Source organism: Amycolatopsis anabasis (genome assembly GCF_009765355.1).
In the GTDB taxonomy this organism is placed as follows: Bacteria; Actinomycetota; Actinomycetes; order Mycobacteriales; family Pseudonocardiaceae; genus Amycolatopsis; species Amycolatopsis anabasis.
Genome location: NZ_VTHK01000031.1, coordinates 1 through 54473, shown reverse-complemented (window position 1 = coordinate 54473; position 54473 = coordinate 1). Strand labels below are relative to the sequence as shown.

At 70.2% G+C, this 54473-nt stretch carries 59 protein-coding genes and 2 pseudogenes (1 of these 61 running past the window's edge); 30 read left to right on the top strand and 31 right to left on the bottom strand.

Annotation, left to right across the window (positions count from 1 at the left end):
- Positions 1–590 carry the 3' portion of a LysR family transcriptional regulator gene (locus FXO23_RS32850; protein ID WP_158889453.1) on the top strand. It extends 340 nt beyond the left edge of the window, so 590 of the gene's 930 nt are visible here — the last part of the coding sequence; its start codon lies off the left edge, out of view; the stop codon is at positions 588–590.
- 286 nt (positions 591–876) lie between these two features.
- Here the strand turns inward: FXO23_RS32850 and FXO23_RS32845 are convergent, their stop codons facing one another.
- From FXO23_RS32845 to FXO23_RS32835, 3 genes are all read right to left on the bottom strand, one after another.
- Positions 877–2136, bottom strand: a complete 1260-nt coding sequence (locus FXO23_RS32845; protein WP_158889451.1) for a sensor histidine kinase — start codon at positions 2134–2136, stop codon at positions 877–879.
- Positions 2136–2783, bottom strand: coding sequence for a response regulator transcription factor (locus FXO23_RS32840; protein WP_179956950.1), 648 nt, complete (start codon positions 2781–2783; stop codon positions 2136–2138). Before FXO23_RS32840 ends, FXO23_RS32845 begins: the two co-directional genes overlap by 1 nt.
- 105 nt (positions 2784–2888) lie before the next feature.
- Positions 2889–3386 carry a cupin domain-containing protein gene (locus tag FXO23_RS32835; RefSeq protein ID WP_158889447.1) on the bottom strand — a complete coding sequence of 166 codons (498 nt, stop codon included), beginning with the start codon at positions 3384–3386 and terminating at the stop codon, positions 2889–2891.
- Between the two features lie 98 nt (positions 3387–3484).
- On the opposite strand from FXO23_RS32835, the gene FXO23_RS32830 reads away from it, so the two are divergent.
- Positions 3485–4384 carry a LysR family transcriptional regulator gene (locus tag FXO23_RS32830; protein WP_246258170.1) on the top strand — a complete coding sequence of 300 codons (900 nt, stop codon included), beginning with the start codon at positions 3485–3487 and terminating at the stop codon, positions 4382–4384.
- 13 nt (positions 4385–4397) lie between these two features.
- Here the strand turns inward: FXO23_RS32830 and FXO23_RS32825 are convergent, their stop codons facing one another.
- A complete protein-coding gene (locus tag FXO23_RS32825; protein WP_158889445.1) occupies positions 4398–4700 on the bottom strand; it encodes an ArsR/SmtB family transcription factor in 303 nt (100 codons plus the stop codon).
- Positions 4701–4905: 205 nt separating this feature from the next.
- Between FXO23_RS32825 and FXO23_RS32820 the strand changes: the two genes are divergently transcribed.
- From FXO23_RS32820 to FXO23_RS32810, 3 genes are all read left to right on the top strand, one after another.
- Complete coding sequence (locus FXO23_RS32820; protein WP_158889443.1) at positions 4906–5253, top strand: histone-like nucleoid-structuring protein Lsr2; 348 nt, start codon at positions 4906–4908, stop codon at positions 5251–5253.
- Positions 5254–5353: 100 nt separating this feature from the next.
- Positions 5354–6202, top strand: a complete 849-nt coding sequence (locus tag FXO23_RS32815) for an adenylate/guanylate cyclase domain-containing protein (protein WP_246258169.1) — start codon at positions 5354–5356, stop codon at positions 6200–6202.
- 287 nt (positions 6203–6489) lie between these two features.
- Positions 6490–7005, top strand: a complete 516-nt coding sequence (locus FXO23_RS32810) for an RICIN domain-containing protein (protein WP_158889441.1) — start codon at positions 6490–6492, stop codon at positions 7003–7005.
- Between the two features lie 117 nt (positions 7006–7122).
- Here FXO23_RS32810 and FXO23_RS32805 read toward each other — a convergent pair whose 3' ends face one another.
- Positions 7123–8514 (bottom strand): KamA family radical SAM protein, encoded by a 1392-nt coding sequence (locus tag FXO23_RS32805; RefSeq protein ID WP_158889439.1) that lies wholly within the window; start codon positions 8512–8514, stop codon positions 7123–7125.
- 141 nt (positions 8515–8655) lie between these two features.
- Between FXO23_RS32805 and FXO23_RS32800 the strand changes: the two genes are divergently transcribed.
- From FXO23_RS32800 to FXO23_RS32790, 3 genes are read left to right on the top strand one after another with little or no spacing between them, the layout of a single operon-like run.
- Positions 8656–10266, top strand: a complete 1611-nt coding sequence (locus FXO23_RS32800; protein WP_158889437.1) for an amidohydrolase — start codon at positions 8656–8658, stop codon at positions 10264–10266.
- Between the two features lie 9 nt (positions 10267–10275).
- Positions 10276–11889 (top strand): apolipoprotein N-acyltransferase, encoded by a 1614-nt coding sequence (gene lnt / locus FXO23_RS32795; RefSeq protein ID WP_158889435.1) that lies wholly within the window; start codon positions 10276–10278, stop codon positions 11887–11889.
- 13 nt (positions 11890–11902) lie between these two features.
- Positions 11903–12670: a polyprenol monophosphomannose synthase gene (locus tag FXO23_RS32790; RefSeq protein WP_158889433.1), complete on the top strand. Its 768-nt coding sequence runs from the start codon at positions 11903–11905 to the stop codon at positions 12668–12670.
- A gap of 85 nt (positions 12671–12755) precedes the next feature.
- Here FXO23_RS32790 and FXO23_RS32785 read toward each other — a convergent pair whose 3' ends face one another.
- Both FXO23_RS32785 and FXO23_RS32780 read right to left on the bottom strand, forming a co-directional pair.
- Positions 12756–13103, bottom strand: a complete 348-nt coding sequence (locus tag FXO23_RS32785; protein ID WP_158889431.1) for an RNA polymerase-binding protein RbpA — start codon at positions 13101–13103, stop codon at positions 12756–12758.
- A gap of 226 nt (positions 13104–13329) precedes the next feature.
- On the bottom strand, positions 13330–14079 hold the full coding sequence (locus FXO23_RS32780) for a thymidine kinase (RefSeq protein ID WP_179956948.1): 750 nt from the start codon (positions 14077–14079) through the stop codon (positions 13330–13332).
- A 286-nt stretch (positions 14080–14365) separates the two neighbouring features.
- Here FXO23_RS32780 and FXO23_RS32775 point away from each other — a divergent pair, with 286 nt between their 5' ends.
- The gene (locus FXO23_RS32775) at positions 14366–14998 is read left to right on the top strand and encodes a transglycosylase family protein (RefSeq protein ID WP_425484932.1); all 633 of its coding nucleotides are present in this window, start codon (positions 14366–14368) and stop codon (positions 14996–14998) included.
- On the opposite strand, the gene FXO23_RS32770 is transcribed toward FXO23_RS32775, so the two are convergent.
- Positions 14995–15780, bottom strand: coding sequence for a glycerophosphodiester phosphodiesterase family protein (locus FXO23_RS32770; RefSeq protein ID WP_158889591.1), 786 nt, complete (start codon positions 15778–15780; stop codon positions 14995–14997). The genes FXO23_RS32775 and FXO23_RS32770 overlap by 4 nt on opposite strands.
- 78 nt (positions 15781–15858) lie before the next feature.
- On the opposite strand from FXO23_RS32770, the gene FXO23_RS32765 reads away from it, so the two are divergent.
- The gene (locus FXO23_RS32765) at positions 15859–16233 is read left to right on the top strand and encodes a hypothetical protein (protein WP_425484931.1); all 375 of its coding nucleotides are present in this window, start codon (positions 15859–15861) and stop codon (positions 16231–16233) included.
- A gap of 279 nt (positions 16234–16512) precedes the next feature.
- Here FXO23_RS32765 and FXO23_RS32760 read toward each other — a convergent pair whose 3' ends face one another.
- Positions 16513–17778 (bottom strand): MFS transporter, encoded by a 1266-nt coding sequence (locus FXO23_RS32760; protein ID WP_158889425.1) that lies wholly within the window; start codon positions 17776–17778, stop codon positions 16513–16515.
- Positions 17779–17875: 97 nt separating this feature from the next.
- Between FXO23_RS32760 and FXO23_RS32755 the strand changes: the two genes are divergently transcribed.
- A complete protein-coding gene (locus FXO23_RS32755) occupies positions 17876–18340 on the top strand; it encodes a winged helix-turn-helix transcriptional regulator (RefSeq protein ID WP_158889423.1) in 465 nt (154 codons plus the stop codon).
- On the opposite strand, the gene clpX is transcribed toward FXO23_RS32755, so the two are convergent.
- The gene (gene clpX / locus FXO23_RS32750) at positions 18337–19620 is read right to left on the bottom strand and encodes an ATP-dependent Clp protease ATP-binding subunit ClpX (RefSeq protein ID WP_158889421.1); all 1284 of its coding nucleotides are present in this window, start codon (positions 19618–19620) and stop codon (positions 18337–18339) included. The genes FXO23_RS32755 and clpX overlap by 4 nt on opposite strands.
- A gap of 108 nt (positions 19621–19728) precedes the next feature.
- On the opposite strand from clpX, the gene FXO23_RS32745 reads away from it, so the two are divergent.
- A complete protein-coding gene (locus tag FXO23_RS32745; RefSeq protein ID WP_158889419.1) occupies positions 19729–20835 on the top strand; it encodes a TetR/AcrR family transcriptional regulator in 1107 nt (368 codons plus the stop codon).
- Here FXO23_RS32745 and FXO23_RS32740 read toward each other — a convergent pair.
- The gene (locus FXO23_RS32740; protein WP_158889589.1) at positions 20826–21626 is read right to left on the bottom strand and encodes a putative protein N(5)-glutamine methyltransferase; all 801 of its coding nucleotides are present in this window, start codon (positions 21624–21626) and stop codon (positions 20826–20828) included. The two genes, FXO23_RS32745 and FXO23_RS32740, sit on opposite strands and share 10 nt — an antisense overlap.
- A 143-nt stretch (positions 21627–21769) precedes the next feature.
- A complete protein-coding gene (locus tag FXO23_RS32735) occupies positions 21770–22186 on the bottom strand; it encodes a VOC family protein (protein ID WP_158889417.1) in 417 nt (138 codons plus the stop codon).
- Between the two features lie 105 nt (positions 22187–22291).
- Here FXO23_RS32735 and FXO23_RS32730 point away from each other — a divergent pair, with 105 nt between their 5' ends.
- The gene (locus FXO23_RS32730) at positions 22292–23233 is read left to right on the top strand and encodes a helix-turn-helix transcriptional regulator (protein ID WP_158889415.1); all 942 of its coding nucleotides are present in this window, start codon (positions 22292–22294) and stop codon (positions 23231–23233) included.
- 9 nt (positions 23234–23242) lie between these two features.
- On the opposite strand, the gene FXO23_RS32725 is transcribed toward FXO23_RS32730, so the two are convergent.
- The 3 genes from FXO23_RS32725 to FXO23_RS32715 all read right to left on the bottom strand — a co-directional run bounded on the left by FXO23_RS32725 (position 23243) and on the right by FXO23_RS32715 (position 25338).
- Positions 23243–23767, bottom strand: coding sequence for an SRPBCC family protein (locus FXO23_RS32725; RefSeq protein WP_158889413.1), 525 nt, complete (start codon positions 23765–23767; stop codon positions 23243–23245).
- A gap of 24 nt (positions 23768–23791) precedes the next feature.
- Positions 23792–24430, bottom strand: a complete 639-nt coding sequence (locus FXO23_RS32720) for a DUF899 domain-containing protein (RefSeq protein ID WP_158889411.1) — start codon at positions 24428–24430, stop codon at positions 23792–23794.
- Between the two features lie 71 nt (positions 24431–24501).
- Complete coding sequence (locus FXO23_RS32715) at positions 24502–25338, bottom strand: arylamine N-acetyltransferase family protein (protein ID WP_158889409.1); 837 nt, start codon at positions 25336–25338, stop codon at positions 24502–24504.
- 91 nt (positions 25339–25429) lie between these two features.
- On the opposite strand from FXO23_RS32715, the gene FXO23_RS32710 reads away from it, so the two are divergent.
- The 6 genes from FXO23_RS32710 to FXO23_RS32685 all read left to right on the top strand — a co-directional run bounded on the left by FXO23_RS32710 (position 25430) and on the right by FXO23_RS32685 (position 29807).
- Positions 25430–26392, top strand: a complete 963-nt coding sequence (locus FXO23_RS32710) for a helix-turn-helix transcriptional regulator (RefSeq protein ID WP_158889407.1) — start codon at positions 25430–25432, stop codon at positions 26390–26392.
- 35 nt (positions 26393–26427) lie between these two features.
- Positions 26428–27093: a GNAT family N-acetyltransferase gene (locus tag FXO23_RS32705; RefSeq protein WP_158889405.1), complete on the top strand. Its 666-nt coding sequence runs from the start codon at positions 26428–26430 to the stop codon at positions 27091–27093.
- Positions 27094–27306: 213 nt separating this feature from the next.
- Positions 27307–28203 carry a GNAT family N-acetyltransferase gene (locus FXO23_RS32700; protein ID WP_158889403.1) on the top strand — a complete coding sequence of 299 codons (897 nt, stop codon included), beginning with the start codon at positions 27307–27309 and terminating at the stop codon, positions 28201–28203.
- A gap of 91 nt (positions 28204–28294) precedes the next feature.
- Positions 28295–28633 carry a YciI family protein gene (locus FXO23_RS32695; RefSeq protein ID WP_218952212.1) on the top strand — a complete coding sequence of 113 codons (339 nt, stop codon included), beginning with the start codon at positions 28295–28297 and terminating at the stop codon, positions 28631–28633.
- On the top strand, positions 28630–29496 hold the full coding sequence (locus FXO23_RS32690) for an alpha/beta fold hydrolase (RefSeq protein ID WP_246258176.1): 867 nt from the start codon (positions 28630–28632) through the stop codon (positions 29494–29496). The genes FXO23_RS32695 and FXO23_RS32690 overlap by 4 nt, the downstream gene beginning before the upstream one ends.
- Positions 29478–29807, top strand: coding sequence for a YciI family protein (locus tag FXO23_RS32685; RefSeq protein WP_158889401.1), 330 nt, complete (start codon positions 29478–29480; stop codon positions 29805–29807). The genes FXO23_RS32690 and FXO23_RS32685 overlap by 19 nt, the downstream gene beginning before the upstream one ends.
- Before the next feature lie 48 nt (positions 29808–29855).
- Here FXO23_RS32685 and FXO23_RS32680 read toward each other — a convergent pair whose 3' ends face one another.
- From FXO23_RS32680 to FXO23_RS32650, 7 genes are all read right to left on the bottom strand, one after another.
- Entirely contained in the window at positions 29856–32132 is a 2277-nt protein-coding gene (locus FXO23_RS32680; RefSeq protein ID WP_158889399.1) for an ATP-binding cassette domain-containing protein, read from the bottom strand.
- 18 nt (positions 32133–32150) lie between these two features.
- On the bottom strand, positions 32151–33002 hold the full coding sequence (locus FXO23_RS32675; RefSeq protein WP_158889397.1) for an ABC transporter permease: 852 nt from the start codon (positions 33000–33002) through the stop codon (positions 32151–32153).
- A complete protein-coding gene (locus FXO23_RS32670; protein WP_158889396.1) occupies positions 32999–33958 on the bottom strand; it encodes an ABC transporter ATP-binding protein in 960 nt (319 codons plus the stop codon). Before FXO23_RS32670 ends, FXO23_RS32675 begins: the two co-directional genes overlap by 4 nt.
- Positions 33959–34173: 215 nt before the next feature.
- Positions 34174–35235, bottom strand: coding sequence for a hypothetical protein (locus FXO23_RS32665; RefSeq protein ID WP_158889394.1), 1062 nt, complete (start codon positions 35233–35235; stop codon positions 34174–34176).
- Positions 35236–35242: 7 nt separating this feature from the next.
- Positions 35243–35617 (bottom strand): hypothetical protein, encoded by a 375-nt coding sequence (locus FXO23_RS32660; RefSeq protein ID WP_158889391.1) that lies wholly within the window; start codon positions 35615–35617, stop codon positions 35243–35245.
- Positions 35618–35691: 74 nt separating this feature from the next.
- Positions 35692–36198 carry a DinB family protein gene (locus FXO23_RS32655; RefSeq protein ID WP_158889389.1) on the bottom strand — a complete coding sequence of 169 codons (507 nt, stop codon included), beginning with the start codon at positions 36196–36198 and terminating at the stop codon, positions 35692–35694.
- A gap of 22 nt (positions 36199–36220) precedes the next feature.
- Positions 36221–37321 carry a coiled-coil domain-containing protein gene (locus FXO23_RS32650; protein ID WP_158889387.1) on the bottom strand — a complete coding sequence of 367 codons (1101 nt, stop codon included), beginning with the start codon at positions 37319–37321 and terminating at the stop codon, positions 36221–36223.
- Positions 37322–37450: 129 nt separating this feature from the next.
- Between FXO23_RS32650 and FXO23_RS51845 the strand changes: the two are divergent.
- From FXO23_RS51845 to FXO23_RS32635, 3 genes and pseudogenes are all read left to right on the top strand, one after another.
- Positions 37451–37624 (top strand): annotated as a pseudogene (locus FXO23_RS51845) (pyridoxamine 5'-phosphate oxidase family protein); the annotation flags it as partial.
- A gap of 113 nt (positions 37625–37737) precedes the next feature.
- Entirely contained in the window at positions 37738–38145 is a 408-nt protein-coding gene (locus FXO23_RS32640) for a YciI family protein (RefSeq protein WP_158889585.1), read from the top strand.
- A 6-nt stretch (positions 38146–38151) separates the two neighbouring features.
- A complete protein-coding gene (locus FXO23_RS32635; protein WP_158889385.1) occupies positions 38152–39297 on the top strand; it encodes an RNA polymerase sigma factor in 1146 nt (381 codons plus the stop codon).
- A gap of 8 nt (positions 39298–39305) precedes the next feature.
- Here the strand turns inward: FXO23_RS32635 and FXO23_RS32630 are convergent, their stop codons facing one another.
- The 3 genes from FXO23_RS32630 to FXO23_RS32620 are packed head-to-tail and all read right to left on the bottom strand — an operon-like array spanning position 39306 to position 42627.
- Positions 39306–41696 (bottom strand): ATP-binding cassette domain-containing protein, encoded by a 2391-nt coding sequence (locus tag FXO23_RS32630; protein WP_158889383.1) that lies wholly within the window; start codon positions 41694–41696, stop codon positions 39306–39308.
- A gap of 48 nt (positions 41697–41744) precedes the next feature.
- The gene (locus tag FXO23_RS32625; protein WP_179956945.1) at positions 41745–42155 is read right to left on the bottom strand and encodes a VOC family protein; all 411 of its coding nucleotides are present in this window, start codon (positions 42153–42155) and stop codon (positions 41745–41747) included.
- Positions 42156–42165: 10 nt separating this feature from the next.
- The gene (locus FXO23_RS32620) at positions 42166–42627 is read right to left on the bottom strand and encodes a helix-turn-helix transcriptional regulator (RefSeq protein WP_218952210.1); all 462 of its coding nucleotides are present in this window, start codon (positions 42625–42627) and stop codon (positions 42166–42168) included.
- A gap of 41 nt (positions 42628–42668) precedes the next feature.
- Here FXO23_RS32620 and FXO23_RS32615 point away from each other — a divergent pair, with 41 nt between their 5' ends.
- Complete coding sequence (locus tag FXO23_RS32615) at positions 42669–43160, top strand: GNAT family N-acetyltransferase (RefSeq protein ID WP_158889377.1); 492 nt, start codon at positions 42669–42671, stop codon at positions 43158–43160.
- Positions 43161–43167: 7 nt separating this feature from the next.
- Here the strand turns inward: FXO23_RS32615 and FXO23_RS32610 are convergent.
- Positions 43168–44115, bottom strand: a pseudogene (locus FXO23_RS32610) (Lrp/AsnC family transcriptional regulator); the annotation flags it as partial.
- Positions 44116–44291: 176 nt separating this feature from the next.
- Between FXO23_RS32610 and FXO23_RS32605 the strand changes: the two are divergent.
- Both FXO23_RS32605 and FXO23_RS32600 read left to right on the top strand, forming a co-directional pair.
- Positions 44292–45707 carry an MFS transporter gene (locus FXO23_RS32605; RefSeq protein WP_179956944.1) on the top strand — a complete coding sequence of 472 codons (1416 nt, stop codon included), beginning with the start codon at positions 44292–44294 and terminating at the stop codon, positions 45705–45707.
- Between the two features lie 30 nt (positions 45708–45737).
- A complete protein-coding gene (locus FXO23_RS32600; protein WP_158889375.1) occupies positions 45738–46109 on the top strand; it encodes a YciI family protein in 372 nt (123 codons plus the stop codon).
- 22 nt (positions 46110–46131) lie between these two features.
- Here FXO23_RS32600 and FXO23_RS32595 read toward each other — a convergent pair whose 3' ends face one another.
- The 3 genes from FXO23_RS32595 to FXO23_RS32585 form a co-directional block, all read right to left on the bottom strand.
- On the bottom strand, positions 46132–46932 hold the full coding sequence (locus FXO23_RS32595; RefSeq protein WP_158889373.1) for a TetR/AcrR family transcriptional regulator: 801 nt from the start codon (positions 46930–46932) through the stop codon (positions 46132–46134).
- A gap of 42 nt (positions 46933–46974) precedes the next feature.
- On the bottom strand, positions 46975–47370 hold the full coding sequence (locus tag FXO23_RS32590) for a YciI family protein (protein ID WP_158889371.1): 396 nt from the start codon (positions 47368–47370) through the stop codon (positions 46975–46977).
- Positions 47371–47456: 86 nt separating this feature from the next.
- Entirely contained in the window at positions 47457–48746 is a 1290-nt protein-coding gene (locus FXO23_RS32585) for an RNA polymerase sigma factor (protein WP_218952209.1), read from the bottom strand.
- Between the two features lie 163 nt (positions 48747–48909).
- On the opposite strand from FXO23_RS32585, the gene FXO23_RS32580 reads away from it, so the two are divergent.
- Both FXO23_RS32580 and FXO23_RS32575 read left to right on the top strand, forming a co-directional pair.
- Entirely contained in the window at positions 48910–49359 is a 450-nt protein-coding gene (locus FXO23_RS32580) for a DoxX family protein (RefSeq protein ID WP_158889367.1), read from the top strand.
- Positions 49360–49423: 64 nt separating this feature from the next.
- A complete protein-coding gene (locus FXO23_RS32575; protein ID WP_158889365.1) occupies positions 49424–50071 on the top strand; it encodes a TetR/AcrR family transcriptional regulator in 648 nt (215 codons plus the stop codon).
- A 1-nt stretch (position 50072) separates the two neighbouring features.
- Here FXO23_RS32575 and FXO23_RS52345 read toward each other — a convergent pair whose 3' ends face one another.
- Entirely contained in the window at positions 50073–50720 is a 648-nt protein-coding gene (locus tag FXO23_RS52345) for a TetR/AcrR family transcriptional regulator (protein WP_218952208.1), read from the bottom strand.
- 163 nt (positions 50721–50883) lie between these two features.
- Here FXO23_RS52345 and FXO23_RS32565 point away from each other — a divergent pair, with 163 nt between their 5' ends.
- A complete protein-coding gene (locus FXO23_RS32565) occupies positions 50884–52113 on the top strand; it encodes an MFS transporter (protein ID WP_158889363.1) in 1230 nt (409 codons plus the stop codon).
- A gap of 25 nt (positions 52114–52138) precedes the next feature.
- Positions 52139–53221 (top strand): tyrosine-type recombinase/integrase, encoded by a 1083-nt coding sequence (locus FXO23_RS32560; protein WP_158889361.1) that lies wholly within the window; start codon positions 52139–52141, stop codon positions 53219–53221.
- A 16-nt stretch (positions 53222–53237) separates the two neighbouring features.
- On the opposite strand, the gene FXO23_RS32555 is transcribed toward FXO23_RS32560, so the two are convergent.
- Positions 53238–53732 carry an FBP domain-containing protein gene (locus FXO23_RS32555; protein WP_158889359.1) on the bottom strand — a complete coding sequence of 165 codons (495 nt, stop codon included), beginning with the start codon at positions 53730–53732 and terminating at the stop codon, positions 53238–53240.
- Positions 53733–53803: 71 nt separating this feature from the next.
- On the opposite strand from FXO23_RS32555, the gene FXO23_RS32550 reads away from it, so the two are divergent.
- Positions 53804–54373 (top strand): TetR/AcrR family transcriptional regulator, encoded by a 570-nt coding sequence (locus FXO23_RS32550; protein ID WP_158889357.1) that lies wholly within the window; start codon positions 53804–53806, stop codon positions 54371–54373.
- The last annotated feature ends 100 nt before the right edge of the window (positions 54374–54473 follow it).

Below are 54473 nucleotides of genomic sequence, written 5' to 3'. Positions count from 1 at the left end.
TCCGGGAACGGTTGCCGCACCGCGAGCAGCTGACCTACCTGGAAGCCTCCTCCGCGGGCGTGCTGGAACACCTGCGCACCGGGAAGATCGCGCTCGCCGTGGTCACCGAGTTCCCGGATGTCGCACCACCGCCGGTACGCGGCCTGGCGGTGCGCGAGCTGGGGGTCGAGCCGATCCTGGTCGGTCTGTCTGCGGAACATCCGCTGGCCGGGCGGGATCTGCTCTCGCTCGAGGAGCTGGCCGGGGACGCCTGGGTCGCGCCGGGGGACCGGGCGGACGGACTGGGACTGAGCCTCCGCTTCGCCTGCGAGCGGGCCGGTTTCGCCCCGCGGTTCCGGTATTTCGGCGCGGACCAGACCGCCGCGGCCGCCATCGTGAGCGCCGGGGACGCGGTGGGCCTGTTCACCGCGTGCGCCGAATCGCATCCCGGGATCACGTTGAAGCGCCTGGTCGGCGGCCAGCTCTGGCGCCGCACCCGGTTGGTCTGGACTATCGATTCACCGCTCGCCGGATTCGCCGAAACCCTCGACACCGGCGCACTCGGCGGCCCGGATACCGAACTGCTCGCTCGATATCCGGGCACCGCGTGAACGACTTCGGGTTACGGCCGGACGGCGGCCTCGCACGCCTCGTTGGCGATTTCCGGCGAAACACCCACCACGGTCTGAAGCGCGAGGTTGCACGGCATTCCCGCATAGCCCGGCACCGCCGTGTCCCCGGCCGTTTCGGTCTACTGGCAGACTCGCGGCGTCCGCCTGCGCCGGAGCGGCGGTCACTACTGCCATTCCGCTGGTTTTTGTTCGGTTTTCCGGTTGTTGGAATGCGACATTCGTGGTGAGGTGGTCACGCTTTCCAGTGATTGCGCGACGCGTCGGATTACCGCGCGCTGCTCATGGTCGTGCGTTGCCGGGGAATCGGTTCGGCGACCCGCGCCGACGGCAGTTCGACGGTGAACACCGCGCCCTGGCCGGGTTCGCCGGTGGCGGTGATCCGGCCGTCATGGCTTTCGATCACCTCGCGAACCAGCGCGAGCCCGAGTCCGAACCGTCTGCCCTGCCCGCTGGTTCCCCGGGCGAACCGTTCGAAGATGCGCTCGGCTTCCTCCGGCGGAAAGCCGATCCCGGTGTCGCGGACGGTGAGCCGCACGATCCCGGGTGACCGGTTGTCGACGGAGACCACGATCTCCCCGCCCGGCGGGGTGTGCCCCATCGCGTTGTCGACGAGCGCGGCGAGTACCCGGCGCAGTGCCGGTTCGATTCCGACGACCTGGTGCTTTCCCTTGCCCCGCCGCACCCGGACAGTCACCCTCGCCGCCTGCGCCCGCGCGTCCTCGGCGGCCACCGCCTCCTCGGCCAGGGCGGCGAGGTCCACCGGATCGCGCGGTCCGGGCGAGCGGGACAGTTGCGCGGACAGCAGGAGGTCGTCGATCACTCCGCCGAGCTGCCGGGTGCTGGTGACCAGGCGCTGCAGATCCGCGGTCAGCTCGGGCGAGGCCGCGGCGTCCGCGCGCCGGGCCAGCAGCTGGGCACGGGTGTGCAACTGGGTCAGCGGGGTCCGCAGTTCGTGGCTGGCGTCGGCGACGAATCGTCGTTGCCGGGCCAGGGCGTCGGACATCGGGGTCATCGCCCGGCGGGCGAGCCGCCCGCTGGCCACGGCGACGAGCAGCAGCCCGACCAGCTCGGCGATGCCGAAGGCCAGCAGCAGGTGGGCGCGGTCGGCGTCGTGGAAACGTTCCCCGTAGGCCGCTTGGACGATCTCGTCCCCGCGCCGCGCGGTGCGGACCGTGTAGTTCTCGCCGTCGCGTTCGACCTCTTCCAGGATCGGCGCGCCGCCGTTCCGGACCGCGGCGAGGCTGGACAGGACGGGCAGTCCCGGGGGAGTGCCGGGTGTGGAACTGATCTGACCGTTGTGCTCGACGGTCATGAACACGCAGACCGGCGGGCTGTAGATGGTGTTGTGGTCGATTCCCCACTGCGTTTCGCGTTCGGTGTCCGCGCGTTGGGCGAACAGCACCACGAAATACACCAGGGCTTCGATCAGCAGCATGATCACCGACATCACCAGCGCGATCCGCAGGGTGATCATCCATTGGGCGCGGGAGAGGCCCCGTTCCTCGGGGCTCGGCGATTTCGTCATCACAGCGTTCCCATCTGGTAGCCGAGCCCGTGCACGGTCCGGATGACGTCGCGGCCGAGTTTCCGCCGCAGGTAGTGCACGTAGGTGTCGACGATGGATTCGGCGGAAGTGTCCGGAAAGACCCGTTTCCGCAGCCGCGATCGGTCGTGCACCGACTTCGGATCGGCCGCGAGCGTGTGGAGCAGGGTGAACTCGCGCATGGACAGCTGGACCCGGGCGCCGTCGGCGAGGCAGGCCTCCCGCCGCCGGAGGTCGAGCTGGCCGGAGCCGAGCGGCAGCAGCTCGGCCCCGGCGAGATCGCGCCGGTGCAACGCCCGCACCCGGGCCAGCAGTTCGTCGACTTCGAACGGTTTGACCAGGTAGTCGTCGGCGCCCGAGTCGAGCCCGAGGACCCGGTCGGGCAGTTCGCCCAGCGCGGTCAGCATCAGCACGCGGGTGGTGACGCCGACCCGGCGCAGTCGTGTCACGAGGTCCACACCGTCGATGCCGGGCAGCATCCGATCGAGGACCACCACCTGGTGCCGTCGGCTGAGCCCGAGATGCAGGCCCCGGTGGCCGTCGAGGGCCACGTCCACCCGGTAACCCTCGGCGGTGAACAGATCAGCCAGCATGTCCGCGGTTTCGCGATCGTCCTCGACCAGCAGCAGCCACATCCGATCGTTCGTATCAGCAGGGGAAATCACCTGTTCATCTTGCCGGGTGCGGGTCGGGAAAACGTGACATATCAGAAAATGATGGTGCGGGTGTGCCGGTCAGTCACCCTTGGCGGCGAGGTGTTCCCGCCAAATGGCGCTTTCCACGTAGTGATTGTCGTAGCGCTCCTGCGATTCCTTGATCTCCGCTGGATCGGCTTCGCCGCGGTTGACCCGGTCCAGCAGCCGGTAGTAGTCGAACCGGCCGATGCCCGGGGTGAACACCACCAGCACGTCCGCGTCCGAGTCGGGCGCCGGGGCCCACGCGTGCGGCATCCGCGGCGGGGCGACGAAGAGGTCGCCCTCGTGCAGGGTCAGCACCTCGTCACCGGCCAGGACCCGCAACGATCCGTCGAGGACGAAAAGTAGTTCGGACGCCTTGGTGTGGAAGTGCGGCGGGGTGCCGTCGACCCCCTTGCGGAGGGTCGCGCGGTTGCTGGTCAGCGCTCCCCCGGTGGTGTGCGAATCCGCGAGCAGGGTGACGAAACTGCCGGGCCGGCTGGCCAGGACCTCGGCGTCGGACGCGCGGACCAGCAGGTGCTTCGACTGGGTTTCCATGGTGCTACTCCGTTTCCGGTGATCGTTTCTCGGCTGACTCCACAATCGATCAGGGCGGAGGGCCGAACAACGACGGACCGTGCAACAATCGATAAGCTATGAGTTATCGATGGGGGTCCGGAGTGGAGCGGCGGGACCTGGAGATCTTCCTGACGCTGGCCGCCCAGCTGCACTTCGGCCGCACCGCGGACGAACTGCACGTGTCCCAGGCGCGGGTCAGCCAGACGATCAAGAAGCTGGAACGGCAGATCGGCGCGCCACTGTTCGAACGGACCAGCCGCTGCGTGGAGCTGACCCCGATCGGCCGCCGGCTGCGCGATGATCTGGAACCGGCCGTCCGGCGGATCCAGGAGGGCATCGACCGGGCGGTCACCGCGGCGCGCGGGGTCGGCGGCGTGCTCGGAGTCGCGTTCCAGGCGCCGCCGGTCGCCGATCTGGTCTCCGGCCTGCTCGAGGAGTTCAGCGATCGCCTGCCGGACTGCGCGGTGCAGGTCCGCGAAGCCGATTTCGCCGACCCCTTCGCGCTGCTCCGCGACGGCGAGGTCGACGTGCTGGCCACCCTGTTCCCGATCGACGAACCCGGCCTCACCACGGGGCCGGTCGTGTTCACCGAACCCCTGGTGCTCGCGGTGTCCGCGCGGCACCCGTTCGCCCGCAAGAAGAGCGTCTCGCTGGAGGACCTCGCCCGGGACACCGTCTTCCGCGCCGCGTGGCCCTCGACCGGCTGGGACGATTCCTTTCGCACCCCGAAGGGCAGTCCCGTACCCCGCGGGCGCGCGGTGGCCACCGTCCAGGAGCTGTTCGCGGCGATCTCGGCGTCCGAAGGCGTGTGCCCGGTGGCCGCACACGCGGCCGACTACTTCGCGCGCCCGAACATCGTCTACGTCCCGATCCGCGACGCGCCGCCCGCCGAATGGGGCCTGGTGTGGCGGACCGCCGGGGAAACCGGCCGGCTGCGCGCGTTCGTCGAGGCCGCCCGGGAGTTCGCGCGGGGTTGAGCCGTCGGCTTCGTCAGGTGATGGCCCCGGTGAGCGCCACCTGGCCGAGGTCGGCGAACAGCACGCGCAGCTCGTCGATCGCCTCGACGCGAACCGAGTAGCAGATCTGGGTGCCGCGCCGGCGGGTCGAGACGAGGTCCGCCTCGCGCAGCACCTTCAGGTGCTGGCTGATGGTCGGCTGGCTCACCCCGAAGACGTCGGTGAAATCGCAGGCGCAGGTTTCCGGTTCGGCGGCCAGGCGTCGCATGATGCCCAGCCGCACCGGATGCGCCAAGGCGCGCAACAACGCCACGTTCCGCTCGTCACTCCCGGTCATGCCGACAGGGTATAGCAGCTGTCCTATATAGTCGAGTAGCTATACTAGGAAAAGTCCTCGTCATGCGGCATCGGTCCAGTTCTTCCGGTTCTCCAGCTGGCTATTCGATAATGGAGAAACTGTTCCGATGTGTACGGCGAAGCAATGGCGTGATAATTTGGAGTCGATGTGCGGCACGGTTGCAGGGTAATCACTAGGAGAACACATGGCGCGGCAAGTGCTGGTCAGTTTTGTCGACGATCTGGACGGGAGTGAGGCCGAGGAGACCGTCGAGTTCGGGCTCGATGGCGTGAGTTACCAGATCGATCTGTCTTCGGAGAATGCCGAGGAGCTTCGGGACGCACTCGCGCAATTCGTCGAACACGCTCGCCGTGCGGGTGGACGTAAGCGCAAGCTTACTCCGTCGGCGTCGAAGCTTTCCGGCCAGACGAGCAAGGTCGATCGGGAACAGAACCAGGCAATTCGCTCCTGGGCCCGGGCGAATGGATACGACGTGTCCGACCGGGGCCGTATTGCGGCCGAGGTGGTCGAGGCTTACCACCGCAGGAACTGAATGGCTTAACGGCCGGTGAACACGCACCGGGATCGCGCGGTTCACTGTGGACGATCCCGGTAGTCCCGCTCGCCGCGGTCCGCCCCGGTAGGCTGCTGGCGTGACTGAGTTGCCGGACCATGGCGAATCCCGTGCCGGAAGCGACCGGTACCTGTCCCGCCTGGTCCGTCTGTTGCGGGAGACGGACCGGAACGAGACGGTGCTGAAGTTCGTGACCGCCGCGCGGCGGGTCGCACCGGGCGGTGACCAGCTCTCCACCGCCGCGCCCGGCAGCAGGCGCGCCTCGGACCGGCTCGCGCGGCTCGTCGCGCAGGCCGGTGCGGAGCCGAGCGCCATGCGCGAACTCGGGCTCGCCGCCATCCAGGTGTGGCAGGCGCTGGCCCGACCCCGGCGCGGGGGCCGGACCGACACCGAGATCACCATCCTGTTCACCGACCTGGTGGGCTTCTCCACGTGGGCGCTCGAGGTCGGCGACGATCCGGTGCTGCGGTTGCTGCGGGAGGTCGGCCGCGTGAGCGAGGCCGCGGTCACCCGGTACGGCGGCACCGTGGTCAAATCGCTCGGCGACGGGCTGATGGCGGCCTTCCCCGACGCTGAATCGGCGATCACCGCCGCGCACGAGGCGTGCATCGCGGTCAACGCCGTCACCGTCGACGGCTACCGGCCCCAGTTGCGCGCCGGTCTGCACTCCGGGCGACCGCACCGGGTCGGCCACGACTACCTCGGTGTCGACGTCAACATCGCCGCGCGCGTGGCGGACGCCGCCGCGGCCGGTCAGGTGCTGGTTTCCGGTCCCGCCCTGGAGACCGTCGACACCGATCGGTACACCGTGCGGCGGCGCCGGGGATTCCGGGCCCCGGGGGCACCCAAGGACCTGGAGGTCTATTCGGTGGTGCCGCGCTACCAGGACAGCCCCGAAAAGCGGCGGACCAGGCCGCCGGTGCGCTGAGTTCCGCTTCACCACGCTAGCCGAGTAACGCCTTCGGAGCGTGGCGCGCAGCCAGGCTCGCAGGCCTTTTGGTGTGGAGTATTCGAACACCTCTGGCCGATTGCTGACGATTTTCTCCTGCAGGAGACTCGATTGCGGGTTCCGTGGCGGCGGGAACAAATAAGAACGCACTCCCGCCAGTCCCGGAACCGTTCGAAATTCATTGTTTCCCAGGAAGGAATCTTTCACCAGAGGATTCTTGGTCGTCAGATTCCAGTCTGTTCGCACAGTACCGAAAGGAACAAGTGATGAAACGCGTCCTGGCCACGATCGGCGCCACGCTGTTCGGCCTCACGCTCCTCGGGCTTCCCGTGGCCGCCGCGGAAACCCAGCCGGCGGAACAGGTGCAGTACGTCGCGATCCTCAACCAGGCCGACCCGGACCAGGCCCTCGACGCCAGGTTCGAAGGCGTTTTCCCGGTCGAGGTCTTCACCAATCAGTACGAGGGCAGCCCGTCCCAGCAGTGGCGGTTCGAGCGGCGGCCGAACGGCGCCATCGCTCTGGTCAACAAGCAGTCCGATCAGTGCGTCACCGCCACCGGACCGGACGGTGGCGTGCTGATCATGCGACCGTGCCGGACGACCGACATCCGCCAGCACTTCATCCGCGAACAGGGGCCGGAGAACTCGGTCACCTTCGAGAGCGTCATCTTCCAGGACCAGTTCATCGACATGGGGCAGCCGAACGACGTCGCGATCCTCGTGGAGCGCGACAGGTCCCCGAGCCAGGCCTGGCAACTGCTCGCGGCCGAGCCCACCGACTGAAAACCGGCCGCCTGAACGGCAATTCAGGGATTGATTGAAAATGGCAGGGCACCGGGAACCCGCACAGCCACGCTGGTGCGGCACACCCGGTGCCCATGCCATTTCCCGGACGCCCGATCAGGCGCCCTGTTCGGTCCACCACCGGCGGCCGGATTCGGGGAGCGTGGAGATGGGGTCGTAATAGGGATAACGTCGGCGCAGCGCTTCCGGATCGCTGTGTTCGATACCGGTGCGGTAGTTCTTGGTCCAGTAGGAAATGCCTTTTTCCCGGTCGTATTCGGCGACCTGGTGCACCCAGCGCTTGCCAACGTAGGGGACGTCGCAGACGATGCGCGGGGTGGCGTAGCCGGGCAGGTAGCCCATGATCGCGTGCTGCAGTTCCTGCGCCTCGGCCACCGAGACCCGCCAGTGCTCGGCGTTCGGGATCATGTCGCACATGTAGAAGTAGTACGGCAGGATGTTCGCCTCGCCCTGCAGCGCGAAGCACAGGTCCAGCAGCGCGGCCGGGGAGGCGTTGACGCCCCGCATCAGCACGCCCTGGTTGCGCACGTCCCGGATGCCGACGTCAAGTGCGGTGCGCGCGGCTTCGGCGACCAGCGGGGTCACCGACTGCGCGTGGTTGACGTGGGTGTGGATCGCCAGGTTCACCCCGCGCCGCTGCGCGGTCACCGCCACCCGCTGCAATCCCTCGACGACCTTGGGTTGCAGCCAGTGCTGCGGCAACCCGGCCAGCGCCTTGGTCGCCAGCCGCACGTCCCGGATCGTGTCGATGTCCAGCAGCCGCATGAGGAACGACTCGAGCTGGTGCCATGGCACGTTCGCCACGTCACCGCCGGAGACGACGACGTCCCGGACCCCGGGCGTGCGGTGGAGGTAGTCGATGATCGCGTCCTGGCGATCGACCGGCTTGAGGCTCAGCTTGTGCTTGTCGATCTGCGAGGTCGAGTTGCCGACCAGGTCCATCCGGGTGCAGTGCCCGCAGTACTGCGGGCAGGTGGACAGCAGTTCGGCGAGGACCTTGGTGGGGTAGCGGTGGGTGAGCCCCTCGGCCACCCACATCTCGGCCTCGTGCAGCGAATCGCGCTCGGAATGCGGGTGGCTCGGCCACGCCGGGTCGCGGTCGCTGTGGACCGGCAGCATGTAGCGGCGGATCGGGTCGGCGTAGAAGGCCTCGGTGACCTTCACCGGGTCCGAACCCGCGTCCGGCGCCATGGTGTTGAGCATCTGCGGTGGCAGCAGCATGGACATGGTCGCCATCTCGCGCTGGTCGGCGACCAGATCCTCGTAGAAACGCTCCTCGAGCAGATCGCCCATCAGCGCCTTGAGCTGTTTGACGTTGCGGACGCAGTGGACCCGCTGCCACTGAGCGTCACGCCACTCGGACTCGGTGACGTCCTGCCAGCCCGGATACCGGCGCCAATCGGGCTCGGCCAACTCGGTGCGAACGTACTCGTACGGCTGCTCGACCGGCTGGGCGGCGGGTGTTACAGGTTCCTGGATCTCAGTCATACCTGCTCCTCGTCGTCGGTATTCCGTAAAATTATCCTGTCATATCGTCAGTAGAACGCAAATCTTGTCGTCTGGATCGTGACCTGGCACCGTGGGTGCCCGGCCCGGAGCACCCGCGCGGGCACCAGGCAGACTCGACATGTGACCGGATCTCAGACCACGCTCCTCATCGGCGGCCGTGTTCACTCACCGAGTTCGCCGGACGCCACCGCCATGGCGGTCACCGACGGCACGGTCGTCTGGGTCGGCCAGGACGGCCCGGGCCGCGCGCTGCACCCCGGCGCCGAGGTCGTCGACCTCGACGGCGCGTTCGTCGCCCCCGCCTTCGTCGACGCGCACGTCCACGCGACCGCCACCGGCCTGCACCTGACCGGGCTCGACCTCACCGCGGTCACCGACGCCGGCGCGCTGCTCGCCGCGGTCCGCGACGCCGCCCGTCCCGGCGAAGTCCTGATCGCGCACGGCTGGGACGAATCGGCCTGGACCAGCCCCCGCCTGCCCAGCCGCGCCGAACTCGACGAGGCCGCGGGCGGCGTCCCGGTCTACCTGAGCCGCGTCGACGTGCACTCGGCCCTCGTGTCCACCGCACTCGCCGACCTCGCCCCCGAAGCCCGGGACCGCGACGGCTGGTCCGACCAGGGGCCGCTGACCCGCGACGCCCACCACCGGATCCGCGCGGCCATGCGGCAGGCGATCACCGGCCCGCAACGCCGCCGCGCCCAGGAGGCGTTCCTCCGGCTCGCCGCCGAACGCGGGATCGTCAGCGTCCACGAATGCGCCGGCCCGGACATCTCCGGCGAACAGGACCTCGCCGATCTCCTCGCGCTCGCCGCCGAACCGGGCCTGCCCGAGGTCGTCGGCTACTGGGGCGAACTCGGCGCGGTCGACACGGCCCGCCGGTTCGGCGTGCGCGGGCTCGCCGGCGACCTGTTCGCCGACGGCGCCCTCGGCTCCCGCACCGCCGCGCTGTGCGAGCCCTACGCCGACGACCCGGCCACCAGCGGCGCGCGCTACGTCGAAGCCGAGGCGGTCGCCGACCACGTGATCGCCTGCACCGAAGCGGGCCTGCAGGCGGGGTTCCACGTCATCGGCGACGCCGCGGTCACCGAGGTCGTGCGGGGTTTCCAGCTCGCCGAGAAGGTGGTGGGGCAGCGCGCCCTCGCCGCGCGGGGCCACCGGCTCGAGCACCTGGAGATGGTGAACCCCGAACAGGCCGCGGCCCTCGCCGGCTGGGGGGTGGCCGCGTCCATGCAACCCCAGTTCGACGCGGCCTGGGGCGGCCCCGGCGGGATGTACGCGAGCCGCCTGGGCGGCGAGCGGGCCGCCGGGCTCAACCCCTTCGCCGCGCTCGCCGCGGCCGGGGTCCTGCTCGCGTTCGGCTCGGACAGCCCGGTCACCCCGCTCGACCCGTGGGCGAGCGTGCGGGCCGCCGTCCGCCACCGGACCCCCGGTTCCGGACTGTCCGCCCGCGCCGCGTTCAACGCCCACACCCGCGGCGGGCACCGCGCGGCCGGCACCAACGACGGCGTCACCGGCAGCCTGGTGCCCGGCGCCCCGGCGCACTACGCGATCTGGGCCGCCGACGAACTGGTCGTCGAGGCCGCGGACTCCCGAGTGCAGCGCTGGTCCACCGACCCCCGCTCCCGGGTGCCCGCCCTCCCGCGGCTCGATCCTGACCACGGATTGCCCCGCTGCCTGCGCACGGTCCGGTCCGGCGAGGTGATCTACGACGACTTCACCCGCCCCGCCTAGAGTGTGGGCGTGTCAGCAAAGGCGGAACCCGCCGCGCCCGTCGAGGAACCCGGGAAACCCCAGGCGATCCGCCGCCCGTGGCGACCCTGGCTGATCCGGCTGCTCGCCGCCGGGGCCTCGGGTTTCGTGCTGTACCTCAGCTTCGCGCCCCGCCCGCTGTGGTGGCTCGCCCCGCTCGCCTTCACCGGGCTCGGCCTGGTCCTGCACCGGCGGCGGTTCTGGGGCGGCTTCGGATACGCGTTCGTCTTCGGGCTCGCGTTCTTCCTGCCGCTGCTGACCTGGATCCTGGACTTCCTCGGCGCCGGGTTCGGCCCGTGGCCGTGGCTCGGCCTCTCCGGCGCGCTCGCCGTCTACTTCGGACTGGGCGGTGGCCTGATCACCTGGGTCGCCCGGCTCCCGTTCGCTCCACTGTGGATGGCCCTGGTGTTCATCGGCTTGGAAACCCCGCGCGCCTGGTTCCCGCTCGGCGGCTTCCCCTGGGGCCGGATCGGCTTCAGCCAGCCCGAGGGCGCATACGTCCCGCTCGCCTCGATCGGTGGCGCGCCCCTGGTCGGGCTGGCCGTCACGCTCTCCGGCTTCGGGCTCGCCGCGCTGCTGCCGCGCCTCCGGCGCCGGACCTGGCGGCCCCTGATCGCCCCCGCGCTCGCCGCCGTCGTACCGGTCGTCGCGGGGCTGGCGCTGTGGCCCGCGATCGGCACGGACGCGCAGGACGGAAGCCTGACCGTCGCGGCGGTCCAGGGCAACGCGCCGGACACCGGACTGGGCATGTTCGTCGAAGGCGCCGACCTCCGGAAGACCCACATCGCCGAGAGCGAGCGCCTGATCGCCGACATCCGGGCCGGACGGGTGCCCAAACCCGATCTCGTGGTCTGGCCGGAAACGGCCACCGACGTCCGCGGCGCCGATCCGCGGCTGGACCAGCTGGTCGCCGACTACGGCGCCCCGGCGCTGATCGGCGCGCTGTACGAACTTCCCGACGGCCAGTACGAGAACGCGCTGGTCGCCTGGGATCCGGTCACCGGGCAGGGGGAGCGGTACGCCAAGCAGCAACTCGTCCCGTTCGGCGAATACGTCCCCGCCCGCGAACTCGCCGAGCTGGTCACCCCGTTCGTCCGCTCGGTCGACGCCCGCGTGCCCGGCACCGGCGATCCCGCCGCGCTGAACATCGCCGGAACCAAGGTCGGCGCGATGATCTGCTATGAGGCCGCGTACGACTACCCCGCCCGCGACGCCGTGCGGGCGGGCGCCGAACTGCTCACCGCGCCGACCAACAACGCGTGGTACGGCCGCAGCGAGATGAGCTACCAGCAGCTCGCGATGTCCCGCCTCCGCGCCGTCGAGCACGGCCGGGCGGTGGTCGTCTCGGCGACCAGCGGGGTGAGCGCGATCGTCCAGCCCGACGGCAGCATCAGCGCCTCGACCAGCCTGTTCACCGCCGCGTCGCTGGTCGAGCGCGTACCGCTGAGGCAAACGACTACGCTGTCGGATCGACTCGGTGCGTGGACGGAGTACGGACTGGTCGGCGCGGCACTGGCAGGGGTGCTCGCCGGACTCGTGGTCCGGTCCCGCACCCGGCGCGGCGGCGTCGAGGAACAGCGAACGAGCGGCGACAGCGCCGCCTAGGGAGGACGTACGAATGGCGCAGGGGCCGCGGGGGGCACAGCCGATCGAGCCGGTGCTGGTGGTGATCCCGACCTACAACGAGCGGGAGAACATCGGACCGATCCTGCGCAGGCTGCACGAGGCCCTGCCCGCGGTGCACGCCCTCGTCGTCGACGACGGCAGCCCGGACGGCACCGGCGACGTGGCCGACGAACTGGCCAAGGCCGACGAGCGCGTGCACGTCCTGCACCGCACCGAGAAGGCGGGCCTCGGCGCCGCGTACGTGGCCGGGTTCCGCTGGGGCATGGCCCGCGACTACGCGACCCTGGTCGAGATGGACGCCGACGGTTCGCACGCGCCGGAGGACCTGCCCCGGCTGCTGGAAGCCCTCGGCGACGCCGATCTGGTCGTCGGCTCCCGATACGTGGCCGGTGGCAGCACGGTCAACTGGCCGGCGCGGCGGTGGCTGCTGTCCCGCGGCGCCAACGTCTACTCCCGGGTCGCCCTCGGGGTGAAGGTCAACGACATGACCGCCGGGTTCCGCGCCTACCGCCGCGAGGTCCTGGAGAAGCTGCCGCTCGACGAGATCGCCTCGCACGGTTACTGCTTCCAGATCGACCTGACCCTGCGCACCGACAACGCGGGCTTCGAGATCGTGGAGGTGCCGATCACCTTCACCGAGCGGGAGATCGGCGAGTCCAAGATGAGCGGGTCGATCGTGCGCGAGGCCATGATCCGCGTCGGCCTGTGGGGCGCCCGGCGCCGCTGGGAGCAGCTGCGCGGTCTCTTCCGCCGCCGCTGAACGCCCGCCCCGGACACGAGGAACGCCCCCGTGGCGGGAGGACACGGGGGCGTTCGCGTGGTGGGAGCGTGGCTACCTAGTCCGGCTAGGCCGAGCGCGAGGTCCGTCGACCCTTCAGCTCGGCGAGACGTTCGTTCAGCAGGTCCTCGAGTTCCGGAATGGAACGCCGCTCGAGCAGCATGTCCCAGTGAGTGCGCGGAGGCTTGACCTTCTTCTGCTCCGGCTGCCCGCCGTCCACGATCTCGGACTCGCTGCCGTGCAGGCGGCACTCCCACACCGAGGGGATCTCGGCGTCGTCGGAGAAGGGCACCTCGAACTCATGATCCTTGGGACACGCGTAGCGCACCGTACGGCGAGGTGCGAGGTCGTGATTGCGGTCGGTCTCGTAGCTGACCGCTCCCAGCCGGCTTCCACGGAGAACACGGTCGGCCATGATGGGATCCTTTCAGTCGGCTCCGGGTGGAGCCAGGGCGATGCTCACTTTAAGCAACGATGATGACGGTCCGGTAATTCCCGGAACACCATGTCGTCGCTCACGATGAGCTGCGTCACCCGTCGGCAACAGCTTCCTCCCATGGGAGACGATCTAGGCCGCGACGTGACGCGCTTAGGGCGTTCTTCTTGGGGATATCCCCCAGTTGGGCGATACCTTTAGCGGTTCAGGTCAGCCGTAACTGACCGTGTTGACCCGAGGTGGGTCCAAGGTCGCCGAGCCTGAAGTGCCGTCGGCACAATACTTGGTAACGCACTGTAGTGAAATCGGGCTCGATTTGTGAACTTTCAACTGAGCTGGGCTCGGTGTCCGCTACCAGGAGTGTGTCGCCCGTGCGCAGCACCTCGCCGTCCCGCACCCGCGCGTTGAACCGCCCGGGCAGCCCGCACCAGCACAGCACTTCGACCTGAACCGGCTGCAACTCGTCCGCGAGTTCGAACAGCCGCCGCGCGCCGGGGAAAAGCTCGCTGCGGAAGTTGGTGGCGATGCCGAAGCAGTAGACGTCGATCTGGACGTCGTCGGCGAGCTCGGCGAGCTGATCGACCTGGCCGGGGGAGAGGAACTGCGCCTCGTCCACGATGAGGTAGTCCACCTGCTGGCCGCGGGCCCAGTGCGCGCGGACCAGCACGCGCAGATCGGTGTCGTTGCCCACCTCGATGGCGTGCCGGGTGATGCCGATCCGGCTGCTGATCTGCGGGGCCCCGGAGCGGTCGTGCCGCACCAGCAGCAACCCGTGCCGGCCCTGCCGGGCGTGGTTGTGGTTGATCTGCAGGGCGAGCGTCGACTTCCCGCAATCCATCGGGCCGTAGCAGAACTTGAGCTTCCCGGTCATCGGCGCGCTGCGTCTGGCGCCGGCAGCGGGTACCGCGGACAAGGCGTCGGTCGGGTCCAGGTCACTGTCCTCGAGCAGGGTCACGACCGACGACCCTATCGGGCTCGCGCGGGACGCCGATCAACGACGCGCGCCCGCGCCGCGCGGGCGCGATGCCGTTTCTGCTGGTATCGGAAACGCCCGGCGCCGGGGACGGAAAGTTTCGGCGTGTCGTTCGAATGCATCCCCCATGTGGTGTGTGATGCTGGTGTTTTTCCTGATTTTGTTGTGACTCGTGGGTTTGGTTCCTTACTGTGCTCACATGCAGAACCACCGTGTTGGCGGAGTGACTCGAGCGCTCGGCAGACTTGTGCTCATCGCCGTCGTGGCGATGGGCTTCCAGCTGGGGACGAGTACCACCGCCTCCGCCGACCCCTCGTTCGGCGCGTGGGCGAAGCTGCGCATGTGCGAGTCGAGCGGCCGGTACAACGCGAACACCGGCAACGGCTACTACGGCGCCTACCAGTTCAACCTGCCCACCTGGCAGAGCGTCGGCGGCCAGGGACGCCCGGACCAGGCCAGCCCGCACGAGCAGGACTACCGCGCGCTCTACCTGTACCGGATGCGCGGCTGGCAGCCGTGGGAGTGCGCCGGCATGCTCGGCCTGCGCGACGACGGCGACGCGCGCAGCAAGCGCAAACCGACCTACCAGGACGCGAAGTACATCGGTGGCGGCGGCTCGCCCGCACCCACCCCGGCGCCCGGCCCGGCTCCGGCGCCCCCGCCCGGACCGATGCCCGACTGGCCCGGCGTGGTGTACGCGTACGGCGACTGCGCGCCGCCGCTCAAGGCTTTCCAGCTCCGCATGAACGCATTCGGCTACGGCTTCACCGGCACCGGCTGCTACTACGACAAGACCCGGCAGGCCGTGCTCGATCTGCAGCGGGCCAACGGGATCAACGATTCCGGACGGCTCGGGCCGAAGACGTGGAAGGCCGCCTGGGAGGGCAAACCGCCCCGCTAGGCGGCGCTCGGCCAGGTTCCGCGTTCGATGAGGATCTCGCGGAGCAGGTCCGGCCGGTCGGTCACGATCCCGTGCACGCCGAGGTCGAGCAGTTCACGCATCCGGTCCGCCTCGTTGATCGTCCAGGTGTGCACCTCGATACCGGAACGGGCGGCCGACCTGAGGAATGCTTTGTCCACAATGGTCAGTGCACCCTGTTTGACCGGAACCTGGGCCATCGCACCGCGAAGCAGGAAACCCAGGCGCAACAACGGGGCCCAGCCGTTCGCCCAGAGCACCGCGGCGGAACGGGGTCCCATCGAGGTGAGCAGCTTCGGCCCGGCGAGCTTGCGCAGGCGCGCCAGCCTGCCGTCGGAAAACGACGCGGCGGCCACCCGTTCGTAGGCGCCGGTGCGCTCCATGACGCGCACGAACGGCTCGACGGCGGCATTGCTCTTCACGTCGATGTTGAACCGGGCGTGGGGGAGTTCCTCCAGGACGTCCTCCAGCCGGGCGATGGGCTCGCGCCCGCCGACCTTCACCGAGCGGACCTGGGCCCACGTCTGGTGCGCGATCGCGCCGTGCCCGTCGGTGGTGCGGTCCAGCTGGGGATCGTGGTGCACGACCACCACGCCGTCGGACGTGGTGTGCACGTCGGTCTCCAGATAGCGGTAACCCTCGTCGACCGCGCGCCGGAACGCCGCGAGCGAGTTCTCCATCCCGTCGAGTTCGTCCAGATGCCAGCCGCGGTGGGCGAAGGCACGGGGGAGGGCGTCGGCGAGGTAGGGATGGCGGTTGCTCAGCACCCTTCCAGTTTGCGCCATCGGCGTGGCCTCGGCGTGAGCGTTCGATGGCCGGTTAGGGTCATATTCGTGAGTGATCTGGCACAGTCGGTCGATACGTCACGTGACGAATTGACCGGGTTGCGGCGTAACGGCGCGCCGAAGCACTGCGGCTGGTGCGGGCGCCGGCTGCCGCAGGGTGAGAACCGGGGGCGGCGGCGCCGGTACTGCGGGCAGTCCTGCCGCCAGCGCGCCTACGAGCGTCGCGCCGCCGTGCAGCGCAGCGGACTGCCCGAGGATGCCGTGGTGCTGTCCGACGCCGAGATCGCCACCTTGCAGGACCGCCTGTTCCAACTGCGGTGCGCCGCGGAGGACGTCGCCACGGCGGCCGACGACGGCGCGGAGTTGCCCGAGTTGCGCCGGATGGCCACCGAGCTGGCCCGAGTCGCCCAGGACCTCGAACAACTCCGCTGACTCGAGGTCCGGCAACCCTGACCCAAAACGTCACGGTGACGAAATAGGGTGGTGTCCCGGGCTGGTTTCCGGGGTGGAGCGGGCTGCCTTACCGGAGTGGTTCCCGAAGGCATGGGGGCGGACATGCGAGGGGTCGACCGGTTGCTCGCGGAGCGGACGCGGCGACGCTGGGGTGCATGGCGCGGACGGTGGGCGTCAACGTGGCCGCACAGGAGGCTGCTGGGAGCGCCCGCTCCCATCTTCCCCGGCGTTATCCGTGCGCCGATAATGTACATTATGTTAAGTAGCGCTGCTGGGGTGTAACTGCCCCGCTGCGGTTCCCACGCGACGTCGAGTGAACGCCCACAGCAGGAGCCCGAGGCAGCTGAACGCGGCACCCAGCGCGCATACGGCTCCCCAACCGGCCACCGTGTAGAGGGAGGTCGCGGCGATGGCGCCGGTGGCGCTGCCGATCGAGTAGAAGACCATGTAGCCGCCGATCAGTCGGCTCCCGGCGTCCGGGTGCAGGGCGTAGATCAGGGTCTGGTTGGTGACATGGACCGCCTGCACGGCGAGGTCGAGCAGGATCACCCCGACGACCAAGGCCCAGAACGAGCTGCGGGTGAAGGCCAAGGGCAGCCACGAGGCGGCGAGCAGCGCCAGGGCGATGCCGGTGGTCCGCTGGGCGAGTCCGCGGTCGTTCAGGCGGCCCGCCACGGTCGCGGCCAGGGCGCCGGCGACACCGATCAGCCCCAGCGCCCCGATCGCGCTGTGGGACAGGAAGTACGGGGCCTCGCTGAGCGGCAGCGCGACGCTGCTCCACAGGGTGCTGAAGGCGGCGAAGATCAGCAGGCCGAACAGGGCCCGGCGCCGCAGCAGTGGTTCCCGGGCGAACAGGGTGATCGTGGAGCGCAGGAGCTGCCCGTAGCGCAGGCTCACCGGCGGAGCGGCGCTGTGGCGTGGCAGCACTCGGTACAGGATCAGGGCGAGCAGGGCGGAGAGTGACGCCGAGGCGAGGTACACGGAGCGCCAGCCCGCGAGATCGGCCAGGAGGCCGGAGGCGGTGCGGGCGAGCAGGATTCCGATGACCACGCCGCTGGTGACCAGGCCGACGACCCGCCCGCGCCCGGCGGGAGGGCTCAGTGCTGCGGCGAAGGCCACCAGGGTCTGCGTGACGACCGCGAGCAGCCCCATCGCGGCCATGCCCGCGAGCAGGATCGCCGCCGAGCGGGCGGTGGCTACCACGGCCAGCGCCACCACCAGGAGCAGCAACTGGGCCACGACGAGCCGTCTGCGGTTGGCCACGTCGCCCAGTGGCACGAGAAAGAAGAGTCCCAGCCCGTAGCCGATGTGCGTGAGGGTGACCACGCTGCCGACGAGTGCCGGGCTCATGCCGAGGTCCTGGCCCATGGTCACCAGGAGCGGCTGGGCGAAGTAGACGTTGGCCACCGCGGCCCCGCAGGCGACGGCGAACAGTATGACGACACCACGGGACAGACCGGACGCGGAACCTCCCCCGCCCTGGCCCTCGGTCCGTCGTGGCACAGCCTCACCGTTGCCGGGCATCGGCACTCCTCCGCGTATCTGGTTTCAACTTGCTACCAAAGGCGACGGTAAACTCTTTTGGTAGCATGTTGCAACCGAGTTGGGAGTGAGGGACGCCATGGTGACCAGGACGCGCTTCGACGACAGCGAATGTCCCGTCGCGCGGTCGGTGGACGCGATCGGCGACTGGTGGTCCCTGCTGATCGTGCGGGACGCCTTCGACGGAAGCCGGCGCTTCGGGGAGTTCCAACGCAGCCTCGGCGTGGCGAAGAACATCCTGGCCGCGCGTCTGCGCACCCTGGTCGCCGGTGGTGTCCTGGAATCCGTCCCCGCCTCGGACGGCAGCGCCTACCGCGAGTACGTGCTGACTCCCAAGGGCAAAGCGCTCTTCCCGGTCATCGTGGCGCTGCGGCAGTGGGGCGAGCAGAACTTCTTCTCCCCCGGCGAACCGCACTCGCAGTTGGTCGACCGCCGACGGGGACATCGCCTCCGCGCACTGGAAGTGCTGTCCGAGGACGGACGGCGGCTGGGCCCCGACGACACCACCGTCCACAAGGTCTCCACCCGCGAACCGGAGCGCTAGGCGGATTCTTCGTGGTCCTCGTGCGTGCGGGGTGCGTGCCGCCGCGGTACCAGGGTCGGGTTGACGTTGTCGAGCACGGTGTCCCGGTCGATGACCACCTTGGCCACGTCGTCCCGGCTGGGCACCTCGTACATCACGTTCAGCAGGACCTCTTCGAGGATCGCCCGGGACGCCCGGGCGCCGGTGCCGCGCAGCAGCGCCTGCTCGGCGATCGCGCCGACGGCTTCCTCGGTGAACTCCAGTTCGACGCCGTCGAGTGCGAAGAGTTTCCGGTACTGCTTGAGCAACGCGTTGCGCGGTTCGGTGAGGATCCGGACGAGCGTGTCCCGATCGAGCGGCCGGAGGGTCGACACCACCGGCAGGCGGCCGACGAACTCGTGGATCAGTCCGAACTTCACGAGATCTTCGGGCAGCACCCGGGTCAGCGCGTCGTCCCGCTCCCCTATGTGTGCTGGTGAGCCGAAACCGATGCCCCGCCGCCCGGAACGCTGCTCGAGGATCCGGTCCAGTCCCTCGAACGCCCCGCCGACGATGAACAGGACGTTGCTGGTGTCGATCTGGATGAACTCCTGGTGGGGATGCTTGCGGCCACCCTGCGGTGGCACGTTCGCGATCGTGCCCTCCAGGATCTTCAACAGCGCCTGCTGGACGCCTTCGCCGGAGACGTCCCGGGTGATCGACGGGTTCTCGCCCTTGCGGGCGATCTTGTCGATCTCGTCGAGGTAGATGATTCCGGTCTCCGCGCGGGTGACGTCGTAGTCGGCGGCCTGGATCAGTTTCAGCAGGATGTTCTCGACGTCCTCCCCCACATACCCGGCCTCGGTGAACGTGGTCGCGTCGGCGATCGAGAACGGCACGTCGAGGATGCGCGCGAGCGTCTGGGCGAGGTAGGTCTTACCGCAGCCGGTCGGGCCGAGCAGCAGGATGTTGGATTTGCCGAGTTCCACCGGTTCGTCCTTCGGCGCGTGCCGCCCGGATGCGGGGCCTGCCGGCCGGAGGCGTTTGTAGTGGTTGTAGACCGCGACGGACAGTGCCCGTTTGGCCTCCTCCTGCCCGACCACGTGGTGTCCGAGGGCGGTGTAGATCTCCCGCGGTTTCGGTGGCTCGCCCACACCGCGTTCGGTGGGCTGGACGAGCTCTTCCGCGATGAGTTCGTTGGCGAGTCCCACGCATTCGTCGCAGATGCAGATCCCGACCGGGCCCGCGATGAGCTTGCGCACCTGCTTCTGGTTCTTCCCGCAGAACGAACAGCTGAGCAGGTTGTCCTTCTTCTGAGCCACGCGGAGCCGTCTCCTGAACTGTGAATGCCCGGATCAGATGTTCATGACATCTCAGTGGTCACGGTATCTTGGATCGGCACGAACGGCAATGCCACAGGTAGGAGCACGATGGTCCGGCTCAGCAGGGCGGAACTACAAAAGCGCAACCGCGGGAAGGTGCTGGACGCGGCCCGGGACGAGTTCGCCGAGCGTGGCTTCCGCGAAGCCAAGATCGACGTCATCGCCGAACGCGCCGAACTCACCCGGGGCGCGGTCTACTCGAACTTCCCCGGCAAGCGCGCGCTCTACTTCGCGGTCCTGGCCGATCTCGCCGAGCACGCGCCCGAGCCGCCGCATCCGGTGCCGGGCCGCACCGCGCGGGAAGTGCTCGGCGCGCTCGCCCGCGCCTGGGTCGCGCGGCTGCCGATGGGTGAGAACGACGATCAGGGCACGGCCCGGCTCGGCATGGACCTGATGCCCGAGGTCCTCGCCGACGAGCGGCTGCGGCGGCCGTTCGCGCAGCTGATGATGCTGGACGCGATCCTGCTCGGGCTGGCGCTGGAACGGCTGGGCTCGTCCGAGACCGCGCCCGGCCGCCAGGTGCGCGTGGCGGAGGCGGCGCTCACGATCCTGCACGGGGCGCGCCAGATGGCCGCCACCGCGCCCGGCTTCATCGAGCCGTTCAACATCATCAGCACCTGCGAACGGCTCGCCGGTCTCGACCTCCAGGACACCTGGCCCGCTCCCCCGTTCCTGCTGCGAGCGCGCCCAGCCGATGAGCGGTGGTCACCGCCGGACGTCGTCGACGCGCTGCGCGGCGAACCCGCGGCGCTCACCGGGGACGGCGTGGTGGCGATCCTCGGGCTGCACCGGCTCTCCGCGGTCGAACAGGCGGTGCGGGCCGCCCCCGCGGGAGCCGAGATCACCGCCGTCCTGGTCACCGGCGAACCCGGTGAACTCGCGCCACTGGCCCGGCTGACGATCGCGGATCTCTGCGGTTGCCTGCGCCAGGCGTTCCCCCGGTCGGCCTGGCCGAACCTGCGGGTGGTGTGCGACGAATCGGGCGCCCTGGCCGCGGCCGCCGGAGTGCCCGCGGTCAGCGACGGCACCGAGGCCGCCGTCCGCGTCGAGGCGGGCCGGATCGTCGCCCGTGCGGACGGTTTCGGCGCCTGCCACGCCGTCGCCACCTTCGAGCGGGAGCCCGCACCGGGAACCCAGCGGTCCGGTCACCGGTAGGACCACGCGGGCCTGGTGCCGATCACGACGGTGGCGTCCAGTTCCGCGGAACCGGCGACCCGCGGGATCAATCCGTTGCGGGCGAAGGCTTCCACGGTTCGCGGCGCCTGTCGTTCGCTCGTCTCGATCAACAGGTGACCGCCCGGCGCCAGCCATCGCGCCGCCGCGGCGGTCACCCGGCGCTGGACGCCGAGCCCGTCCGTGCCGCCGTCGAGCGCGACCCGCGGCTCGTGCAGGCGGGCTTCGGGCGGCATCAACCCGATCGCCTCGGTGGGCACGTAGGGCGCGTTGGCGACCAGGATGTCCACGCGTCCCCGCAGAGTGGTGGGCAGCGCGTCGTACAGGTCCCCTTCGTACACCGCGCCGCGGCCGGTGACGTTGCGGCGGGCGCAGCGCACCGCGGCCGGATCGATGTCGGCGGCGTGCAACTCGATCCGGTCGGCCAGGGTGGCCAGTGCCGCGCCCACCGCGCCCGAGCCGCAGCAGAGGTCGACGACCACGGCCCGGGGGCCGGCAAGCGCCGCGGCCTGCCGGACCAGGAACTCGGTGCGGCGGCGGGGCACGAAGACCCCGGGGTCCACGGCGATCCGCAGTCCGCAGAACTCGGCCCAGCCGAGCACGTGCTCGAGGGGCACACCGGCGGCTCGCCGGTCGACCATGGTGTCGAGGTCACCGGGCGTTCGCGCCGAGGCGATGAGCAGCCGTGCCTCGTCCTCGGCGAAAACGCAACCCGCGGCCCGGAGCCGGGCGACGATGACGGCAGGGGAACAGGGTGACGGGGAAACAGAAATGAGAGCGCCTTTCGGAAAGCCGATGACGGGGCTCTCGGTCACCTAGCCGACGTGAACCGCCTGGCCGCGAGGTGCGAGCGCCCGGCCGGAACTTGCGGTAATCGGGCTCACCTCCTCGGTCGGTCCACTGCTGCGGAACAACACTACCGCGCACCGCCGGCGCCCAGGACGTCGAGGTAGTGCTGGTTGTACATGAGGCCCAGGATGTTGCCGAACGGGTCGACCACGGACGCGGTGACGAACCCTGCTCCGCGGTGGGTGACCGACTCGTGTTCCTTGGCGCCCAGGGCGAGCAGTCGGTCCAAAGCGGCCTGCACGTCGTCGACGTGCCAGTACACCACGGCCCCGCCCGGGCCGTCCCCGGCGCCGTGGGGCGCGTAGCGGCGGTCGAGGATGCCGAGTTCGTGCTGGTAGTCGCCGATGCGGAACTCCAGGTACGCGGTCGGGACTGCCACCGGCCGCTCGAAGTACGGGGGGATGCCCAGCAGCTCGGTGTACCAGTCCTTGGCCGCGGTCAAGTCGTCGGCGAAGAACGTGATGGTGGTGAGTCCGCGCAGCATTTCGGTGTCTCCTTCGTCGGGGCGGGCATCCGCCGTGGGCTACACCGGTCATCCTGGGCGATAAAGTGCTCATCAACTGAGCACTTTTAGCGGGAGACTGGATTTGTGCGTGCTGATCGGCTGGTGGCCACCCTGCTGGTGATGCAGTCCCGCGGCCGGGTGACGGCGGCGGAGCTGGCCGAGGAGCTCGAGGTTTCGGTGGCCACCGCCCGCCGCGATCTCGAAGCGTTGTCCGCCGCCGGGGTCCCGGTGTACCCCCAGCCCGGGCGCGGGGGTGGCTGGTCGCTCGTGGGCGGCGCCCGGACCGACCTGAGCGGGCTCACCGCCGGCGAGGCCCGGGCGCTGTTCCTGCTCGCCGGTCCGGCGGCCGCGGCCGCGCCGGAGGTCAAATCGGCGCTGCGCAAGCTCGTCCGCGCCCTGCCCGGCACGTTCCGCACCGACGCCGAGGCCGCGGCCGACGCCGTCGTGATCGACCCGGTCCGGTGGGGCGAACGCGAGCGCGAGCGTCCCGAGCTGGTCGACGTGCTGCAGGACGCCGTGGTCCGGCGCCGCAAGGTCCGGCTGGAGTACGCGAACCGCGCCGGTGATCGCACGCGGCGCCTGGTCGATCCGTGGGGCCTGGTCGACAAGGACGACATCTGGTACCTCGTGGCGGGCACCGAGCAGGGGCAGCGGACCTTCCGCGTCGACCGGATCCTCGGCACCGCGGTCACCGACCTCGATGCCGAGCGTCCCGCCGATTTCGCCCTGCCCGAAGCCTGGGACCGGGTCGTCGACGAGGTGGAGCAGCGGCGCTCGCTCGTCTCGGCGGCGGTGCTCGCCGAGGCCAGGTACCTGCCGGTCCTGCGCACGCAGTTCGGCCGGCATTGCGCGCTCGAGGACCGGCTCGACGACGGACGGGTGCGGGTGCGGGTGGCCGCGCCGACGCCCCTGATGATCGCGCAGCACCTGGCGGGCTGGGGTGCGCTCGTCGAGGTCGTGGACTCGGGCCCGGTCCGCGCCGAACTGGCCAGGCTCGGCGCGGAACTCACCGCGCGGTACGGCTGATCCGCGGCCCTAGCGGGGTTGTTCGGCGAGGCTCTTGATGCCGTGCAGCGTTTTCTCGATGGCGGCGCGCAGGTTCGCGAGCCGGTGCTCGACGATGGCTTCTTCCTGCTCCGGCATGCGGTCGATGTACTGGTTGAGCCCGGACCGGCCCGGGCCGAGCCGCGCGCCGTGGCGCAATCGGACGCCACCGCCCTCGGGGGTGAGTTCGAAGCGCCAGGTGGCCAACGGTTTCCGCGGTTCGGGGTCGCCGAACCGGCCGTCCGGATCCGACACGGCCCAGGCGAACGCCCGCGGGGCGTCGAATTCGACCACGCGCGAGACGGTCTTCCACTCCCCCAGCCCCGAGTTCTCGTTGCGGCCTTCGAACCGGGCGCCCATCGCCGGGCCTTCGGCGCCGTCGAGCCAGCGCACGCGCTGGAGTTCCGGGCTGAACCGGGCGGGCAGCTCGATATCGGTCACCAGTGCCCACACCCGGTCCGGGGTCGCCTCGACGAGCACCTCGCATTCGACCGCCGGACCGTCCGCGTATCGCACGTGGTCATCCCCCTCCCGACGCGGTCAGGCGTCGTACTTGTCGTGGTGGCGGAAATGGATGATCCCGGTGCCCTCCTCCTGCCGTCCCAGCGGGGTCAGATCCAGGAAGTGGTAGGTGCCCAGCACCATTTCGCCGCCGCGCGCGTAGGTCGAGTAGGTGTGGAAGACGGTGTCGCCGTCGCGCAGGAAGACGCTCAGCCCGGGGGCCTCGCCCTCGTCGCTCGTGACGTGGAAGTCGTGGTTGAAGTCGGTGCCGTGGGAGGACACCCAGGGCGCGGTCCAGCCCATGCGTTCCCGGAACCGCTCGATCTTCGGCAGCGGAGCCCGGGAGACGAGCACCAGCGCGGTGTCCCGGGAGTGCAGGTGGGACAGGTGACCGATGTTGTCGACCAGGAACGAGCAGCTCGAGCAGCCCTCGTCCCAGCTCGGGTCGAACATGAAGTGGTACACGATGAGCTGGCGGCGGCCGTCGAACAGGTCGAGCAGGCCGACTTCGCCGTCCGGTCCCTCGAACACGTACTTCTTGTCGATGGCGACCATGGGCAGCGCGCGGCGTTCGGCGCTGAGCGCGTCGTTCGCCCGCATGGCCGCCTTCTCCTTGACGAGCAGGTCCTCGCGCGCGGTGCGCCATTCCTCCCGCGAAACGATTTTGGGCAGCGTCATCTCGTCCTCCTTCGATAGCCGTTCGCTCCGCCGACGAACGACTCTGCCCGCTTTCGACCTTCCCGGTCGGGTCAGTTCCGCGTTTCCCACCATTGGCGCAATGCGGCGAGTTCCTCGGCGTCCAGGACGACGTCGAGGCCGCGCAGGATCTCCTCGAGGTTCGCCGCGGTCACCGGGGTGCGCTCGACCCGGCCGTCGGCGTGCTCGACGGTGAGTGTGTCGCCGACGAGGCGCTTGTTGACGCCGTGGTCGAGGCGCATGACGACCAGTTGGCCGTAGAACGGCGACCGCGGGTGAGTGGAGACGTAGTGGTGGAAGACCTCGTAGTCGATCGGCCGCTGCGGCGTGCCGTCGAACTCGTGCAGGATCTCCCAGCCTTCGCCGGTCCGCTTGGCCAGTGTCCACAGTGCACCGTCCCGGGTCACCCGGTGCTCCCAGCCGGCCTGGTCGATCAGCGCCCCGTCGCGCAGCGGCGCCGGGTACAGCTGTCCGGCGCCGAAGCCGACATCGACCAGGTGCTCGATGCCGTCCGCGCGCACCACGAGGATCATGTGCGTGCGCGGCCCGGAACGGTCCGGCTGGACCCGGGCGACGCTGCGCCGCACCTCGAAGCCGAGGTTCTCCAGCACCGCGGCGAACAGCAGCGCGTGTTCGTAGCAGTAGCCGCCGCGCTGCCGCCCCACCAGCTTGCCCGCCACCACGTCCAGCGCCAGCCCGCGGTGCCTGCGCAGGATCACGTCGATGTTCTCGAACGGGATGGCGCGAACGTGCGCCTCGGTCAGCGAGCGCAGGGCGGCGGCCGAGGGTTCGACGCGGGGATGGCCGATGCGCCTGAGGTAGGCGTCGACGTCGAGGGCGGTGGTGTTCCACTCGTCGGTTTGCGACTTCTCTCCGGTCAGTGTGCTCATGTGATCACTGTGGAACCTCCAGTTCGGTGGAGGTCAAGCAGTTCCCGATATAGGTCAGTTTTCGTCCCCTATCGGTGGCATGCTGAACGGTATGACCGATACCCCGGCGCGCTTGCTGAGCCTGCTGTCCCTGCTCCAGACCCCACGGGAATGGCCCGGCAGCGAACTCGCGCGCCGGTTGGCGGTCAGTCCCCGCACGATCCGGCGGGACATCGACCGCTTGCGGGAACTGGGTTATCCGGTGCAGGCGACCATGGGCGCGGAGGGCGGCTACCGGCTGGTCGCCGGGTCGGCCATGCCCCCGCTGCTGCTCGACGACGAGGAGGCGGTGGCCATCGCGGTCGGGTTGCGCACCGCGGCCGGGCAGGCCGTGGACGGCATCGAGGAGGCGTCCGTGCGGGCGCTGACGAAGCTGGAGCGGGTGCTGCCCTCGCGGCTGCGCTACCGGGTCGGCGCGCTGGGCGCGGCGACCGTGCCGGTGCCGGGAACCGGGCCGACGGTGGATCCGGAGAGCCTGACCGTGCTCGCCGCGGCGATCGCCAACCGGGAACGGGTGCGGTTCGGGTACGAGTCGAACGACGGCGAGGAGAGCAGGCGGCACGCCGATCCGCATCGGCTGGTGACGGCCGGTCATCGCTGGTACCTGATCGCGTTCGACAACGACCGCGAGGACTGGCGGACCTTCCGCGTCGACCGGATCCGGAAACCTCAGGCAACGGGAGCGCGCACGGACGGGCGTGAACTGCCCGGGAAGGACGCGGCCGCGTTCTTCACCGACAAGCTCTACTCCCTGGCCCCCACCTACCGGGTCGTGGCGACGCTGCACACCCCGATCGCCCGGGTGGCGCGGCAACTGGGCGGCCGAGGCGAGTTGGCGGCACTGGACGAGCACACCTGCCGGTGGCACGGGCACGCCGACACCCTGGAATGGCTCGCGTTCCGCCTCACCGGACTCGGCTGCGAGTTCGAGGTGCACGAACCGGCGGAACTCACCGAGTACCTGCGCGAGCTCGGAACCCGGGTGCTGCGCGCCGCGGGCACTTCGGCGCGCTGAGGAAACTGTCGGTCCCGCGTGGTTGCCTTGCGGGTATGACCGAATCCATGCCCGCTCTGGTCCGCCGCTGGCAGGCGGGCTGGGGTCTGGCCAAGGGGCTCCACCCCGCCGCGGAGGCCCGCGGCGCCCTGCACGTGCCGATCGGATTGCCCGGACAGCACGTCGAGGTCGTCGTCCTGGACCCCGACGAAGACCCGGATTCCTTGCGCGCGCTGGCCGCCGAGGTCGCCGAGTGCGCGCACGCGAACTGGCTGACCGTCCCCACCCGGCAGCCGGAGGCGGTCGGGCCGATCCTCAAGGCCGCCGGGCTGGAACCGTTCGGTGAGCCGGAATGGCTGATGACCGCCGATCTCCGGGAGCATCCGTCGCGGACCCCGCCCGCGGGCTACTCGAGCGCGGTCACCGTCCACGGGCTGGTGCTCGAGGCCAACGTGACCCACGCTTCCGGCGAGCGTGCGGCCTGGGGCACCGCGGCCGTCGTCGGCGCCGACACGGTGGCGCACGACATCGGCACGGACCCGGCGCACCGGCGGCGCGGGCTGGGCAGCGCCGTCATGGGCGCACTGGTTGTCGCGGCCCGGGATCGCGGTGCCACCACGGGGCTGTTGGTGGCGACTCCGGACGGGCAGCATCTGTATCCGACCTTGGGCTGGGTCCACCGCGCGACCATGGTGGTGGCCCGCAGGCCTCGCGACCGATGAGGTCCGTTTCGCCGTGACCCAGCAGAACATCCTGGTCTCCGGGACTATTCCGGTTGAACCCGCGTCGGGCGGTTCGCTAGATTGCGGCGGCGCCCTCGACCGAGCCGGAGGAGGTGGGAACGATGATCACCAACACGATCATGCGCTCCCGCCCCGCTTCGAGGGCCCCGCGGATCTGACCGGGAGCGCAGTCGCCTCTCCGGAAGGAATCCCATGACCGATCTGGTCATCCGCCCGCTGCGCGCGGGCGAGGAACACCTCTTCGACGCCCTGCCCGATCCCGGACTGGTCGGCTTCGCCGCGTTCGGCGGGCGCTACGACAAGCAGAACTACCGCCCGGAATGGACCTGGGTCGCGTTGCGCGGGGACACCGTGGTGGCCCGCGCGGCCTGGTGGGGCGGCCCGGACGACGACGAACCGGTCACCCTCGACTGGTTCGACTTCACCGACGCGGACGCCGGAACTGCCTTGCTGCGCACCGCGCCGCTACCCACCGAGTACGAGCTGCGGCTGCCGCCGGGGTGGCGGGACGATCCGGCCGTGCGCGCGGCGGCCGAGGCCCGGATCGGAGCCGCCGGGCGAGCGGGCCTCACCCCGCTCGTCGAGCGTTACCGGTACCGCTGGACGCGCGAGCACGGCCTGCCACCGCGCCCGAGGCGCCTCGAATTCCGCCCCGAACCCGACGACTCGGTGATCTTGGACGTGTTCCGTCGCTTGCACCGAGGCAGCCTGGACGCCCATGCCCGCCGCACGATCGCCGCGTCCGGCCTGGACGCCGCCGCGCGGGAAGACCTCGGCTACCTGCGCTGGATGCCCAGCCCGCGCGACTGGTGGCGGCTGGCCTACTCCCCCGCCGGTGACCTCGTCGGGCTCGCCGCACCCTGCCACCACTACAGCGACCCGGTCATCGGGTACATCGGCGTGGTCCCCGAGCACCGCGGGCACGGGTACGCCTACGACCTCCTGGTCGAAGCCACGCACCTGCTCGTCGAACACGGCGCCGACCGGATCGTCGCCGGAACCGACGTGACCAACACCCCGATGGCCGCGGCTTTCGCCAAGGCCGGGTACCCGGTCGAGCAGCATCGGATCGATCTGGTCCGGCCGTGAGCGGATCGCGCGCGAAGAGGAGATGATCTCTGTCGGTCCGGGGCGCTCCCGTTCGTCGGAGTCATACCGAAGCCCTGCGAAGGAGGAACTGGTGCGATACGTGCTCATGATCGGCGGCGAGGAAATCGGCGGGCCGCCGTCGGTGGAGGTCTGCGGCCGGGAGGAGGTCCGCGCCTGGATCGAGGAGGTGGAACGCCGGGGCATGTACCGCGGGGGTGAACTCCTGCATCCCAGCAGCGACGCGACCACCGTGCGGGTCCGCGACGGCGAGGTACTGCGCACCGACGGGCCGTTCGCCGAGACCAAGGAACAGGTCGGCGGCCTGTGCCTGCTCGAATGCGCCGACCTCGACGAAGCGCTCGAGATCGCGTCGCGGCACCCGGTCGCGCGGTTCGGGGTCATCGAGGTGCGGCCGGTGTGGGAAGCATGAGGCGCGCCGAGACGACCGTCCCGGTCGGCGGGGCGGAACTCCGCGTCGAGACGTTCGGCGACGCGGGCGATCCGGCCGTCTTGCTGATCATGGGCATGAGCGCCGCGATGGACTGGTGGGAGGACGAGTTCTGCACCCGCCTCGCGAACGCAGGCCGGTTCGTGATCCGCTACGACCACCGCGACACCGGCCGTTCGACGAGTTACCCGCCGGGCGCGCCGGGCTACACCGGCGAGGACCTGTTCACCGATCCCGTGCGCCTGCTCGACGGCCTCGGGGTGGCCCGTGCCCATGTTGTGGGCCTGTCGATGGGCGGCGCCATCGCCCAGCTGGTGGCGCTCGGGCACCCCGGCCGGATCGCCTCGCTCACCCTGATCGCCACCAGCGGCGGCCCCGGTGATCCGGACCTTCCGCCCAGCTCACCCCGGCTGCACACCGGTGAGCTGCCCGAACCGGACTGGGCGGACCGCGCGGCCGTCCTCGACTACCTGGTCGCCGATTTCCGGCGGTACGCGGCCGAATCCCGGCCGTTCGACGAGGCGGGGTGCCGGGCCGTCGCGGAACGCGTCCTCGACCGCACCCGCGACATCGCCGCGTCCATGACCAACCACGGGCTCCTGAGCGGGGGCGAACCCTGGCGATCCCGCCCTGGTCGTCCACGGCACCGAGGATCCGCTGTTCCCGCTCGGCCACGGCACCGCGCTGGCCGCCGAGATCCCCGGCGCCCGGCTGCTCACCGTGGAACGCATGGGACGCGAACTCCCGCGCACCGCCTGGGACACCGTGCTGCCCGAGCTGATCCGCCATACTGCCGCCGACACCCGGGCCCGATGAGGAGAATCCCGTGCGATACCTGCTGTTGATCTGTGGCACCGAGGAATCCGGCCGGCGGATGGCCGCGGAGGTCGACGGCTGCGGCGGCTGGGGCGAGGAGATGGAACGCCGCGGCGTGGTGCGCGGCGGCGCGGGCCTGCGCCCACCGCCGGAAGCCAAAACGGTCCGGGTCCGTGACGGCGAAGTGCTGCTCGCCGACGGGCCGTTCGCCGAGACCAAGGAACAGGTCGGCGGTTACACGGTGATCGAGTGCGGCGATCTCGACGAGGCCGTCGAGATCGCCGCACTGCACCCGGCCGCCCGGTACGGCATGGTCGAGGTGCGCCCGATCTGGGAATGACGCCCGGATTCGGGTGACCCGGTCCTGGCGCGGGTCACCCGAATCCGGTCAGGCGTTCACGTAGCTCCGCAGATGCTTCGCGGTGAGCGTCGAGCCGTCCGCCACGAGTTCGCCCGGGGTGCCGGTGAAGACGATCCGGCCGCCGTCGTGACCCGCGCCCGGGCCCAGGTCGATGATCCAGTCGGCGTGCGCCATCACGGCCTGGTGGTGCTCGATGACGATCACCGTGTTGCCGTCGTCGACCAGCCGGTCGAGCAGGGCCAGCAACTGGTCCACGTCGGCGAGGTGCAGGCCGGTGGTCGGTTCGTCCAGCACGTACGTCGTGCCGCTCTTCGCCATGTGGATGGCGAGTTTGAGCCGCTGCCGTTCACCCCCGGACAACGTGGTGAGCGGCTGGCCGAGGCCGAGGTACCCGAGCCCCACCGCCACCAGCCGGTCCAGGATCGCGCGGGCCTGGCCGGTGGTGAAGAAGTCGCGCGCCTCGGCCACCGGCATGCCCAGGACCTCGCTGATGTTCTTGCCCCGCAACCGGTACGCCAGCACCTCCCGGGTGAACCGCTTCCCCTCGCACTTCTCGCACACCGACGCCACCTCGGCCATCATCGCGAGGTCGGTGTAGATCAGGCCGATGCCCTTGCACGCCGGGCACGCCCCCTCCGAGTTCGCGCTGAACAGGCCGGGCTTCACGCCGTTGGCCTTGGCGAAGGCCGACCGGATCGGGTCGAGCAGGCCGGTGTAGGTGGCCGGATTGCTGCGGCGGGAGCCCCGGATCGCCGACTGGTCGGCGACGATCACCCCGTCCCGATCGCCGAGCGAACCGTGGATCAGGGAACTCTTGCCGGATCCGGCGACCCCGGTGACGACGGTGAGCACGCCGAGGGGAATGTCGACGCTGACGTCCTGGAGGTTGTGCAGGGAGGCGCCGGTGATCGGCAGGTATCCGCGCGGCGAGCGCACCTGCTCGCGCAGCCGCACGCGGTGGTCCAGGTAGCGCCCAGTCAGCGTGCCGGACTCGCGCAACCCGGCCAGATCGCCCGCGAAGCAGATCCGGCCGCCGTTGACACCCGCCCCCGGCCCGAGATCCACCACGTGATCGGCGATCTCGATCGTCTCCGGTTTGTGCTCCACGACGAGCACGGTGTTTCCCTTGTCGCGCAACTGAAGCAGCAAACCATTCATGCGCTGGATGTCATGCGGGTGCAGCCCGACCGTGGGCTCGTCGAAGACATAGGTGATATCGGTCAGGCTCGAGCCGAGGTGCCGGACCATCCGCACCCGCTGGGCCTCCCCGCCGGACAGCGTGCCGGACTCCCGGTCCAGGCTCAGGTAACCGAGGCCGATCTCCACCAGCGAGTCCAACGTCTCGCGCAGGGTGTCCAGCATCGGTCCCACCGAATCGTCCTGGATGCTCCGGACGAACTTCGCCAGATCGTTGATCTGCATGGCCGAGCACTGCGCGATGGTGTGGCCGCCGATCTTGGCCGACCGCGCGGCCTCGTTCAGCCGGGAACCACCGCAGGCCGTGCAGCCGGTGAGCTTGACCGCCCGATCGGCGAACGCGCGGGCCTGCGGCTGCATCGACTCCCGGTCCTTGGTGAGGTAGAGCCGCCGGACCTTGGTGATCAGCCCCTCGTAGGTGAGGTTGTTCGACCCGACCTTGACCTTGGTGGCCGGCTTGTGCAGGAAGTCCTCCCATTCGCCCGCGCTGTACTCCTTCAGCTTCCGATCGGGGTCGAAGAACCCGGAGTGCGCCATCACCTGCCAGTACCACGAGTCCACCGCGAACCCGGGGACCGTGATCGCGCCCTCGTTCAACGACAGCTCCCGATCGACGAGCTGGTCGACGTCGATGTCGATAACCTTGCCCAGGCCCTCGCATTCCGGGCACATGCCTTCGGCCCGGTTGAAGCTGAACGCGAAGGGCGGCCCGACGTGCGGGGTGGCGATCCGGCTGAACAGGATCCGCAGCATGGTGTGGGCGTCGGTGGCCGTGCCCACGGTGGACCGGGCGTTGGCGCCCATCCGTTCCTGCCCGACGATGATCGCCGCGCTCAGATTGCGCAGCGAATCGACGTCCGGCCGGCTCAGGCTCGGCATGAAGCCCTGGATGAACGCGGAATAGGTCTCGTCGATCAACCGCCGCGACTCCGCGGCGATCGTGTCGAAGACGAGCGAAGACTTGCCGGAGCCGGACACCCCGGTGAACACGGTGAGCCGTCGTTTCGGGATGTCGAGGGAAACACCGGTCAGGTTGTTCTCCCTCGCCCCGCGGACCTGGATGACGCCGTGGCTGTCCGCGGCGGTGTGCTCTGCTGATTCGAACAAAAGTCGACCTTCCTCGTCTCATATGGTCCGTTGCAGGGCTTTTTCCCGGCGGGCGGCCACGCTGGAACCGGATTCGCGCCGTGCCATCCTGCGCAGCACCACCGGCGCCAGCAGGAATCCGATGACCGCCCACGCCCCGAGCGCGCCGATCGTCTCCAGGGATCGCCAGGACTCCCCTATTTCCACGCCCGCCAACGCGTCCGGCAGCAAGGCCGACCGCAACCCCAGACCCAGCCAGTAAATCGGGAATGCCTGCGCGATCCACTGTAGCCACTCCGGGAACGCGGAGATCGGGTAGAACACGCCGGAAATCCCGGTCAGCGCCATCATCGGCAACGTCACGATGCTCATGCCCTGCGCGCCGGCGAACAGCGAGCCGACGATCGCCCCGAGCGGCAGGATCGCGAGCAGGCCGAGCGCCAGCACCCACACCAGCGTCAGCCAGGACGACAGGCGGCCCAGTTCCAGCCCGCCGAACAGGAACGCCGCCGGAACCAGCACCACGAGCAGGCTCGCGACGGTGGTCCCGGCCCGGCCGAGCACCTTTCCGGTGAGGTAACCGAGCATGCCGTTCGGGGTCGCCTTCGCGCGCAGCAGCGTGCCGTCCTCCCGGTCCATGGTCAGCGCCATGGCCAGTCCGATGAGCCCGACGAGCACGGCGTTCATCCCGAGGATGCCCGGAACCGCTTGGGAGCCAAGGGAAAAGTCCGTGCCCGGGACGGTGTTGTCCTTCAGGACGTACATCACGATCAACGAGATGGCCGGGAAGTAGAGCGCGGCCCAGATGTCCTGCCCGCTGGTCGCGCTCTGCCGGAACTCGATCCAGCCGCGCTGCAGTCCCGCGCGCAGGGCGACGGCGCCGGGGTTCATACCGCCACCTCCGCCAGATCGTTGAGCGCCTCGGTGCGCCGGCCGGTTTCGAACTCGCGGACCAGGGCGAGGTAGACGTCCTCCAGGCGCGCCCGGCGCACCTCCAGATCGCCGATCGCCTCGCCGTACCTGGCGAACAGTTCCCGCACATAACCGGTGGCGTCCTCGAGGGACCGCACTTCGGGCTCGCCGTCCCGGGTGAACCGGACCTCCGCCCTCCCGGCGGTCCGCCGCGCGAGCTCCGCCGCGCTGCCGTTCGCCACGATCCGGCCGCCCGCCAGGATCACGATCCGGTCGGCGAGCTTCTCCGCCTCGTCCAGATCGTGCGTGGTGAGCAGGATCGTGGTGTCCTCCAGGCCGGACAACCTGCGCACCAGGTCGTGGAATTCCTGCCGGCCCTGCGGATCGAAACCGACGGTGGGCTCGTCCAGGAACAGCAGATCGGGTTTGCCCACGATGCCGATCGCCACATCCAACCTGCGCCGCTGCCCACCGGAGAGCCTGCCGATCGAGGTGTTCGCCTGCTCGCTCAGGCCGACCAGCGACACCAGTTCGTCCGCGTCGTAGGGCCTGCGACGATCCCGTGTGCTGTAGGGCGGGTAGAAGCGACCGAAGTGGTCGAGCAGTTCCCGCACCCGCCATTTCCCGTGATCCCGCCAGGACTGCAGCACGACGCCCAGCCGCGCCCGCCAGGCCTCGTCCCCGCGGTCCGGATCGGTGCCCAGCACACGCACCTCACCCACGGACCGCTTCCGGAAGCCTTCCAGGATCTCGATGGTGGTCGTCTTTCCCGCCCCGTTCGGTCCGAGCAGGGCGAGCACCTCGCCCCGGTGCACGCGGAGATCCACCCCGTGCAGCACATCGGTCGTGCCGTACCGCATCCGCAACCCCCGGGTTTCGATGACCGGTTCGGCTCCGGACGCTCCTCGTTTTCGTTGGTTTTCCGTGAGATCCATGCCTTCAAGTGTTTCATTGAACTGCCCGTGGAAACTTGTGGCGGAAGGAGACTCCACAGGCTGCGTACCTGGACGCAAAACCTTCAAACGGCGGTGAACCCGAGGCGAGGTCGGCAAGGTGGGTCAGGGCGAACGGAAACGTGGTCGCCTGAATCGCGCACGGAAGGGAGGATGGTCATCGGTGGTAATGGAGCAGAGGAACCCGTTGAGCCGGGCTACCCCTCCTTGGGCCGCAGCGGCACGGCGGCCAACTCCGCGCGAGCCGCCGCCATCCGGCGGGTCAGCTCGTCGATTCTCCGCGTCGCCAGGTCGAGGATGTCGGCCTGACCCCGGAGGTAGCTCTTGGCGATGTCGTCCCAGTCCCACCCCGACCGGTCCTTGACATCGTCCGGGTTTTCCTTCCGCTTGGGTTGCACCAGTCCGACGACTGTCTCCCAGAGATGATCCACCGCCAGGGTCGCGATCTTCGCCGGTCCGCCCAGCCACGGTTTGATCTTGTCGAACACCTTCTCCTTCAGCTCACCGAGGACGAAGGTGATGACGAAGGCCAGGACCGCGCTTCCCTCGGCTTCCTTGGGCAGTTTGCTGTCGAAGGTCCGCACGACGTTCCTGGTGGACTCGTCCAGGGCTTCGCGGGTCTTCTTGATGGTCATGGTGTATTCGGCCAGTGCGACGACCAGCGACACGTTGATGATCTCGGCGATCTTGGCGAGGATGTCCGCCGCTTCGGCAGCCAGTCTCCGGAAGGTGTCTCCGTTGCCGCTCTCCCATCCTTCGGTGGGGACGGCCGCGATCTGGTGGTTGTGATCATCGGTGGACCATTTCGCCACCGCCAGCGCCGCCGCGGCGCCCGCGAACAGCGAGTCGGAACGTTCGACCCGCTGCGTCGACACCGCGCTCTGGAAGCCGAAGAACTGGGCGAACTCCCACCGTTCGAGCACCGACTCGTACGGGTAGTAGTGGGCGACGTTCCAGCCGGGAAGCCGGCCGTCCCTGCCGGGCATGGTCGTCGGATCGTGTTCGTTGGGCGGCGGCGGTGTCGTTTCGGTTTTCTGGGTCGGAAGGTTCTGGTCCATCTCGTGCCGGGCCCCCGACTCCTCGATGATGGAACGCGCGCCGATGTGCTCTTCCGGGTGCAGCAGCCACTCGATCCACGAGCCGAGCTCCGGCGCCGTCTTGAGCCGGGGGTTGTCGATGAGGTTGACCTTCGGGTCCCGCAAGTATTCGAGGTACTCGGGGTGCCGCGGTTTGTCGCCCCGGTTCGGCGGTGGTGTCATATCGGCCTCAGTCCAGGTTCTGGAGGAGCTTGTTCAGGATGTCCGCCGCTTCCTGGTCCCGCTGCCGGTAGGCGGCCATCGCCTTACTCCCGGCAGACACGACCGTTTCCAGGTTGCCGGTCGCCAGCGCGAACTTCTCCAGTATTTCCCGGTAGAGCTGGACGGACTCGCGGACGAAGCCCTCGCACGCGCGGTGGAAATCCTGTGGGCCTCCGGAATGCGGCGATGCCTTTCCGGCGAGGTCTTCGAGCCAGCTCGATTTCGTCTGCGGGTCGTGGTCGGTGAGCATCTGCTGCACGGGTTTGAGCAGCTCGAGAGCTGTCTTGACCTTGCCGATGTAGATGTCCACTTCGGTCGTATTGACCGCGAAACCCGGTGCCATGGTAATGAGGGTATCGACGGTCCTTAATGTATTCTTTCGGTATTCTTGAAGTTGATCTTGCGCCGAGGGGCTGCTCAGGCGCCGACGGTTCCGTCGATGCCCTCGCGCAGGAAATCGGCGTGACCGTTGTGCCGGGCGTACTCGTGAATCAGGTGCAGCATCACCAGCCGCAACGAAACGTGCTCGCCCCACCGGGGCTGGTAGCCGGTCACCTCGAGCGAATCCGCCGCCTCCTCGATCCGGCGGGAATGCCCGACCTCCGCCTGCCAGGCGGCGAACGCCTCGGACCGGGTGGCGGTGCTCGCGTCGTAGGCCGCCTGGAAGTCGCCCTCGGCCGACCACACGAGCGGGATGTCCTCGGCGTTGATCACCCGGCGGAACCACGTGCGCTCCACCTCGGCCATATGCCGCACCAGGCCGAGCAAGGACAGCGTCGAAGGCGGCATCGACCTGCGGCGCAGCTCCTCGTCGGAGAGCCCGTCGCATTTCATCGCGAGCGTCGCGCGGTGGAAATCGAGGAAGGCACGCAACATCTCCCGCTCGCCGCCGGTCAGGGGCGGAGCGATTCGTTCGGTGGTCACCGGGAAACTCCTCTTCGGTTGATCACCGAATCGTGCCATCCGGCATGCCACCGGCCCCTGGCTGGTCATTCTCCTCGGCCGGGGGTTCGGGAGCGCGCTCCTCGGGCGGCTCGGGTTCGGCCACCATCCGCGCGGCGAGCAGCCGGTCGAAGCGTGCGTTGAGCTCGGCCAGTTCGGCTCGCGCGTCTCCCAGCCCGGACTCCGCGGTCGCCGCGCGCGCTTCGGCCAGGCGACGCGCGGTGTGTTCCTCCGCGAGCCGGGCCTGGCGGTCGGCGGCCTCGGCTTGGCGGGCCGCGGCTTGCTCCCGTGCTTGTTCGGCGTCCCTGCGGGCGTGCTCGAGCGAGGTCTCGGCGGCCGACACCTGGGAACGTGCGGCATCCAGTCGCTCGCCGCGCAGTGCGTGTTCCGCGGCCAGGTCGCGCAGCTGCGTGCGTGTCTCGGTGAGTTCGCGGACCGTCGCGGAATGGGTTGCGCGCAGTTCGTCGAGCTGCTCCCGCGCGCCGCGGACCGCGGTGGCCAGCTCGTCCCGGTTCGCGGCGGCGGCTGTCGCGGCCGCTTCGGCCGCGCCACGAGCGCGTTCGTGCTCGGCGACCTTCGCCCACGCCTCGCGCTGGTCCTGTTCGGCCGCCGCGACCACTCGCTGGGTGGACGCCTCGAGTTCGGTTCGCGCCGCCCGGTCGTCCCGCGCCTGCGCGAGCGCGCGGTCCCTGGCGCGTTCGGCCTGTTCCGCCCGGTGGATCGCGGCTTCGGCCTCGGCGCGAGCGGTGTTCGCCTGTTCCTCGGCCGCCCGGACCTGAGCCAGCGCACCGCGTTCGGCCTCGGCCAAGCGGGACCTCATCTCGGCCAAGGCGTCCAGGATCGGCGCGGTCGCCGGGCCGAACGCCTCGGCGACCTTGCGCAGCTCGACCAGCGGATCGACCACGATCGCGGTCTGCACCGCCCGGCGAGCCCGCGAGGCGGCATCCGCATGCGCCTTGCAGCAGTACGACGACGGCCGACCACCCTTGCGCCGCCCCTGCTCGTCCACCGCCGGTCCGGGCAACGGGTTGTCGCACCCCTCCAGGGCGCACACCGCCACTTCTTCTGCGTCCGATTCCGGCTCGCTGACCAGGTCGTTTTCCATGCGACCAGCGTACCTTGTTTCGCGTACGCGTTAGTGAAACCAGTTGCGCGTGTCGCGAAACAGTGAAACATACGAGACCGAAGGCACCGTGATAATGCCTCTTATGACGGATAGTGCGGATCGGCGGCGAACGGCACGTACCAGATGACGCCCGAGCAACGGGTCGAGTGGGAGGCGGAGGTGCGTTCGCTCTACGACGGCATGGTCCGGATCGTCGTGACCCCGACGTGGGCGAAGCTGATCGACTTCGAAACGACCCTGCCGAGCGCGGTCGAGGAACTGGCCCGGCAGCGGGACGCGCGGAGTTCTTGGAACTCGCCGAGAAATTTCGCGGCGGGATGTCGAGAACCCGAACGCGGCTCCGTCCCTGGGGCGAACACGGCCAGAATGGGCCGTACCTCACCAAGGAGAACATGATGGCCAAGTACCTGCTGCTCAAGCACTACCGGGGCGCCCCGGCGCCGGTCAACGACGTGCCGATGGACCAGTGGACCCAGGAAGAGATCTCCGCCCACATGCGGTACATGGAGGACTTCGCCGCGCGGCTCGAAGGCACCGGCGAGTACGTCGACAGTCAGGCGCTCTCCCCGGAGGGCACCTGGGTTCGCTACGACGGCGAGGGGCGGCCGCCGGTCACCGACGGCCCGTTCGCGGAGACCAAGGACCTGATCGCCGGCTGGATGGTGATCGACGTCGAGACCTACGAGCGGGCGCTCGAGCTGGCCGGCGAGCTGTCCGCGGCTCCGGGCGCGGGTGGGAAGCCGATCCACGAGTGGCTCGAGGTGCGACCGTTCTACGGCGTGCCCCCGACCATCACGGAGTGACGCACGGTGGACGAGGCCCTGCTGCGGACCCTCACCCCCACGGTGATCGGCATCCTCGTCCGTCGCGGAGCTGACTTCGCGGCGGCCGAGGATGCCGTGCAGGAGGCGCTGATCGAGGCCGTGCGCGGATGGCCGGACGACCAGCCGCGGGACCCCAAGGGATGGCTGGTCACCGTGGCCTGGCGCAAGTTCCTCGACGCCGTGCGCGCCGACAGCTCCCGGCGGCAGCGCGAGGTGCGGGTCGAGGAAGAGCCGGTGCCCGGTCCCGTCGAAGACGTGGACGACACGCTCCAGCTGTACTTCCTGTGCGCGCACCCGTCCCTGACACCGGCGTCGGCCGTCGCGCTCACGCTGCGCGCGGTCGGCGGCCTGACCACGCGGCAGATCGCGCAGGCCTACCTCGTGCCGGAGGCGACCATGGCCCAGCGGATCAGCAGGGCCAAGCGGACCGTCTCGGGCGTCCGGTTCAACCAGCACGGTGACGTCGCCACCGTGCTGCGCGTGCTCTACCTGGTCTTCAACGAGGGCTACTCCGGCGACGTCGACCTCGCCGCCGAGGCGATCCGGCTCACTCGCCAGCTGGCGGCCAAGACCAACCACGAGGAGGTCGCGGGCCTGCTCGCGCTCATGCTGCTCCACCACGCGCGGCGCCCGGCGCGGACCGGCCCCGACGGCAGGCTCGTGCCACTTGCCGAGCAGGACCGCGGCCGGTGGAACACCCGCCTGATCGCCGAGGGCGTCGACGTCCTCCAGACCGCCCTCGCCCGCGACCGCCTGGGTGAGTTCCAGGCCCAGGCCGCCATCGCCGCGCTGCACGCCGACGCGCCAACGGCCGAGGAGACCGACTGGGTGCAGATCGTCGAGTGGTACGACGAACTGGTGCGCCTCACCGACAGCCCGGTGGCCCGCCTCAACCGGGCCGTCGCGATCGGCGAGGCCGACGGCCCGCGGGCCGGGCTGGCCGCCCTGGCGGAGCTGGACCCCGCCCTCCCCCGCCACACCGCCGTCGCGGCGTACCTGCACGAGCGCGACGGTGACCCGGTCACCGCGGCACGGCTCTACGCCGAAGCCGCCCGAGCGGCGCCCAACCTCCCCGAACGCGACCACCTCACACGACAGGCCGCACGGCTCAACGCGCGGCTGCGCGGTTGAGCGCCCGGTCAGCCGCCGACGTAGGCCGCGAGGTGCTCGCCGGTGAGGGTGGAACGGTCGGCGACGAGGTCGGCGGGAGTGCCCTCGAAGACGATCCGGCCACCGTCGTGACCGGCACCGGGACCGAGGTCGATGATCCAGTCGGCGTGTGCCATGACCGCCTGGTGGTGCTCGATGACGATGACCGACTTGCCGGAGTCGACGAGCCGGTCGAGCAGGCCGAGCAACTGCTCGACGTCGGCGAGGTGCAGGCCGGTGGTCGGCTCGTCGAGGATGTAGACGCCGCCCTTTTCCGCCATGTGGGTGGCCAGCTTGAGCCGCTGCCGCTCGCCGCCGGACAGCGTGGTGAGCGGCTGGCCGAGGCTGAGGTAGCCGAGCCCCACCTCGGCGAGCCGGTCGAGGATCTTGTGCGCGGCCGGGGTGTGCGCCTCACCGGCGCCGAAGAACTCCTCGGCCTCGCTGACCGACATCGCGAGCACCTCGCTGATGTCGCGGCCGCCGAGGTGGTATTCCAGCACCGAGGCCTGGTACCGCTTCCCCTCGCATTCGTCGCAGGTGGTGGCGACGCTGGTCATGATCGCCAGGTCGGTGTAGATGACGCCGACGCCGTTGCAGTTGGGGCAGGCGCCCTCGGAGTTGGCGCTGAACAGCGCCGGTTTGACGCCGTTGGCCTTGGCGAACGCCTTGCGAATCGGGTCGAGCAGTCCGGTGTAGGTCGCCGGATTGCTCCGCCGCGACCCGCGAATGGGCGCCTGGTCGACCGACACCACGCCCGCCGAGGCCGGAATCGAGCCGTGCACGAGCGAACTCTTCCCGGAGCCCGCCACACCGGTGACCACGCAGAGCACCCCGAGCGGGATGTCGACGTCGACGTCGCGCAGGTTGTGCGTCGTCGCGCCGCGGATCTCCAGCTTGCCGGTGGGCGTGCGCACCGACTCCTTGAGCGCGGCCCGGTCGTCGAGATGGCGGCCGGTGATGGTGCCGCTGGCCCGCAGCCCCTCGACGGTGCCCTCGAAGCAGACGGTGCCGCCCGCCGTACCGGCGCCGGGGCCGAGGTCGACGACGTGGTCGCCGATCGCGATCGTCTCCGGTTTGTGCTCCACGACGAGCACCGTGTTGCCCTTGTCCCGCAGCCGCATCAGCAGGTTGTTCATCCGCTGGATGTCGTGCGGGTGCAATCCGATGGTGGGCTCGTCGAAGACGTAGGTGACGTCGGTGAGCGAGGAGCCGAGGTGGCGGATCATCTTGACGCGCTGCGCCTCGCCGCCCGACAGCGTGCCCGAGGCCCGGTCGAGCGAGAGGTAGCCCAGCCCGATCTCCACGAGCGAGTCGAGCGTGTGCAGGAGTTTGCCGAGCAGCGGTGCGACGGACTTCTCGCGCAGACCGCGCACCCACTCGGCCAGATCGTCGATCTGCATCGCGCAGGCGTCGGCGATGCTGATCTTCTTGATCTTCGACGACCGGGCCAGCTCGGACAGCCGGGTGCCGTCACACTCGGGGCAGGTGGAGAAGGTGATCGCCCGGTCCACGAACGCCCGGATGTGCGGCTGCAGCGCTTCCCGGTCCTTGGCCAGCATCGACTTCTGGATTCGCGGGATCAACCCCTCGTACCAGACGTTGACGCCGTCGACCTTGATCCTCGTCTGGCTCTTGTAGAGCAGGTCGTTCAGCTCGCGCTTGGTGTACTTGCGGATCGGCTTGTCCGGGTCGTGGAAGCCGGACTTCCGGAAGATGGTGCCGTACCAACTGTCCCCGGTGTAGTTGGGGATCAGCAGCGCACCCTCGTTGAGCGACTTGCTGTCGTCGTAGAGCTGGGTGAGATCGAAGTCGGAGATCCTGCCCGCGCCCTCGCAGCGCGGGCACTGACCGCCGACGATGTTGAAGTCGCGGCGCTCCTTGACGGTCCGGCCGCCGCGTTCGAACTGCACCGCGCCGGCCCCGCTGATCGAGGCGACGTTGAAGGAGAAAGCCTTGGGCGAGCCGATGTGCGGCTTGCCGAGCCGGCTGAAGAGGATGCGCAGCATCGCGTTGGCGTCGGTGGCGGTGCCGACCGTGGAGCGGGCGTCGGCCCCCATCCGCTGCTGGTCGACGATGATCGCGGTCGTCAGCCCTTCGAGGACGTCGACCTCCGGCCGCGCCTGCGTCGGCATGAAGCCCTGCAGGAAGGCGCTGTAGGTCTCGTTGATCATCCGCTGCGACTCCGCGGCGATCGTGCTGAACACCAGCGAACTCTTGCCCGAGCCGGAGACGCCGGTGAACACCGTCAGCCGGCGCTTCGGGATCTCGATGCTGACGTCCTTGAGATTGTTCTCGCGCGCGCCGTGCACGCGGATCAGATCATGGCTGTCGGCAACGTGCGGTGCGGGCGACCGCGTGCCCGTTCTCGGGGCCGTGCTCATCGTCTCTCCATGCTTGTCGGGCGGGGTCGTCTTTCGCGGCCGCGCGGCTCAGCTGACCTCGAAGATGCGGATCATGCTGCCCGCGGGATCGCGGAAGGCGCAGTCGCGCACGCCCCACGGCTGGTCGGTCGGCTCCTGGACGACCTCGGCGCCGCCGGCCTGCAGGTGCTCGAAGGTGCTGTCGAGGTCCTTGGTGGCCAGGTTGATCCCGGCATAGGTGCCTTTGGCCATCATCTCGGCGATGGTGCGGCGCTCGTCGTCGGTGATACCGGGGTCCGCGGCTGGCGGGTTCAGCACGATCGATGTGTCGGGCTGACCCGCGGGGCCGACCGTGATCCAGTGCAACCCGTTGTATTCGACGTCGTTGCGAACCTCGAAGCCGAGGATGTCGCGGTAGAAGGCCAGCGAGGCCTCCGGGTCGTTGTGCGGGAGGAAAGCGTTGTGAATGGTGAGGTCCATGGCGATCACACTAAGTGCGCGTCGAGGACCGCGCTTCTTGATTCCTGATCGGTCTGGTCACCTGTTTCGCGACGCACGGCGGCATCCCCGCCGTCGCACGCGTCGCCTGGCGCCGGTAGGTGCTGGGCGACATCCCGACCAGCTCGGTGAAGCGAGTGCTGAAGGTGCCCAGTGACGAGCAGCCGACCGCGAAGCAGACCTCGGTGACGCTGAGGTCGCCACGACGCAGCAGCGCCATCGCGCGCTCGATCCGCCGCGTCATCAGATAGGAGTACGGTGACTCCCCGTAGGCGAGCCGGAACTGGCGGCTGAGGTGCCCGGCCGACATGTTCACGCCGCGGGCGAGCGCCTCGACGTTCAGCGGTTTGGCGTACTCCCGGTCGATCCGGTCGCGGACGCGGCGCAGCAGAGCGAGGTCGCGCAGGTGGTGCGCCGCGGCGGGTCTGCTGGTCACCCGCGAATCGTGCCACATCGCGCCGACCAGCGGTCGAGCGCTCGCCGCACAATGACGTGGTGACCCCGATCGGTATTCGCCTCGCGGAGGAAAGCCACCTGGCCGCCGTCGCCGAGCTTCGGTGGCGCTGGGAGCTGGAGTACGGGGGACCCCAGGCCGTCCCCCGCGATGACTTCGTGCGTCACTTCGTGGCCTGGGCGCGGGAGAACGCTTCCTCGCACCGGTGCCTGGTCGTGGTCCGCGGTGAGGTGGTCCTCGGCATGGCGTGGTTGGCGATCATCCGGCGAGTGCCGACCCCGCGTGCCCTGGAACGGGCCTCCGGCGACGTGCAAAGCGTGTACGTGGTGCCGGAAGAACGGGATTCCGGGCTCGGCGGCCGGTTGATCAAGGCGATCCTGGAACTCGGGCGCCAGCTCGGCCTCGAGCGGGTGACCGTGCATTCCAGTGACCGGGCGATTCCGGCCTACGCCCGGCACGGGTTCGCGCACTCCCCTCGGCTGCTCCAGGCGAAGGTCGTGCAGACCGATCGGAGACCGCGGGCCACGGGGTGACCGGGCCGGCGGCCTTGAGGGTGCGCAGCACCGGCGCGGTCTCCAGGGTGCGGATCGCGTCGAGGCTGCCCAGCCGGTGGGTGAGGTAGTGGTGCAGGGCGGCGGGATCGGGGCACAGCGCGTGCGCGACCAGGTTGGTGGGGCCGGTGGTGGCGGCGACGAAGGCGAGTTCGTCGTGCCGGGCCAGCGTGGTGGCGACGCGTTCGAGGTGGGCCGGGGTGACGGCCATCCAGAGCAGCGCATGGGTGGTGGCGCCGAAGAACACGTCGTTCAGTTCGACGTCGAAGAAGATCGCCCCGCCGGCCGTGAGTTCGGCGAGGCGGCGCGCGACGGTGGCCGGTGACCAGCCGGTGGCCGCGGCCAGTTCGGCATGGCTCGCCCGGCCGTCGCGCTGGAGCGCGGTCAGCAGGTCGTGGTCGCTTTCGGCCACGACCTGCCGCGGTTTCGCGGCACCGGTCGGCGGCTTCAGGTCGCGTTGCTGGCGGTCGGTCAGCGCGTCGACGTGGGCGCGCCACGTCGTGGGGCCGCCGAGGTAGGTGTGCAGCACGTAGTGGGCGGAGACCGCGGTAATGCTGGCCGTGCGCGGGATGTCGCGCACCAGGAGCGGATGGTTGCCCGCGGCGCCGACCGGGGTGTGGATGACCGTGACGATCTCGGTGCCGCCGGAGGCGAGCTTGACCCACGAGCTGTCGGCCCGGCGGGCCAGGGCGTGCGCCACCTCCTGCGCGGTGTGCGGGCTGACAGTGAGCCGGACCAGCCACCGCGCGCGGCCCGCGCGTTCGGGGTCGGCAAGCCCGACCACCCGCAGCGAAGCCTCGGCCCGCAGGCGCCGGTAGCGGCGGGCCACGGTCTGGGTCGACACCCCGAGCACCGCGGCGATCCGGCTGAACGGCGCCCGCCCGTCCAGGTGCAGCGCGTGGACCAGAGCGCGGTCGAGGTCGTCGAGCATGGACATATTCTGCACGTGAGCCCGATTCGTGGAACAAAACCATCAAGTTCACGCCACGAGTGGAACGGGTTCCCTTCCGTCAGCACGCTCGGTCCCGCACGGGCCACCCGCTCACCGAAACCGGGCCCCGAAAGCCCGGACATCAGAGCGGGGAACGCCGGGCTGTGCTGGAAGGAATGCCCATGTCCCAGGGCTTGTTGGCGCCAACGCCCTACCGCCTGCGCTGGGCCGCGCTGGCGACCTTGCTGGTCGCCGAGGCGATGAACGTGCTCGACGCGACGATCGTGCAGGTCGCGGCGCCGGTGATGCACGCCGAACTGGGCGGCCCCGACTCCGATATCCAATGGTTCAGCGCCGCTTACACGCTGCCGTTCGCGGTGCTGCTGATCACCGGCGGGCGCCTCGGCGACATCGCCGGGCGCAAGCGGGTCTTCCGCGCCGGAATCGCCGGGTTCGTCCTCGCCTCGCTGTGCTGCGCCCTCGCCGGTTCGGCCGGATTCCTGATCGCGGCCCGGGCCGTCCAGGGCGCCGCGGCCGCGATGGTGATCCCGCAGACCATCGGCCTGATCCGCGGCATGTTCAGCGGCGGCGAACTGGCCAAGGCGCTGGGCTGGAACGGACCGGTCGTCGGGCTCGCCGCGGTCTGCGGGCCCGCGCTCGGTGGCCTCCTGACCCACGCCGACCTCCTCGGTTCCTCCTGGCGGGCGGTGTTCCTGGTCAACCTCCCGTTCGGCGTCGCCGTGTTCTGCGCGGCGGCGCTGCTCCGGGAAGACCGCGCCGCCCGGCGGCCCCGGCTCGACCTCGCGGGCACCGCGCTCGCGGTCGTGGGCACCAGCCTGATCGTCTACCCCCTCATCGAGGGCGGCACCGGCTGGACCTGGCCCGCGTTCGCCGCGGGCGGCGCGGTGTTCGTCCTCTTCGGACTCCACCAGCGTCGCCGGGCGCGCGGCGGGCACAGCACGCTGGTCGAGCCGAGCCTGTTCGGCAATCGCGGTTTCCCGGCGGCGCTGGCGAGTTCCACCTTGTTCTTCGCGGTGCTGAACGGGCTGACGACGGTCGTCGTGCTGCAACTCCAGATCGGCCTGCACGCCGATGTCCGGACCGCCGGGCTCACGCTGCTGCCCTGGTCCTGCGGGCTCGCGGTGTCCTCGTGGTTCGCGGGCACCTACCTGGTGCCGCGGTTCGGCCAGCGGATCATGTTCGTCGGGCTCGCCGTTCTGCTGGCCGGTGTCCTGGCCGCCATCGCGGTCTACACCACCGGTTCGGCCACCGCCTTCCCGTGGCCGCTGCTCGCCGCGCTCGCGGTTTGCGGGCTGGGACTCGGCCTGTTCACCGTGCCGTTCTTCACCACCGCGCTGCACCGGGTCCGCCCGCACGAAGCCGGTTCGGCCGCCGGGCTGCTCAACGCCGTCCAGCAGTTCGGCGGCACGCTCGGGGTCGCCCTGCTCGGCAGCGTCTTCTTCCGCACCCTCACCGCGGGCACGGCACTGGACGCCGCGCGGGACGCGTTCTGGGTCGCCGCCGGTCTGCTCGCCGCGACCACCGCCGCCGCGTGGTGGATGTCGGAACCGGAGAATCGGCGTCGACGTTCCGGCTGACAGCATGCCGGAAAACTCGCGGAGGCAGCGGTGAAGTACCTGATCCTGATCCACAGCAACCCCACGTCCCGGGCGGCCTGGGAGGGGCTTTCCCATCAGCAGAAGGTGGAGTCCGGCCGGGCGCATCTCGCCCTGACCGAGGAACTGGCCGCGTCGGGTGAACTGATCGTGTCGGAGGGGCTGGCCGATCAGGCGCTGGCCAAACGCGTCTCGGTGCGGGACGGGAAGGTGCTGCACACCGACGGGCCGTTCGCCGAGGTGAAGGAGTACCTCGCGGGGTTCTACCTGATCGAATGCGACAGCATCGACCGGGCCCTGGAGCACGCCGCGAAGCTGCCCGACGCAGTGCTCAACGAGGTCGAGGTACGCCCGGTCCTGGATCTCAGCGGCCTGGAGATGTGAGCACCGGGGGCCGGGGCGCGACTCACGCCCCGGCCCCCGCCACGGCGGACTCGACCCCGTCGAGGACGACGTTCAGTCCGGCTTCGAACGCCTGCCTCGCCTTCCGCTCCAGGTAGGGCGCGTCCGAATCCGGTTCGGGCCGGGCATCCGCGCCGCCCTCGAGCCAGGAGAAATGCGGAAACCGTTCGGCGAAGTCCGGCGCGACCTCACCCAGCACGGCCGCCCGGGCGAACCACCATTCCTCGTCGGAGACGCCGGTCGCCGTGGGCGCCTGCCGCGATTCCGCGATCGTCTGCGCCGCCCCGCGCACGACCTGGACCACGGTCGCCACGACGGGTCGCAGCTCGTGCGTGGCCAGCCCGGTCCCGCGGAGGATGCGTATCAGGGTCTCCAGGACGCCGAACTCGTTCGGCCCGAGCACCGGTCGCGCCTGCGACACCTGCAGAACCCAGGGATGCCGGAGGCAGAACGCCCAGTAGTCGGCGGCCCAGGAAGTCACCGCCGCCCGCCAGCCCGGTTCGAGGTCGTACTCCGTCGGCAGTTCGGCGAGCGCCCGGTCGTACATCAGGTCGACCAGTTCGCTCTTGCTGGGCACGTAGGTGTAGAGGGCCATCGCGGTCCGCCCGAGCCGTTCGCCCACCGCGCGCATCGACAGGCCCGCCATCCCGTCCGCGTCGGCCACGGCGATTCCCGCGTCCACGATGGCGTCCACGCTCAGCCGGGGCTTGGGACCGGGGGCCGTCCGCGCCGAGTCCGAGCCCCACGCGCGCCACAGCAGTTCCATCGAACGGCGCGCGTCACCCTGCCCCGCGAAGACGACCACGCACAATCCCTTTCATCTCTTTACGCGATAAAGTACCAGCGCTTATCGGCCGCCCGCCTCGCCGGTCCAGATCGGACGGACTTCCACCGCGCCGAACCGGGCGTCGGGGAACCGGGCCGCGAGTTCCGTGGCACGCTCGAAACTCGCGCAGTCGAGCAGGAAGTACCCGGCCAGGTGTTCCTTCGCCTCGGCGTAGGGCCCGTCCGTGGTCGCCGGGACGTCCCCGCGCACCCGCACGGTCCGGGTGCTTTCCGGCGCGGCCAGCGCCTCCCCGCCGATCAGCTCGCCGGACTCGGTGATCTCGTTCATCAGCGCCTCGAACTGCGCGCTCATCTCCGCGCGTGCTGCCTCCGGCATCGCGTGCGCCTCGGGAACCCGCAGGAAACTGGGATGTCCCCAGCCCCGCGGATTGCTGTAGATCAGCACCAGGTACTTCACGGCGTCTCCTCGTCCTCGTGGCGCCCGGAACGGGCGCCGTCAGGCGTTGGTCGGAGCGGAGGCTTCGACTTCGACATCCGCTCGCCTCAGCGGGCGGGCGCCTTGCCGTCGGCGCAGGCGGCGGCGCGCTCGAGCAACAGGGCCCGTTCGCGTTCGTTGCGGGTCAGCGTCGCCGCGCGCTCGAACTCCGCCCGCGCCTCCTCGAGGCGATCGAGCTTGGCGAGGAAGTCACCGCGCACACTGGGCAGCAGGTGGTAGGCCTTGAGCGACGGTTCGGCGAGCAGCTGATCGACCAGCTCGAGACCGGCGGCCGGGCCGAAGGCCATCGACACCGCGACCGCCCGGTTCAGCTCGACGACCGGGGACGGCGTGATCCCGGCGAGCGCCTCGTAGAGCGCGGCGATCCGGATCCAGTTGGTCTCCTCGGCGGTGCGCGCCCGGGCGTGGCAGGCGGCGATCGCGGCCTGCAGGTAGTAGGGCCCGCCGGTGCCGCCGAGTTCCTCGGCCCGGGTGAGCGCGGCGAGACCGCGGCGGATCAGTAGCTGGTCCCAGCGCCCGCGGTCCTGCTCGAGCAGCAGCACGGGTTCCCCGGACGGGCCGATGCGCGCCCGCGAACGCGACGCCTGGATCTCCATCAGCGCGACGAGCCCGTGCGCCTCCGGTTCCTTCGGCATGAGCCCGGTCAGGATCCGGCCGAGGCGCAGCGCCTCCTCGCACAGCGCGGGCCGCATCCAGTCGTCCCCCGCGGTCGCCGAATAGCCCTCGTTGAAGACGAGGTAGAGCACTTCCAGCACCGAGGACAGGCGCTCGGCGAGTTCCGGCCCCTGCGGCACCTCGTAGGGCACCTTCGCCTCGGCGAGGGCGCGTTTGGCGCGGACGATCCGCTGGGCGACCGTCGACTCGGAAACCAGGAAGGCCCGGGCGATCTCCGGGGTGGTCAGGCCGCCGAGCAGGCGCAGGGTGAGCGCGACCCGGGCCTCGGTGGACAGCACCGGATGGCAGGAGGTGAACACCAGCCGCAGCAAATCGTCGCCGAAGTCCTCCTCGAGCACCGCGTCGAAATCGGCCGTGGCCGCGTCTCCCCCGGTTTCCAGGTCACGCCCGATCTCGGTGACCTTGCGGTCGAACCGCTCCTTGCGGCGCAGGTGGTCGATCGCGCGGCGCTTGCCGGTGGCCATGAGCCAGGCGCCCGGGTTCTTCGGCACGCCCGATTCCGGCCACTGCTCGAGCGCGGCGACCAAGGCGTCCTGGGCCAGTTCCTCGGCCAGGCCGACGTCGCGCACCATCCGCGCGAGCCCGGCGATGACCCGGGCCGATTCGATCCGCCAGACCGCCTCGATCGTGCGTTTTGTCTCGGTTGCCGTCACGGCCACCAATCAGAGCACTGTGTCTTCCACCGCGGCAAGGCGGGCCGGGCCACCGTTCGTCGCCGGACGGAAGAATCTTCGTCGCGGTTGTCGATTCGGCCGCCATCCCTTCGACGCGTTGGTAGAGCGCGGGTCAACCGGCCCCGCCCCACGAATCGAAAGGACTCCTGCGATGAGCGAGGCATCCGCCACCACGACCACCACCACCCGCGGCCAGATCTCGACCGCACGGCTGCACCGCGCGGCACTGGCCGCCGTGCGGATCGTCGTGTCGTTCCTGTTCGCGTGCCACGGCGCCCAAGGGCTTTTCGGCGCCTTCGGCGGGGTCGACGGCCAGGGCACGGCCGTGCCGTTCGGGATCTGGCCCGGCTGGTGGGCGAGCGCGATCGAGTTCGCCGGCGGCGTGCTCATCCTGCTCGGCCTGGGCACGCGGCCGCTGGCGGTGCTGTCCTCCGGGGCGATGGCCTACGCCTACTTCGTCGTCCACCAGCCGATGGGCCTGCTCCCGTTGCAGAACATGGGCGAGCAGGCGGCCTTGTTCTGCTGGATCTTCCTGCTGATCGCGGTGCTCGGACCCGGTTCGTTCGCTGTGGACAACCTGCTCCGGCGGAAACGCCGATGAGCGGTTGACCCGGTCAGAAAACAGATCCAGACAAGAAGTTACCTCGGTTGAACACTGCGTTAGCATGCCGGACGTGAGCGAACAGGGCCTGCGGGAACGCAAGAAGCAACGGACGCACCGGGCGATCTCGGACGCGGCGATCCGGCTGTTCCTGGAGTCCGGGTTCGACAAGGTCTCGGTCGCCGAGATCGCGGCGGCCGCCGAGGTGTCGAAGCCGACGCTGTTCAAGTACTTCCCCACCAAGGAAGACCTGGTCCTGCACCGGTTCGCGGACCACTCCGAGGAGGCCGCGACCGTGGTGCGGGAACGACCCGCCCGCCAGCCGCCCCTGGGCGCGCTGCGCGGGCATTTCGTCGCGGGACTGCGCGCACGCGACCCGATCACCGGGCTCAGCGACGACCCCGAGGTGCTGGCGTTCAGCCGGCTGCTCTACGGGACGCCGAGCCTGGTCGCGCGGTTGTCGCAGTTCACCGACCGCTCCACGCTCGCGCTCGCGGACGCCCTGCGCGAGGCGACCGGCACCGGCCCGGAGGATCTCACCGCGCTGCTCGCCGCGGGGCAGATCATCACGGTCCAGCGGCTGCTGGCGCTGGAGAACTACCGCCGGATCGCCTCCGGCCAGAGCAGCGACGAGCGCTACCCCGCCGCGATCGCCGACGCGAACCGGGCGTTCGCCCTGCTGCGCTCGGGGCTCGGCTCGTTCTGCGGCTGACCTAGGCCCGGTAGAGCCGCAGGAACGTTCGCACCCCGTTCGTGACGATCCGCTCGACCTCGCCCTCGGGCAGCGGGATCGCCCCGAAGAACGACCGCTGGTTCACGTCGGTGATGGTGAGCAGGTTGAAGTGGTTCGCGGCCTCGTCGGCGTCCTCGATCACCAGCAGGCCCCGCTCGGCGATCCGGCTCAGGTAGGGCGCGAGCCGGAGGTGCGCGGTGAGCGGTCCCGCCTCCTTCCAGGCCGCCAGCACCTTGGCCGGGATCCGCGGCGCCTCCGCCTGGATGGTCCGGACCAGTGCGAAATGGTCCGGACGGGCGGACACCGCGGCCACCCGGTCCAGGCCGAAGGCGACGAGATCCGCCTCGAGATCGACGATCTTGCGCAGATGCCGGTCCATGATCTCGGCGATCGTCTCGGTGACCTCGGTGGCGCCTTCCAGGGCGACCGAGAGGAACAGGTTCTCCTTGTCGGTGAAGTGGTTGTAGATGGTGCGTTTGGACACTCCGGCCTCGGCCGCGATCGCGTCGACGCTGGCACGGGTGTAGCCCTCGCGGCCGAACACGCGGCGGGCGGCCACCGTGATCGCGCGGCGCTTCTCCGGCATTCCGTACGGCGCGGCTGGGGACAGCACGTCCGGTTCGGCCATGGGCGTCCTCTCGCCGGTGCTTGCACTGCTCGGCGCAGCCTAACTTTCCCGCTCTCGCGTACCTGCCAGGCCAGGTTACACCAATCAGTGTTGCGGTAACACTAGTCGGTGTAGTTTCATCGTTGCACTCACCGGTTTACCCCCAGTTCTTCGAGGAGAGACGATGACCCGCTCGCTCGACCGCCCGGCGGCGCCCCGGCTCGCCATCCCCGAACGCGCGCGGCCTCGGGAGGTCCCCGGGTGGTGGCTGGCGTTGCTGGCCGCCCCGCTCGCGACCGGCTCGAACAGCCTCGCGCTCGTCCTCCCCCGCGTCGCCGGCGACCTCGGCGCCGGGGTGGGCACCGCGACCTGGCTGGTCACCACGTTCGGCTGGGCGGTCGCGATCGGGACCCCGCTGATGGCGGGGCTGGTCCGCCGCCGCGGCCTGCGCGTCACCCTGCTGTTCGGCGCGCTGCTGGTCACCGCCGGAGCGCTCCTCGCCGGCTTGGCCGCCACGTTGCCGTTGCTGTTGCTCGGCCGCGCGTTCCAGGCGATCGGCGGCGCGGGACTGGTCACCGTCGCGATGAACCTCGCGGGCTCGACCAGGCGGATGGGCCTGATCACCGCGAGCTTCGGCGCCTGCGGAGCCGTCGGGCCCCTCGCCGGATCCCTGGTGGCCGACGCGGCGTCCTGGCACCTGTCCCTGGCGCTCTCCGCGGTGAGCCTGCTCGCGGTGCCCGCGGTCACCCGGTTCCTGCCCGCGGCGATTCCCGGCAAACCGGTGGGGCGCTTCGATTCCTCCGGCGCCCTGCTGCTGGTGGCCCTGGCCAGTGCGCTGGTCTTCGTGCCGCGCTTCCCACCGGCGGCCGCCGCCGCGGTCCTCGCCGCCGCCCTGCTCGCGTTCCGGATCCGGGCCCGGCCGGACGGTTTCGTCCCCGCGTCCGTGGTGCGGGAACCCGCCTTCCTGCTCGCCGCCGGTATCGCCTGCGCACTGTCCACTTCGTACTTCGCGCTGCTGTATGCCGCGCCTGCCCTGATGAAGCACGATCTCGGCTGGACCACCGGACAGGTCGGGGTCGCGCAGCTGGTCGCCCTGCTCGCCGGTTCGGGGCTGTCCCTGGGGTTGTCGGCCATCTCCGCCCGGATGAGCCGGCCGGTGCTGCTCACCGTGCTGATCGGCCTGGGCGCGCTGGCGGCGCTGATCGCCGCGACCGGGCCGTGGCCGTTCCTGCTGCTGGCCGTGCCCGCCCTCGCGGTGTTCGCCGCCTCGGCGGGACAGGCGACGCTCGCGGTGTCGGCCACCGCCGCGGTGCCCGGCGAACACCGGCCGACCGCGATCGGCCTGTTCAACCTGTGCTATCAGCTCGGCGGCGCGTTCGGACCCGCCATCGCCGCGTTGCTTGCGCTGGGTTGAGCCGTGGCGCTGGGATACTGCCCGCATGACCGAGCTGAGCAGGACACCCGCGGGCGCCGCGGCGCCCGCGACGCGGGAGCAGGACCTCGCCGAGGCCGTCGCCCTGCTCCCGGCGCTGCCCCCGGCCGACCCGCTCGACCGGTACGCGATCCGGCACGTGACCGTGCTCTGGCTGGCCGCGGACAAGAGCGAACACACCAGGCGCGCTTACTACGCCGATCTGGCCGCCTGGCTGAGCTGGTGCGATCGGACCGGGCTCGATCCGCTCGCGGCCCGGCGCGCGGACGTCGACGCCTGGAAGGCCACGCTCACCGTCACCGGCCGGGACGGGCTGCCCCGGCCCGCGGCACCGTCCACAGTGGCCCGCACGCTCGCCGGGGTGTCCAGCTGGTACCGCTACCTGCAGTCCAACGACGTGGCCGACCGGAATCCGATCGGCGCGGTCACCCGGCCCAAGCGGGCCAAGGTGTCCCCGTTGCCCGCCCTGGACGAGAACGCGACGGCCACGCTGCTCGACCACGCCGAAACGCGGGCCCGGCGCAACGACACCGAGGCTTCCTGGCGGGACGCCGCCCTGATCGCGTTGCTGTTCTACACCGGGCTGCGGGTTTCCGGCATCACCGGCGCCACGGTGGACGATCTGGACACCGATTCCGGCCACCGCATCCTGCGCTACACCGGTAAAGGCGGGCAGCGCGACTTCGTCCCCCTGGTCGCGCCCGCGCTCCGGCCCCTGGACCGCTACCTGCGGGTGCGGGCGCGGCGGGAACCGATGCCCACCGGCCCCCTGCTGGCGACCACCCCGCATCCGCACGATCGGTCGAAGCCGGGCGGGAAACCGTTGCGGCAGCGGGATGTCTGGCAGACCCTGCGTAAGCTGGCCGAGGCCGCGGGAATCGCGGGCGCGGCGCACATCAGCCCGCACACCGCCCGGCGCACCACCGGCACGCTCCTGCTCGCCCACGACGTGCCGGTGCAGAAGGTGCAGGACCTGCTCGGCCACGCCGACATCCGCACCACCCGCGACCGGTACGACGCCCATCGCCACAAGCTGGACAGCTCCCCGGTGCACGTGCTCGCCCAGTTGCTCGCCGAACACCGGGATTAGCGTGCGCCTCGCGCGGTCAGCCGACCACCTTGTCCAGGAACCCGGCCAGATTGGCCTTGGTTCGCTCGATCTTCTCCGCCGGCGTGAGCGATTCGTGCAGCCGCGCGCCGAATCCGGCGTCCTTCTTCCCGCGCAAGTAGAGCGAGCAGGCCAGATCGGTGCAGAGGTAGGAACCCACCGAGTTGCCCTGCTGCCCGGTCCGCCCGCCTTTGCGCGCGGTCATCAACGAGACGCCGTCGCCGGAGTGCGTGGTCAGGCACAGGGAGCACATGGTGCGCCGGGCCTGCCCGGTGTGCGGGGCGGCCAGGCGCAGCGCCACCCCGACGAGCCCGTCGCCGGATTCGGCCACCAGGTAGGCCCGCTGCGGCGAGGCCGGGTCCCGCCACCCGAGGAAGTCCAGGTCGTCCCACCGGCGCGCGGCCAGGTCCCGGGGCACGGCCAGGCGTTTGGCCTCCCCCTTGGTGCAATTGACGAATGACGCGCGGATCTCGCGCTCGGTGACTGGTCGCATGGGTGGGACGCTAAACTGCCTAGGGGTATTAGGCAAATGGTTAAGTGCTCTAGCTGGAAGAAGGGTGACCTATGGCACGCGCGGGGCTGACCGCCGAACGCCTGACGCGGGCGGCGGCGGAGCTGGCCGATGAAGTCGGCTTCGAGAACGTGACCGTCTCCGCGCTCGCGCGCCGGTTCGCCGTCAAGGACGCGAGCCTGTACTCCCACATCAAGAACGCGCAGGACCTGCGGGCCAGGGTGGCGGTGCTGGCCCTGGCCGAACTCGCCGACCGGGTCGCCGCCGCACTGGCCGGCCGCGCGGGCAAGGACGCGCTGGTGGCCTTCGCGAACGCCTACCGCGACTACGCGAAGGAGCATCCCGGCCGGTACGCCGCGACGCAGTTCGAACTCGACCCGGAGACCGCGGCCACCAGCGCGGCGAGCCGGCACGCGGAGATGACCCGGGCGATACTCCGCGGCTACGCACTGTCCGAACCGGGCCAGACGGACGCCGTCCGGTTCATGCACAGCATCTTCCACGGCTACGTGAGCCTGGAGGTGGCGTTCCGGTTCCGCTACCAGCCGCGCGACGTGGACACCTCGTGGACCAGGGCGCTCGACGCCCTCGACAGCGCCCTCCGGAACTGGCCCCCGGCCTGACCACCGCTGGACGAGTGTTCCGACCGGCCGACCGGTTCTATTTGATGCGTAACTCAATTATGGCGTGGTCGTTGGTTATGGTGTGAAGGTGACTGTGGTC

Excerpts from the sequence above, each read along its gene's own strand:
- FXO23_RS32745 (WP_158889419.1), top strand. The coding sequence starts at position 19,729 with ATGGTCCGGCTCAGCAGGGCGGAACTACAAAAGCGCAACCGCGGGAAG.
- FXO23_RS32650 (WP_158889387.1), bottom strand. The coding sequence starts at position 37,321 with ATGGAAAACGACCTGGTCAGCGAGCCGGAATCGGACGCAGAAGAAGTG.
- FXO23_RS32675 (WP_158889397.1), bottom strand. The coding sequence starts at position 33,002 with ATGAACCCCGGCGCCGTCGCCCTGCGCGCGGGACTGCAGCGCGGCTGG.
- FXO23_RS32830 (WP_246258170.1), top strand. The coding sequence starts at position 3,485 with ATGAGTTATCGATGGGGGTCCGGAGTGGAGCGGCGGGACCTGGAGATC.
- FXO23_RS32785 (WP_158889431.1), bottom strand. The coding sequence starts at position 13,103 with ATGGCCGACCGTGTTCTCCGTGGAAGCCGGCTGGGAGCGGTCAGCTAC.
- FXO23_RS32690 (WP_246258176.1), top strand. The coding sequence starts at position 28,630 with ATGAGGCGCGCCGAGACGACCGTCCCGGTCGGCGGGGCGGAACTCCGC.
- FXO23_RS32825 (WP_158889445.1), bottom strand. The coding sequence starts at position 4,700 with ATGACCGGGAGTGACGAGCGGAACGTGGCGTTGTTGCGCGCCTTGGCG.
- FXO23_RS32550 (WP_158889357.1), top strand. The coding sequence starts at position 53,804 with ATGGCACGCGCGGGGCTGACCGCCGAACGCCTGACGCGGGCGGCGGCG.
- FXO23_RS32660 (WP_158889391.1), bottom strand. The coding sequence starts at position 35,617 with ATGGCACCGGGTTTCGCGGTCAATACGACCGAAGTGGACATCTACATC.
- FXO23_RS32640 (WP_158889585.1), top strand. The coding sequence starts at position 37,738 with ATGGCCAAGTACCTGCTGCTCAAGCACTACCGGGGCGCCCCGGCGCCG.
- FXO23_RS32555 (WP_158889359.1), bottom strand. The coding sequence starts at position 53,732 with ATGCGACCAGTCACCGAGCGCGAGATCCGCGCGTCATTCGTCAATTGC.
- FXO23_RS32630 (WP_158889383.1), bottom strand. The coding sequence starts at position 41,696 with ATGAGCACGGCCCCGAGAACGGGCACGCGGTCGCCCGCACCGCACGTT.
- FXO23_RS32580 (WP_158889367.1), top strand. The coding sequence starts at position 48,910 with ATGAGCGAGGCATCCGCCACCACGACCACCACCACCCGCGGCCAGATC.
- FXO23_RS32665 (WP_158889394.1), bottom strand. The coding sequence starts at position 35,235 with ATGACACCACCGCCGAACCGGGGCGACAAACCGCGGCACCCCGAGTAC.
- FXO23_RS32835 (WP_158889447.1), bottom strand. The coding sequence starts at position 3,386 with ATGGAAACCCAGTCGAAGCACCTGCTGGTCCGCGCGTCCGACGCCGAG.
- FXO23_RS32565 (WP_158889363.1), top strand. The coding sequence starts at position 50,884 with ATGACCCGCTCGCTCGACCGCCCGGCGGCGCCCCGGCTCGCCATCCCC.
- FXO23_RS32700 (WP_158889403.1), top strand. The coding sequence starts at position 27,307 with ATGACCGATCTGGTCATCCGCCCGCTGCGCGCGGGCGAGGAACACCTC.
- FXO23_RS32735 (WP_158889417.1), bottom strand. The coding sequence starts at position 22,186 with ATGCTGCGCGGACTCACCACCATCACGTTCTTCGCCGACGACTTGACC.
- FXO23_RS32620 (WP_218952210.1), bottom strand. The coding sequence starts at position 42,627 with ATGTGGCACGATTCGCGGGTGACCAGCAGACCCGCCGCGGCGCACCAC.
- FXO23_RS32715 (WP_158889409.1), bottom strand. The coding sequence starts at position 25,338 with ATGAGCACACTGACCGGAGAGAAGTCGCAAACCGACGAGTGGAACACC.
- FXO23_RS32560 (WP_158889361.1), top strand. The coding sequence starts at position 52,139 with ATGACCGAGCTGAGCAGGACACCCGCGGGCGCCGCGGCGCCCGCGACG.
- FXO23_RS32705 (WP_158889405.1), top strand. The coding sequence starts at position 26,428 with ATGACCGAATCCATGCCCGCTCTGGTCCGCCGCTGGCAGGCGGGCTGG.
- FXO23_RS32575 (WP_158889365.1), top strand. The coding sequence starts at position 49,424 with ATGCCGGACGTGAGCGAACAGGGCCTGCGGGAACGCAAGAAGCAACGG.
- FXO23_RS32775 (WP_425484932.1), top strand. The coding sequence starts at position 14,366 with ATGGGCTTCCAGCTGGGGACGAGTACCACCGCCTCCGCCGACCCCTCG.
- FXO23_RS52345 (WP_218952208.1), bottom strand. The coding sequence starts at position 50,720 with ATGGCCGAACCGGACGTGCTGTCCCCAGCCGCGCCGTACGGAATGCCG.
- FXO23_RS32710 (WP_158889407.1), top strand. The coding sequence starts at position 25,430 with ATGACCGATACCCCGGCGCGCTTGCTGAGCCTGCTGTCCCTGCTCCAG.
- FXO23_RS32820 (WP_158889443.1), top strand. The coding sequence starts at position 4,906 with ATGGCGCGGCAAGTGCTGGTCAGTTTTGTCGACGATCTGGACGGGAGT.
- FXO23_RS32790 (WP_158889433.1), top strand. The coding sequence starts at position 11,903 with ATGGCGCAGGGGCCGCGGGGGGCACAGCCGATCGAGCCGGTGCTGGTG.
- FXO23_RS32670 (WP_158889396.1), bottom strand. The coding sequence starts at position 33,958 with ATGGATCTCACGGAAAACCAACGAAAACGAGGAGCGTCCGGAGCCGAA.
- FXO23_RS32805 (WP_158889439.1), bottom strand. The coding sequence starts at position 8,514 with ATGACTGAGATCCAGGAACCTGTAACACCCGCCGCCCAGCCGGTCGAG.
- FXO23_RS32760 (WP_158889425.1), bottom strand. The coding sequence starts at position 17,778 with ATGCCCGGCAACGGTGAGGCTGTGCCACGACGGACCGAGGGCCAGGGC.
- FXO23_RS32720 (WP_158889411.1), bottom strand. The coding sequence starts at position 24,430 with ATGACGCTGCCCAAAATCGTTTCGCGGGAGGAATGGCGCACCGCGCGC.
- FXO23_RS32810 (WP_158889441.1), top strand. The coding sequence starts at position 6,490 with ATGAAACGCGTCCTGGCCACGATCGGCGCCACGCTGTTCGGCCTCACG.
- FXO23_RS32845 (WP_158889451.1), bottom strand. The coding sequence starts at position 2,136 with ATGACGAAATCGCCGAGCCCCGAGGAACGGGGCCTCTCCCGCGCCCAA.
- FXO23_RS32755 (WP_158889423.1), top strand. The coding sequence starts at position 17,876 with ATGGTGACCAGGACGCGCTTCGACGACAGCGAATGTCCCGTCGCGCGG.
- FXO23_RS32625 (WP_179956945.1), bottom strand. The coding sequence starts at position 42,155 with ATGGACCTCACCATTCACAACGCTTTCCTCCCGCACAACGACCCGGAG.
- FXO23_RS32605 (WP_179956944.1), top strand. The coding sequence starts at position 44,292 with ATGTCCCAGGGCTTGTTGGCGCCAACGCCCTACCGCCTGCGCTGGGCC.